Source organism: Gottfriedia sp. NPDC057991 (assembly GCF_042886615.1).
Taxonomy (GTDB): Bacteria; Bacillota; Bacilli; order Bacillales; family Bacillaceae_G; genus Gottfriedia.
The window spans coordinates 1058767-1116437 of sequence record NZ_JBHVQN010000001.1 but is presented as its reverse complement, the minus strand read 5'-3'; the positions used below and the strand labels follow the sequence as shown (position 1 = coordinate 1116437).

Below are 57671 nucleotides of genomic sequence, written 5' to 3'. Positions count from 1 at the left end.
ATCCATATCGGTAGTGACAGGAATAGCTTGCTCCATGTGCCTCGCAAATCCCTTTTACAATTTGTTCAATTCGTACCTCAGCGTCGTTTCGCAATTTTTCATCAAAACAGCGCACTGTACCAACAATTTCAGCAGTATCAGGAATGATATTATCAGCAGTTCCTGAGTGAAATTGGGTAACAGATAAGACTCTTTGCGCAAATGCATCGGTTGTCCGCGAAACAATATGCTGCAAATTTGTTATAATTTGTGCTCCGATTGCGATGCTGTCTACAGTTTCTTCCGGATGAGCGGCATGTCCGCCTTTACCGCGGATTGAGATATGAAACGTATCAGGAGCTGCCATCATCGCTCCATAAACGATTCCGATTTTGCCAACTTCCAAACCGGACATGAGATGTAAGCCGATTACGTAATCAACACCTTCCATTACGCCCGCTTGCACCATTTCTTCCCCTCCACCAGGATATTGTTCCTCGGCATGCTGGAACAGGAAACGGATTTCTCCACTTATTTCATTTATATGCTTTGCTAATATTTCAGCCGTTCCAAGTAAAATAGCTGTATGCCCGTCATGGCCACAGGCATGCATCACTCCAGGGACTGTTGAGGCAAACTCAAAGCTGTTTTCTTCAACAATTGGCAGGGCATCCATATCGGCGCGGATCGCCAGCGTTTTACCAGGCTTTCCACCAACTAGTCTAGCCATCACGCTATATGCGGTCGGACGTGAAAGTTCCAGATTTCCGAATGACCGCAATGTATCAAAGACAAATTGAGAGGTTTTTTCCTCTTGAAATGAAAGCTCTGGATATTTGTGAAGATGTCTTCTCCACTGTACTAGCTTTTCTTTTGAAATTTCTGCTTTAAATTCTACATTTTCTAAGGATTTCACTTAAACATCTCCCTTGTCATTATTCAACTGTTAATTTCTCTTTCATACAGATAATCCCCTTCTAATGTAAAAAATACATTGAAAAAAACAGCCTGAGATGAGGAAATTGCTGCTAGTAATAGAATATATATAATGTGGCACACAAATAGGAGGAAATATATGCGAAAACCGAATGCATTGAAATTAGGGGATACAGTAATGATTATTGCGCCATCAAGTCCGCCGAATATTGAAAATGTGATGAAGATGAAATTAACATTAGAACAAGCAGGACTGAACGTCCTTATCGGGAATGGCGTAACAGAAAAGCGGGGCTATCTAGCAGGAAGTGATGAAAATAGAGTGTCAGACTTACATAAAGCCTTCTCTGATCCTGAAGTAAAGGCTGTGTTGTGCGCAACCGGAGGATATGGAAGCGGAAGATTGCTCCAAGACATTGACTTTGAGCACATCAAAAACAATCCAAAAATCTTTTGGGGATACAGTGACATTACAGCTTTACATATTGCTTTGCAGCAAAAAGCAAACCTGGTGACGTTTCATGGGCCCATGATGCAAGAGTGTGGCGCAGATAATGTGCCAGCAGAGACAATAGGTTCTTTCAAGCAATTATTAGAACCGCTAAGTATCACCTTTACCGCATCGGAAGCAGACACATACCCTACATTTCCATATTCTGTTACTGCCCCTATAACCGGCGGGAATCTAACCGTTATAACAAGCACGATCGGTACACCTTATGAAGTGGATACAAAAGGTAAGATTTTATTTATTGAAGACATTCAAGAAGAACCCTACCGTATCGATCGAATGATCAATCAATTACGATTAGCAAAAAAGCTTGAGGATTGTAAAGGGATTATCTTAGGAGATTTTAACGAATGCGGACCGCAAAAACGCAAAGCCTCCCTTTCTATCCCAGAAATAGTGCATGATCATATCGTCTCACTAGGATTGCCCGTTCTAAGTGGATTTCCAATTGGACATTGTTCACCAAATTACGGAGTACCCCTCGGAGTACCTGTCACAATGTATGGGGTAGATCAATCGATATCATTTGAACCTGGAATACAACTATAATGGTAGTAAAAATATCAAATTGGAATGTAGCAGCATTTAATTACGATGTATTTAATTTAATGTAGAATATATAGAATTCCCAAGGTGTAACCCTTCAATTTTGCTGTCATTTTTCGCATGAAAGAAGTAGTAAATAAATTTTAAATAACAGAGTCTTTTTAATAAATATAAAAAACCGGAAACAATAATATGTTTCCGGTTTGGCAATAATTTGATCTTATTTAATTAAAATTGATAACTCCGAATATCCCTTGTTCGTTTTATGAACTTCAATTACTGCAGGCATTGCATCCTTTACATCTTGCACATGAGAAATAACGCCAATTAATCGGCCTGATTTTTGAAGCTGAATAAGGGTATCAATTGCTTTTGATAATAATTCATCATCTAGCGATCCAAATCCCTCATCTATAAACAACGTATCAATTGATACGCCACCTTTATGTGCTTGAATAATATCTGCCATACCTAGTGCTAAACAAAGTGATGCATTAAACTGTTCTCCACCAGATAATGTTTTTACATCCCTAGCAAGACCCGTATAGGAATCATAAACTTCCAATCCTAAACCACTTTGTTTCCTTCCTTTTTCAACTGCATCTTTTCGTTGTAATTGAAATTGACCATTAGATAAATGATCAAGTCGAATATTTGCCGATTCAATAATTTGTTCAAAATAATCCAATAAGACATATCGCTCAAACGAAATCATTTTATCATTATCGCCTTTTGTAACTTTATATAAATCCGTTAAGCCTGCTAATTTTTGTTCAGCTTTTACAAAATCCTCTTGATAGATTTGCAAGTCAATTTTCAATTGACTTAAACGCTTATTTAATTCTTGAATACGAATCATCTCGTTAACGGTAGCGTCTAAATGCTGAGTAATTTCATGTACCTTCATTTTAAGTTCACTTACATCAATTTTTTCCATCGATTGAACTTGTTTTTCAAGCAACTCTTTTTCAGTACTTAATCTTTGAAGACTCTCTTCGAACATTGATAAATCATTTCGATATTGATCAATCATTCGTATATAATCAATTGCACTGATAAACTCAGATTCTCCATTAAACTCGTACTCAGATAATTTATCATGATAAAGAATCGTTGTTTTTCGAATCTCTTCATTTAATTTTATAACTTCATTCTCAAGATGAGTGCGAGTAGTCTCTTTAATCGTCTTCTGTTCAGTTAGTCTTCTATATTCTTCTTCAATTTTTGAAATTTTAGCTTTTAATATTGCCATATTTTTTTCAATTTCATTTTTTTCCAATTGCCATTTCTCAAGGGTTCTTAAAGATTCAGGTAATTTTGACTCAATTTGTACAATGTGAAGTTTTAATTCATTAAGTTCATTCGTAAACTTATTCATTGCCTCGGTCTTCTCAGTAACTTTTAAAGTTAAGTCTCTAATTAATTGTTCTTTTGTTTTTATTAAATTATTAATCTTTTCGAAAGCAGCCTTTTTCTTAGTTAGATTAGTTAAGTTTAATTCGTTCTCTTTAAACTCATTAGCAAGAGCTTTAAGACCTTCATTTGTAAAATCAAATTGACCATGCTCATCAAAAAATGATTCTTCATCGATTTTTAATGAATTTTCTTTACTTTTAATTTCCCCCTGAATTGTTGCTAGTTCAGTCTGAAATTGATTTACTTGCATTTTCAATTTTTCTGCTTCTTCTTCATTGACAGTCCCATTAAATTTAGCAATTGATGGATGATGGGTACTTCCACAAACTGGACATTGCTCTTGATCCTTTAAATCTTTCGCTAAAAAAGCGGCTTTTTGTTGATGCATTTCACTTTCAATTCTGTCCAATTCATTTTTTAATTTTATATGATCTAAATTTTTTATTCGATATTCATTTATTTTTTGCTCTAATTCTTTTTTTGCAAAAAAGATTCGTTTAGCAAACCCACCTTTTAATGAGATTTCCTTGTTTAATAAGGAAAGTTTTGCCCATTGATCATGAATACCTTCTAAGTCAGTTAGTTGCTGTTTTAATTGAATTAATTCTTCGTTCTCTTTCTTTAAACCATCTTGTAATGTCTTTTCTTCATTTTCATATAATAGAATCTGTTTCGACTTATTACGAAACGCTACCTTATGATTTTGAAATTGTTCTACATCTTCTTTTAAAGCTAATAAATTACTCAATTGGCTTTCTAAGCTACCTAATTTTTTTTGCTCTTCAGGTAATGTAGCTACTTCCGCTGAGATTTTTTCAATTTTAATGAGTGTTTCTTTTAACCTCTCTATTTCGAATAATAATTTATCGTTCGTTACTTGAAGTGAACTTTTTAGTTTTTCAAGTTCAGTTTTAATAGGCAATACTTTTTCAGCATTTGTGGCTAATTTTATTTTTACTTTTTTATCTTCTATTTCTAACTCTTGGCCCTTTAACATTGTTAATAATTCAATTACTTCATGTAATCGATCAATATTTTTATTATGAGCTTCTGCTGAAAATAGCTTTTGCTGGCTAGCTTCTAATTGTGATTTTTGTATTTTCTCATTTTCTTCAAGTCTTTTTAAATCTTCTATTATACTTAATATATGTTCAGTCAAAATCTCATTAACAATATGAAGGTTAATTTGAGAATCGTCGGAAATTTGAATTCCTTTTTCGCTTAACAATTTTTCAATCACTTCTAATTTAATAACGATTTTCTGCTTTAAATTAGTAAATTTACTTTCCATGTATTTTCTAGCTAAATTCAGAGTTTCAGTTACTTTTTCAAATAGTTCAGTTCTGAAAATTTTCCGCAAAATTTCTTCCTTTTCTTTTGTATCCGAAACTAATAATTTCCTAAATTCACCTTGAGGAAGTAATACGATTTGTTTAAATTGATCTGCATTGATCCCTAATAATTCTTCTACTTTTTTATTGACGATCGAAGTTTTATTAAATTCCTGACAATAAGGTACTTTTTCCTCATTCTCAATTTTATAAAACTCGATTTTATCGCCCGTAATACTTTTATTTTGTTTCTTTTGATGACCTTTTTGTCTAAAAATATTATAATGGTTTCCTTTTAATTCAAATGTCAATTCAACACTAGTATATAGATCATCATCTGCAAAATGACTTCGAAGCAATGTTTGGTCATTCCTATTTTCACCGCTCGCTTCACCAAAAAGAGCAAAACAAATTCCATCAAATATTGTTGTTTTACCTGCACCAGTTGGACCAGTAATTGCAAATAATCCTTTTTCATTTAGTCGACTAAAGTCAACATGTACCTTATCCTTATAAGGTCCAAATGCATGAAGTACTACTTTTAATGGCTTCAAATCTATTCCTCCCTTACAAAGATTTCGTGAATAATCTCTTTCATATATTGTTCATCTTCAATTTTCAAATCTTCATTTTTCATTTCTTTATAAAAAGATTGGAACAATTCAAGTTGATTTTTTGATTGTTTTTCCACTAAACTCAGTTGATTTGTTTTATCTGTTTGTAATGTCGTTCGCTTTCGACTAACATGCATTGCATTTGGATAAACTGTTCTAATTTGCTCCATCGGATGTACGACCATATGCTCATCAGTTAATTTAACAAATACATAATCATGATTCACAGAATGCTGTCTGATTTCCTCAATCGTACCTTCAATCGATCTTAAATCTCGATTTGGATGAAAATCTTTTTTAACTACTGATAGCTCACCGTCAGCTTTTAATTCAACAATTAAGCAACCTTTTTTATGGTTTTCTTCAGAAAGTGAGTACTTTAATGGTGATCCAGAATATCGAATTGATTGATTTCCTACAAAATGTGCCCGATGTAAATGTCCTAGGGCTGTATAGTTAAAATGTATAAAATTATGATGTGATACGTATTCAGCTCCACCAATAGAGAGTGTTCGTTCTCCCTCTGTCTCTTCATCTGATGGCTCACCATTATTTGTTACGAATGCATGTCCAACAAATACATTTCGTACTGTTGGGTCTAATTCTTCATCTCTTATTTTATTGATGATTGCTTTCATTGCGTCATCATGTGAATGAATATCATCGTTTTGTAAGATATAACGTACAATACTTGGTTCGGCGTACGGAATTAAATAAAAATGAACTTCACCCTCTTCATCATTTAAAATAACTTTCTTAAATGGAGTTTGAAATTTCCCTACTAAATATAAGCCTTCTTTTTCCATAAAACGGCTACCAAATTCAATGCGTTCAGCGCTATCATGATTTCCAGCAATCGCAAGAATAGGCGTATTACATTCAATTACTATTTTATGGAATACTTCATTTAATAGTTCAATCGCCTCAGTTGGCGATATGCTTTTATCATATAAATCGCCTGCTATAACAACTGCATCTGGCTTCTCTTCTTTAATTATTGAAATGAATTCATCTAATAATATAAATCGCTGATCTTCTGTCATATGTACACCATGTACAATTTTACCAAGGTGCCAATCTGCTGTATGAATAAACTTCATTAAATACACCTCATCATTTTATTTACTTTCATTGTTACTAATTTTTAGTACAACTTTTCTATCTTATATTTTACATCAACATACGAACGTTTGTATGCTTTTTAATCACATTAATTCTAAAAATGCATTATTAAGTTAAAATAATTGAAATACTAATAAATATGATTCAAAATAAACCTATCAAAGCTTTAGGAGGTAATTATGGAAAGAATAGAAGATGTAAAAAAATATGAGGAAATTATTAAAAGTGAAAAGCCAATCGTGGTGAAATTTTATGCAACTTGGTGTCCTGATTGTACACGTTTAGATGCTTTTATCGGTGACGTTATTGAAGAGCACCCATCTTTTAATTGGTACACAATGGATCGCGATGAATTTCCAGAAATCGCTAGTGAACAACAAGTAATGGGAATTCCGAGTTTGCTTGTATTTAAAGATGGCGAAAAAATTGGCCACTTACATAGCGCAAACGCAAAAACGCCAGAATCAGTTGAAGAATTTTTATCAACTTTTGAATAATATAAACTTAGTTAAATCTTGATGTGACTAGGAAGACTACTATCTAAATAAAATAAATTAAACCACAAGGTAATTAATCCTTGTGGTTCTTCGTATGCTTATAACTCTTTTGCACCTAACCTTTTTTCCTGGCCTATATGACTTTAACAATTATAGGCAATTTGGACTTGATTTATATCCTATACATCTCATGAGGTGGTTTACTGTGCTTAATTTCATTGTAGATGTTGTTCGTTTTCATAAAAGCAATAACTGGTGCAAGAAGTGTATTGGCCATAAAATGCTCTAGTTACAGATATTATAAAAAAGAAACACCTATATCTCTCAATTATAGGTGTTTCTTTTTCATATTAAATTAAAGCTGTTTTCTTTCATGTAAATTAATAAATACATTTTTACAAATACTGTACCATGCATATCCTACTAACCATCCAGCAATAATATCTGAGAAATGATGTACATGGAGGTAAATTCTGCTCATTGATATTAAAAATATCATTAAAAGTACGATAAATTGAATCAATTTTTTGTGTTTCATCATTGCAGGTTGAATGACGATTAAAATAAAGCCTAATGTTAGAAAGAAGGATGTTGCCATAACTGCATGTCCACTCGGAAAACTAAATCCACTTTCCACATAATACATTGAACTTGGTCGTGGTCTTTCATATAGATCTTTTAAAAATGAAACAACCACTCTAGCTGTCAATAAGGTAATAATTAATGATATACCAGTCCAAATATTCTTACGTATAATTGAATAAACTAAAAAAATGACTGCAAATGTTAGATACATTTTTGAAGAACCAAAATCTCTTAAAAAATAACAAAATGAATCTAGTGCATCTGTTCGAATGAATTCAAAGAATTTAAACGCTGAATTGTCCAAACTCCGAATCATGTTCGAATCATAAATAAGTCCTAAAATAACAAATAGAAAAATAGAAGTAAAAATTAGGATCCAATTATTTTTTTTCATATATCCTCCAATATTAATTCCAGTTAATACGGTTTAATGCTTGTACTTTTGATACACAAAAGAAAAACGACGAGAGCTCCCGTCGCCACTTTCATGACTATTCTTCTTCCTCATCAATTTCATCAATCATACATTTTTCCAGTAAGTACTCAAAAGTAATATCCGCTAGTTCTTCAATTTCCTCTTCCTCAGGAACATATCCTCGCTGAATGAGCTGTTGATAGAAAAATTCAGCTATTTCTTCCGTATCGATAACTACCTCAATTTCTTTCACTAGCATCACCCCTTACTAGTTAATATGTGAAAAATGAGAAAATATGAAAAAAACCTTACTAAGCACAAAAAAATATTAATATGTAACCTTTAGCATAATACAACATTGACAAGCATATATTCAATTAAAACATGTTAAAGGAGCGAGATTCCAATGATAAAAATGGACAAGCTAGCTAATTTAAAAGAAATTATGGTTAATGATGAAATGTTTGAGGAAGCAGTTGAAAAACTGACGACAATTGCATTTTTTATTTTAATAGGGATAGGCATACCTTTTATGATTCATATAATTCTACAATTATTGTAGAATATCCTCTCTCTCAATTTGTTTTCTTCTCTGAGAATTTATTTAAATTTTTAAGCACTAGATCCATCACAATTTTATATTCTTCGTCTTGGAAGATTGAATATAAAACAGCGTAATCATTATATATATCTAATAATCCGTCAATAATTTCTTGTTTTGTTGTTTTATTTCTATTTTTATTAAAATCATTCATTGAGCGAAGTTTTTCTAAGTCTAATTTCGTAATGCCATTTTTATCGTTTCTTAGTTTTTTTAGAATTGCATTTGCAGTTTGCGCTGATGCAATTAGCGTTAAATCTGTTTCATCGGCTTCTAACCATTCTCCATCAGTAATACGCGCTAGTTCGTAAATTGTATCTTCCCACGCGTCATTTTTATATCGCCAAACCTCTGTACGGTACCCAACAATTCGAAAAATTTCTTTTTCATATCCATTTACTTGAACAAGATCCCCGAAAGAAAATGAATAATTTACTTCTATCCATTCTTTTTCAAGTTTTTTCCCATCATATTCGTTGAGAAGCTGAAGAGTATTCTCAACATAAAGTCCGTCATGATTATTGACTTCATAAACAAAAACGCCATCCATCAGTTTAATATTTGTTAACTTTCTATTTTTATTGGCTAATGAGAAAAAAATACCACTCAAGTTTTAAATGAGTGGCTTATCGAATGTCTCTATTTTTTTATCGTCATTTTTTATTTTTAAAGTTAATTTTAGTAATGCTTCTGCAGCAAGTTTTGCATTCAACGCTCCAATTTCTTCATATTTAAACTGATCCATGAAGAAACACCCCTCTATAGACTATTCAAAGGTCTAGTCCATAGTTCACTGAGGTAGGTATTGTAATCGATAAAACTGCCTATAAGAAAAACATATAAGGCATAAAAAAACAACTCTTCTGAATTTAATGAATTGTTTCAGTGCGAATACAAAGGGTTAAAATTTACTTATTTACTAAAAGATGTAAACAGTTTAAAGCTATCCTCGATACGATGGTTAAAGTTCGTATGCGCTGTTCTTAAATATTCCATGTAATGTTCATTTAATGATGACCATACTCGATCTCTTTCCTTTAAATTCTCTATGTAGTATTTTCCAGTTTGTTCATATTGCTCTTCTAGCTTTTCCATTAACTCGACTGATGCTTTGTATGGTGTAAATAATAACTCGCCAAATTTATTTAACGTTTCATCAAATAAATTCACACTTGATTTAACTTCTGAGGATTCATCTGATTTTGCAATTGTAATTCTTGATGTACTTGCATTTATATGAGTGTTAAAGGACTTTACTTCTCCAAATAAACCATTTACTGCATTACGATATTCCTCATTAAATTTCCTTGTTTCTTTTAACACTTTAACAAACGAATTTAACCTTTGTTCCCTACTGTCTCTTAGGTGAATCAAATTACTTTCATATTGATCCCAAAGTGTATTAAAAAAAGGATCCATAAAATAATTTTCTACTTTCTCATCTTCAATTTTTTGAACTTCCACCTTTGATTTTGAAGCTTTCTGTATCGTCAAACTTCTTCCTCCTCTTTTGGTTTCGATTTTTTCTCTATTTTATCCTCTCTTTGTAATGGAGGAATGTAGAGCTCTAGAAAACTAGTGTACATTTTGAAAAATTGATCAAGCATTGATTGATAAAGTTCGAGTTGTCTTGCGTTACCTGTTAAGTATGCCTTCCCAGCTTCAGTAATTGAATAGCAGCGCTTTGCAGGTCCGCTTCCTTTCGTATCCCATTCCGATTGTACAAGATTTTCTTTCTCTAGTTGTCTTAATAATCGATATAAATTTCCTTGGTCAAGTGTTTGAAACCCGAATGCGTGGAGCTTTTGAATTAGATCATATCCATGGAGTGTCATCCGACTAAGGAGTAGAAGAATAAAAGGCATAATAAAATTTTTTGATGGAGTAATATTTTTATCTTTATCATTGTTCATTGGTAACACCTCAATAAAAAATCTATAGGTGTATTTTACACATATATGAATATAGCGTCAATACAGTCAATATAATTTATTATAAATTTTCAAAAAACTTCAAACATAGCGCTTATTCGTTAAATATTTTAATAAAAAAAGTTACAAAGGAGTGATAAAGTTGTACGTTATAAAAACGGAAAGTATCAAACTGTATTATGACCGGTTAGGTACTGGGGTACCTCTCGTACTAATTCATGGTCTTGGAGAAGTTAAAGAAAGTTGGTTTAAACAATATGAACTAGCGAATGAATTCGATTTAATTATTCCTGATTTGCGAGGCCATGGAGAAAATGATTTAACTGAAGGGATATCAATTAAGAATTTCGCAAAAGATGTACTTGATTTAATGGATGAGTTAGGAATTGAAAGTGCGCATATATTAGGCTTATCGATGGGTGGGATTGTTGCACAAGAGATGTACCGCCAAGCACCTGCAAGATGTCGCTCTTTAATTCTAGTTAGTACATTTCATTTTGCTCCAAGATTACTAGGATTATGGTTTATTCAATATAAAGAGCTTCGTTCAAAAATTTTCACTTCACAACAGTTAAAAGAGATGACAGCAAGAACGTGCCTTTTTTCATGGGAAAAAGAGTCATTACAACAATTTAAACAATATTACCGCCCAAATCCAGAAGGTTATGACAGGTCAATGAGAGCCTGTTTTAAGGTCGATAATAGAGAATTGTTACCTAATATAAAGGTACCAACACTAATTATTGGTGGTCAGTATGATCCGATTACTCCAGTATGGCTTCAATTAATAATGCATAATAGTATTCCTAATTCAAAATTAATTATTTTCAAAAATACTGGCCATGTATCCAAAATGGAAGCTGCAGAAAAATTTAATCAAACCATTCGTTCTTTTTTAAATAAACAAGTACCTGTTAAGATTTAAAATTAATTTCTAACAAATTAGATCAACCTATTTCAGCTTTCTTTTAGCTGATAAAGTTTTTATAAACACCTAAAAAATAACCTTTATACGTATTGCATCTAATTGTACTATTCTAAAAAAAGCCTCCATATAGTTTAACAAAAACGGGAGGCTACCAATATGTACGAAAATTGGCTGGATACATTATCATCTAATGATTTATTTCTGACCTTTCTATCAATATTAATTGGTGCAATAGGTGGTTATGCCAATATATTATTAGCAAATGAGGGCTACATTAGAAGTTATCGATTTAAAGATTCTGATGGTAGAGAAAGATATTCACTAGGTTCTAAACGAGAAATAATTCTTGGAGCTATGGCAGGTTGTATATCGTACCTTATTGCTGTTCTTACGACAGATGATCAAACTCCTGTATCTATTATCATTTATGCTTTTATTTGTGGAGTTAGCGGCGGCGCTTATTTAGAAAGATTGGTTGATAAAAACGTTAATAACAAAATCATTGATTTTAGTTCAACGCTTGAAGAAATGGAGAAAGAGAAAAATGAGAACAAAAAGACAAGTGCCCCCTCGAACAACAAAGGAAATATGTATCAAACAGATACTAGTGTTGTCGATGGAATAGAACAAAATAATGAAGTTGACAGCACGAATGATGCTTCAAATGAAGAAGTTGATTTTCATTATAATATTTTAATGAAAAGGTTAAAATGTGCAAGAAGTACCAGGGAAGCTGAAAAATATTTTAATGAATTAGTTAGCTTGATCAATAACAGATAAATTTTTAAAATTGCCTAAAAAAAAGTTCAGTTCGATCTTTTCGAAGATGGTAAACTGAACTTTTTATTTTAACTTTGAGATTCTCAAAAAGTAATAACCTAATGTGGCAGATTTCTAGAGGGAATCGTTTCATAGAATGATAATTGATGCATTAGATCCATTCTATTTTAATAGTGGCAATTTCCTTACTTCGAGTAGTATCATAACTTGAATCCATATTACTACTAAACCATATTTTATTAATAAATACCTTTAAAAATTGATTACATATTTCAGGATCTATTCTTTCTAAATCGTCCAGAGTGTCAATTATCTTCTCTATTTTTTGACGATCATCGTTTTTATTTCTTAAATTCTCTATTTGAGTCTGATAGAGTTCAATTTGCTCGTTCATCTGATTCATTTGAACGATTAGTTCATTTTTTAATTCCTCATATTCTTTTTTAGTAATTTCATCATCCATTCTCATTTCTCTAACGTTATTTTGTCTTTTTTTAATTTTATCCTTCTGTTTGATTAACGAAACGAGTTCAGTCGTAAATCTTTCTTCTAGTTCGATTGTTTTCTGAGAATCTAGCATCTTTAACCCGTGCTCTAGCTCTGATTTTTTTTCTTTAATGCTCTTTATAACAAATTCTTCAATTAATTGATATTTATAGCCACGATCTTTACATTGATTGTTTGATATTTTATATGAACATGATTTTATAAAATCAATATTTGAACGATCTTTTTGAATATATCGCTTCCGCCCACAGCAATTACAGTATATTAAATTTTGTAACCTACGAATTGCTTTTCGGTTTTGAAAATAAACATTTTTATTATTTTCTAATATGGCTTGAACGGCGAAAAATTGCTCCTTTGTTATGATTGCCTCATGCGCATTTTCAATAAAAACTTCATCAATAATTTTATGATGAATACGTCTTCTAGCCTGTATGACTCCATAATATACAGGATTCGTACGTATTTGGCTAATATGTGATGTAGTAAGTATTTTACCTTGCCTACTCCTCCAATTTAACCTATTTAATTGCCGTGCTATTTCATTAACGGAAACTCGTTCTAACGATTTATCAAATATTAGTCGAATGATTTTCGCTTCGTCTTCAATTATTTCTAATTTTTTTTCCGAATTTTTACGATATCCAAGTGGGGTCTTGTTACTCATTACCCATTTTCCTTGCTCCGCTGCTGCTAATCTACCTCTTGATAACCGCTTCTTTATCTGTTTATATTCAAAATTAGCCAATACTGCCTGGAATGAAAATAACATTTCATTCGTTTCCTGGGATAAATCTATTTTACCTTGTGGGGTTAGTATTTTAATATCATTTAAGATTAATACTTGCTTGATTTGTTCCGCATGAGCATTATCACGTGAAAGACGATCTATATCCATAATAATTAAATAATCAAATTCATGTATTTTCTTAAGCAATAAATTTAATTGTTCTCGCTCTGTATTGACACCGCTCGAAATTTCCTGATAAATGATATATTTTAAACTATGTTGATTGGCAAGCTTGATCAAAGCATTTTTATGATTAAGTAAAACTTCTTCGACTTCTTTTTGTTCTTCGTTTCTTGATAGCCTAAGATAAATAGCTGCTAACATAAAATCACCTTAGTAATATGCATTTTACTTAAGTGATGAATCCCCAATAAAAATAGAAAGTTTATATTTGTTATCTTACCGACAGTACCATATAACGTTATCACGACAATATCATCTACGTTATATTTGGGTTGTTTTTTCTTCGTCATACTACTTACCTCCTTCTCCATACGTCGTGACTAATTCGTTTTTACTGTATTCTATGCAACCAATAGATAATTGTCTGTCATTTTCAGAGTAAATAAAAAAAGGGATTAGCCTATTTTATAGGTGAGATCTTAATAGCTAGTTTCAAAAATGGTAGTATCAATAAATAAAGAGGATATTATTAAAGGAGGTTTCAATAAAAAAAAGATGCAACTTAGTTAACCTAAGTCACATCTTATTGATCTTCTAAATATAAATTCCATGCTTCGTCAAAAACGCTCATCGATTGATGAAATGTTCCATCAAACTCTAAATACGAGCTAATTTCGTCATAGCTTGAAGAATGTTTTGGAAATGAGTGATCATTAAAAAGATGATCTGCCAATATTCCAATTTCGTTAGGAATTTTATAGTTTCTATGTTTCATCATATAATGGTAAAATGACTTTCTCATGATTCTCCCTCAGTTTTATTATTTATTTTGTCTCTTTTTCTAAAAATATTATTACTTTTTGAATATGCTTTATACAATAACAGAGTTATTTTATATTTTAAAAATACTCGTTCTATGACGAGAAGTCAAAATAATTTCTTTTTAATAATCTCGGTTGCTTCATTAATTCATCAAATGTGACTGAAACCGGCAGTAATTTTGTTGAAATGAGAAATAACTGATCTTCTATCGATTTGACCATATCTTCCTTTTGATAGGTAAATTTACACTGATCACAATGAAATGATGGTACTCCTGTAATTGTGATTGCTCGGGAGCCATCCGGTAATTCCCAATGTACAACTGCTTTTGTTTCCTGTACGTTCTCCTCACCGCACCAATCACATTTTAATGTATTATTCATCTTTCTTTACACTTCCATCCATTTTTTGAATTTGTGATTGAAACTTTTTCTCCTTTAGTTCATCCCGTTTTTCGCGTTTATTTTTTAATGAACTATGTGTTGGATCAGTTTGATATAGTTCTCTCTTTTTCATTCTTTCTAAATCTGAAGGAATAAGACTTTGCACCTGATCACTTATGATACTAGCAATACCAACCTTAGCTGCCTTATTTAAATAATCAGGGTAAACTAGTGAAAAATAATCTTCAGCCGTATCCTCTTTATAATTTTCAGGCTCTGGATAAGATGTGATGACACCCTCAAAATTCCTTAGTACTGTTTTTTTACTACTTTGTGAGACGATATAGTTTGGTTGAAGTGAGATTTTGCCTCCTCCGCCTGGTGCATCAACTACAAATGTAGGTACTGCATAACCTGATGTATGCCCACGTAACCCTTCAATAATCTCCAATCCTTTTGCAACTGGTGCCCTAAAATGACCAATTCCTTCTGATAAATCACATTGATAAATATAATATGGTCTGACTCTTATTTTTACTAAGTCATGCATTAACTTTTTCATAATCGGTACGCTGTCATTAATCCCTGTTAAAATAACTGACTGGTTCCCAACTGGAACGCCAGCATTTGCAAGCATTTCGCATGCTTTTTTTGCTTCTTCTGTTACTTCAATACTCGTATTAAAATGTGTATTTAACCAAACTGGATGATATTTTTTTAATATTTCACATAAGTTTTCAGTAATTCTTTGAGGGAATACTACAGGGGCTCTCGTGCCAATTCTAATAATTTCCACATGATCGATTGCTCTTAAATTTTTTAAAATATATTCCAAAATATTGTCATTAATTAATAATCCGTCTCCACCTGAAATCAGTACGTCTCTTACTTCTTCATTTTCACGTATATATGCAATTGCTTCATCTAATTGTTTTTTCGGTACTCCCATACCAATTTGCCCTGAAAATCGACGTCTTGTACAGTAGCGACAATACATTGAGCATTGATTTGTGACTAAAAAAAGCACTCGATCTGGATATCGATGAGTTAATCCAGGAACTGGACTATCATCATCCTCTCCTAGTGGATCTTCCGAATCATATTTTGTTTTATTTAATTCTTTACTAATTGGTACAGATTGCATTCTAATAGGACAGCGTGAATCGGTTGGATTCATTAAGGAAGCATAGTATGGAGTAATATTTAATGGAATTGTTTTAGTTGATATCCTTACCCCTTCTTCTTCATCCTTCGTTAAATCGATCACTTGTTTCAAGTCATCCAATGTTCTGACTGTATTTGTTAATTGCCATAGCCAATCGTTCCATTGTTCATCCGTAACATCTTTCCATAGAGGAATATCTTTCCAATGTCTTTGAGGTTTATAAAGCTGATTTTTCATTTATGGTCCTCCTTGTTTAATAGGACAATTTAATTTACTAAATTAAGTAAAAATTTCTAGTTATATACCTACTTCTTTATATGCAAAAATTAAAAAGTTGGTGAAAAGACTAAGAATTTAAAACGGTATTAATACCTTGTAAAAATGAAATAAACCGACTAACTTAATGTTAGTCGGTTTCTGTGGCTGACGCTCAATAGTTTTTAGACAGTTACAAAAGTTGCACCGATGATAATTAATAAAATAAACAATACAACGATTAACGCAAATCCTCCGCCGCATCCCCCGCCACAACCGTGGCCTCCGCCGTAGTATGGTGAATATCCTCCCATATAGATTGCCTCCTTCACTTACTTATTTGAAATCACAATAAAGTATATGTTAGGTTCACAATCCTTGTTACATAGGCATCTGTCTATATTTTAGGTGAAATTAAATAGATTTTTGGATATAAACTTTATCTTATAGAGCTAAACATAAGGGCGTATGAATGAATAAACAATTTGCGAAATTCAACTTTAAGAAAAAAAAAAAGTCTTGAGAAAACTTCTCTCAAGACTCTTTAACTTAATACATTAGTGATAATATAAATGTCCAAATACAAACAAATGCTAACAATCCAAAACTATATTTTAAAGTCATCTTTGTTAATGTCGATTCATTACCTGTTTCACCTACTGCAGCTGTTGCGATTGCAATTGACTGAGGTGAAACTAGTTTTGCTATTACCCCACCTGCAGTATTTGATGATACTAATAACGAAGGATTTGTACCTAAAATATTACCAGCTGAAACTTGAATTGGTGCAAATAAAGTATTGTTATTAACGACAGAACCAGTCATAAATACCCCGATCCATCCTAAAATTGGAGATAAAAACGGAAATGCGCCTCCAGTATGGGCAACTGCTTGACTTAAAGCATTTGTTAATCCTCCATAAGTCATTAATTTTGCGATACTAATAATTGCACAAATCATAATAATCGGTATCCAAAATTCTGAGATTGTTTTTATAAGTAGTGATAAACCTTTACTAACATTAATTGATTTAGAAGAGAAAATTGTAACTAATCCTGCTAATAATATTGCAGTACCTGTTGCTCCGATTAGATCAATGCTGACATTTATCGTTGAACCTGGAACAACGAATTTTATTACAGTAGAAGCTAGAGCTCCTCCAACAGCGAATAAACCTTTAAATGATTTTAAGCTCCAAATTAATACGAAAATTGTTAGTAAATAGAATGGGGACCAAGCTTTAATCACATCAGCCATTGAATAAGATTCAATTTTAAACTCTTTCCCATTTAGTAAGAAAATATTTTTAGGTTGCCATTTTTTAAGAAATAATGCTAAAACACCCATTGTTAATAATGAAGGAATAATATCTGCTAACTCTGGACCTAAAAAGATTGTCATGATTGCTTGAGAAACTGTATACGTAATAGACGTTACTAAAATTGCTGGTAAAATTTCTTTAATTCCTTTAAATCCATCGATTAACCAAATTAATAGAAATGGAATCGTAAAATTAATAATCGGTAAAGTTAGTGCTGTCATGATTGAAACTTTCATTGAAGTTACACCATGTAATCCAAATGTATCAATAATTCCCACAGGTATTCCAATTGCTCCAAACGCACCAGATGCACCATTTGCAATTAAGCAAAGCATAGCTGCTTGTAATGGTTTAAAACCGACTGAAACTAATAACACCGCACAAATAGCAATCGGTACGCCAAAACCTGCTGCCCCTTCAAGAAATGCGTTAAAACAAAATCCAATCAATAAAAACTGGATCCGCTGATCACTCGAAATACCAACAATACTACTACGTAAAATATCAAACTTCCCAGATTCTACTGTTATTTTGTATAACCACACAGCCATTACAATGATATAACCAATTGGCCATAACCCTTGAATAGTACCTTGGATAACACTTCCAATCGATTCACCAATTGGTAATTTAAAGATTGAAAGTACGATTATAAACGTAATTCCTAGGTTTAATAAAGCAGCATAAATACCTTTCATTTTTAATACTGTTAAGCATAAAAGAAATAAAAGAATGGGTACAGCCGCAACTAGTGCTGAAATTGCGAGATTATCAAATGGATTAAAACTATCTACTAACATTTGGTTGACTCCCTTTGTTTAGGTTCTTAGATTTAACCTATAAAATCTAGCATCCAACCTAATTATTTTGTTAAATTACTTCACAAACTTCATTATTATTAATATAGCCTTATTAAATAATTAATATTTATTTCAAACGCCTAATTTATTGTGAAACAATTCACATATATAGGTAAAAAAATAAATCTTTATACATAATTTATTCGTTTTTATTTGTGAAGAAATTAACAAAGTAAATTTTATACTATGTATTATTTCTTAACAATGAACAATTATTTCTATTTATGGGAAAATACGGTATATTTCCATTTTCCTTATTTGTTATGTATTTTCAAAATATTAGAGGGGAAATATAAACTAAATTACATAAATAGACCATCAATCATATAGAAGGAGTAATAGAGTCATGTCGAAGTTCTTGCGAATATGCCTTCTTTCTTTTCTTGTTTTCTTTCTAACCAGTTGTCAAATTAGACCATCAAATCACGACCAAAGCCAATCAAATCCACTAAGTGAACAAAAAATGAGCTTTAAAAATAAACTTTTAAAAAACTCATTATTTTTTCTCGTTATAGGAGTTGATTCTCGGGGCGAAAAAAACTCACGATCAGATAGTATTGCAGTAGTTCAATATAATGTTGAGGACCGCACTTTAAAAGTTGCCTCAATACTAAGGGATTCATATGTTAAAATTAAAGGTTATAAGTATGGTTATGGAAAAATTAATCAGGCTTATTATTTAGGTGGAGAAAAACTATTAAAAGAAACAATTTATAATAATCTCGGTATTCCAATTGACCATACGGTTATAATTGATTTTAAAGGTTTTGTTGGGATTGTAGATACACTTGTTCCAGAAGGGATAACAGTTAATGTTAGTCAAGCAATCATTAATGATATGAACTTAAAAATGAAACCTGGAAATAATAAGCTACACGGTGAACAGCTCTTAAAATATGTACGTTTTAGACATGATCAAGATAATGATTTTGGAAGAGTTCAACGCCAGCAAGAAGTATTGTTAAAAGTCCTAAGTGCCGTTAAAGAAAAGTTAAATACTTTTGGAGGAATCGCTAGGGTACCTCTTTTATTAGACGAAACAACAAAATATGTTTCAACTGACTTAAAATTAGATGAAATACTTTCGCTTGCTTCTTTTGCATTTTCTCAACCAATTGAAAAAATTGATCGCTTAAGTATTCCTGTAGATGCTGGTTTTACAAATGAAACGGTTGAACATTCAGGAGCAGTACTAAAATTAAATTTTTCTAAGAACAGACAAACAATAAAGCAATTTTTTAAAGCTCCTGCGCCAGTGATAAATAGTAAAAATAGTAATAAAAAGTTGAAAAATAAATGATGTATTGAACTTCAAAAAAAAGAGAAGGCTGAAATCCTTCTCTTTTTTGTTTATTTTTTATTAGTGAATTATTGATTAAAAGAAATGACTTTATATGTATCAGATGAATATTCTAAGATTGTAATACTAGCGTTTTTTATTTCTAATTCGATATTAAATTCCTCTGAAAACTTTTTTACAATATTGCGAATCGTATTTCCATGAGTGACAATTAATACATTCTCATCGGTTTTATTATTTTCGATAATTAATTCATTTAGCCCTTTTTCAATTCGATTCCATAGCTCGGAGTAACTCTCGGCATGATGGTATGGATCAGACTCTTTGATAAAATTTGTAATATCTTCTAGGGACCGATTTCTTAATAGTTCTCTAAAAGAAGAATAACCGTGATCAGTTGCAACTTTACCTAAGGCTACTGCTGAGAATTCTCCTTCAAAGCTCCCAAAAAAGGACTCTCGGAAGGCTTTTGTTTTTCTAATTACAGGAATTTCGAAACTGTTCTGCTGTAAAATTAGTTCTGCGGTTTCAACGGTTCTACCAGAATCGCTAGTATATACCCGGTCAAACAGGATATCTGATAATCTATTTCCACATTCAACCGCAACTAGTTTTCCTTCTTCTGTTAATGGACTGTCGGCCCATCCTTGCATTCTTTTATAACGATTTAAATAAGTTTCACCATGTCTAATTAAATATAAATGAATTCTATTTTTCATCTAATCACCCACAATGCGAATTTTAAATTCTAGTTAAATATTGATCCTTATTTGCCAAAACCTTACCTAAATAAATCCCACTAGCCGCTGCTTGAGATAATGAGTGGGTAACTCCAGAGCAATCTCCAATTACAAATAATCCATCTAAACTCGTTTGGAAGTTTGAATTTGTTTCGATAATCGGTGAGTAAAACTTTCCATCCATACCGTAAAGAAGTGTATCCTCATCAATTGTCTCTCCAATAAATTCTTCCAACTGTTTCAAAAATCCTTGTAAAATATTCAAATATAAATTAGGAACTTCATTTTTAAGGTCGCCGTAATCAGCATCTAATGTTGGTTTTATACTGTTTTTTTCCATTTTCGCAATAGTTGTAGGCTGACCGCTAAGTAAATCACCTAATCGTTGAACGACGATGCGATCTGTACCATTATTTATTTTTCCAATAATTTTATTAGCGTAAAGATTTGCTTCTTTTAGTGATGGAAAATATTTAGGAGTGAATAAAGTAAAATTTAAATTAGTTGTTCCTGATCCTTTTTCCCTAAAATTTTGTCCATCAGGCATCACTAATCCTTCTTGAAACTTTCGAACGATTCTACCTTTTGGATTCATACAATATGTAGTTGAAATCAATTCATCATATTCAAAAGCAAGTTTCGTTTCAAATGTATCTTGTAAAATTGAACGAAGCTGTTGTTCTTTCATTTCGACTCTAATCCCTAAATCTAAACGAGTTCTACCTTGTTTAACTCCAAGTGAAGTACACTGATTATTTAACCATTCTGTTCCGGATCTACCTGTTGCAAATACGATGTTTTTAGATTCGAATTTTCCTAAGTTAGTATCCAAATAGAATAGATTATTCTCCTTTTTAATATCTAGAATATCAACTTCAAAGCGAATATCTATCCTACTAGATAATTCGTTATATAGTCTGTTGAATATTTCTGTTGAAAGACGCGTACCGAGATGCCTAACTTCAGTAGTTAACATATGTAACTTGTAATCCTCAGCTTTTTTAGCCAAATTTTCATTTACAGTCGAATATTTTTCTACAGAACTTCCACCATAAAGGCATAATAGATCGTCAACCTCTTTCATTAATTGTTCAAGATTAACTCTACCTACCTTTTGAGCTAATTCTCCCCCAAAATCACATGAATAGTTAAATTTCCCTTCTGATTTACCAAGTCCTGCAAAGCCATAATATTTACCACAAACGTCGCAATTACATATTCCGCCTTTGTCTATAGCACAGGCCCTTTCCTCTAAAGACTTTCCTTTTTCAAGTATTAATACTTTTTGATTTGATTGTAATAATGTATATGCTAAAAAAATGCTACTTACACCTGATCCGATAATTGTAATATCATACATCTTTTTTCACCTTCTTGATTTTTTCACTTATTCTAATTGTACAATAGTTACTATCCTTAAGTGAAATCCACAAATTTTATTTGATAGAAATTATTTATAGAAAAAAAAAAAAACACGCCTTAATTAGCGTGTTCAAGAATTTTTATTCTTATCCTTTTCTTTAAACTCTAAAATGGCGATCACAAACATACCAAAGCTAATCATCAGTGATAAAACTTCGAAAGTAATAATAGAAACCGCCTCCTTACTTTTAAGCCTTCCCGGAACCAAGATTGTCCTATACATTCAACCATTTTTTATTTTTTTATTATTTTAATTTTTGAAATTCCCTTGAAGAATGCTAATTAGTAAAAGAAAAAGTGGAATTATGAATTGAACAAGAAATGCATAAAAAGGAAATGCTACGATTTCATAGTGGCTAATTTCGACCGTGCTAGGTAATGACCAAAAACAAAATTCAACAATTAGAATCCCTACTGGCCATACTACTGGACGGTAATCGGATAGATTCAATAACTGAGCAGTTGCTAGTACTGAAGCATAATAAAATATTGAAATTTTCACAAATGTCCCTAATATCCAAACAGCCATAAATATAGCCTCTAAATGTTCAAAAAAATTAGCAATACTTATGTATCTAGCAACATTCATCAATGGATATACCTTATAGTCAGTCGATGTTCCAAGTACTGCATATGTCGATATATTTACAATTACTAAAGTGATCATTACCGCAAATACAGTTAACATCCCCGATTTTAGTCCTTTTTTGGAATCTCTTAAAAATGGAAGAAGAAAAATGATTAAAAAAAATTCCGTATACCAGCCTTGGAGAACTACTGCTCCTTTTATAGAAGGCATAAATCCATCTTCCATAATAGGGAATATATTTTTGTAGTTGAAATCTGGAATTAATAATATCAATAATAAAATAAGTGTAATGAGAAATATAGGCAAAAATAATTCGGCGACTCTTCCTACTAATTCAATACCTCCTCGGATAGCAAATGCACAGACAAGAATCATAGATCCTGTGATGACAATGACTGGTGTATGAGGAAGAAAAGAGTCCACCACAAACTCTCCATAGCTTCTTGTAATTAAACCTGTTGTAGGAATATAAAAAAATAAAAATAGTAATCCTATTAGTTTTCCAATGTACCGTCCTAAGATTTGTTGGCTAAATTGGATTACGGTTTGATTTGGATATCGTTTTGATAGTTGATATGCTATAAAAACTGTTAAAAATCCGATTGAACTAGACCAAATAGGTGATAACCATAAATCCTGTTTAGCGTAATGAGCTGTAAAGCTTGGTAACATGAGAATAGCTGTAGCTATAATTGTTGGATAGATCATGAATGCCAATTGCAGAGATGAAATTTTGCCATTCTCCATTGTCGATCTCCTTCCAATGATGTTATGTATTTTCTTATAGCTTTAAAAAAGTATCTTTACAGTTACATATATTTTTCTAAAGGTTTAAAAATGGCTTCAACCCAAGTGATTGGTCCATCCATTTGTTGTAGATTAAACAAAGAAAAAATCCATCCTATAAAAAGTAACAAAATAAAACCAATCTTGTCTTTTTTAGGAGATTGTTTCATTCTTGTCCATTCAAAAAAGAAAATTAGAGATACAACTACAGCTGTACCAATAAAAGCACCCCACTTCATTCTTTTCTAACCTCTTTCTCAGGTATTACTCCTGGTTTATTTATATAACCTTGTCTGCGAATGTTGGCATCGACGTCAATTTTCACTTTTACTGTTGGAAATTTTTCATCCCAGTGATTTTCGACTTTTTTCCACTCGTTCGGATACTTTCTATGATATTCATCTGCAAAACCTATAATATCTGCCTTCAAATTATGTTGTGTTTTCTGAAGAGATTTTCCGATCCCTTCTTTGATTTTATCTTGAAAAACTTTTTCAAGTTTCTTTTTAAATAATGCATTTGAATAATCTAAATTCGTTCCGTTTTGCGCGATTGCTCCTTCTGCTTTTACCTTTACGATCATTTTCCATTCATTGTGTTTAATTTCTGGAATTAGTTTCGTATGAAGTAAAACTGGATATAATGACACATTTCCATTCATATTAATAGATTCTAAAGTGACAGTAAATTCTTTCTGTTCATTCCTTAGCAATAATACTCCTCTTGTTTCTCTTTCTGTAAGCTGACCAATCATTTTATCCTTTTTAAAAACTGTGGTGCCAATAATGACTGGTAGTTTATTTGATTGTTTTTTTTCATCATCCTGGGGCATTGTTATCAAATCAAGCAACGGAATTGCAGCTGTCTTTGCTATTCCTGTTGACATCTCTTCAAAAGACTGCAAAGTAATAGGCATAGAAAAACGGAATTCGGAAAGTCCCAATATCGTTTTTGCTGAATATCGCTCTAAAGGAGTTGACACCTCGAGTATTTTCTTTGGATCTCCTTTACTTACAAATAAATAGGCTCTTTCCCTTGGCTGAGGATGCCGGAGTAAAAAATCCATCTGCTCTTCAACCCCTATTTTTGCTAATTGTTCACTAAAAATATATACTTCGCATTGCCCCCAAAATATTTTTCGCGGTAATTTAGATTGGAGTTTTGAGATTGCATCGGCAATATTTTTTCCTTTTTGAGATCTAACAAATGTAAGCGCTCCTTGCTGACCACCTCCTGCTTGTCCATTACCAGAGCTTAAATCTTTCGGTATAATTACTTGAATTGAAAGTTCAATTGTATTCTCATCTATTTGATCAATTGCAGCGGCAGTGACGATCGCTAAATCATTAATTTCTAATCGATCCCAGCAACCACTTAACATTAGAATCATTCCACATAAGGGTATCAAATAGAGCAAACGTTTCATTGTATGTTTTTTCTTTCGTCTTACCTTAGAATTTTTCACTCTTTTTCTTTTCCTTTGTCTAAATTTGGTGATTGTCCTTCAGATTGACGATATAAATTGGCCTTACCTGTCAGTTGAGGACGAGTATCCATCATCCAAAATGGTGCTCTCCATAAAACATCCTTAATTTCTTTGGCTTTTAAAGGTGCAAGTGGAGATAAATATGGAACCCCAAATGAACGTAAGCTACATAAATGAATTACAATCACGATGATTCCCAACACAATTCCAACTAGCCCTAATGAACCAGCGAGCAGTATCATAGGAAAGCGAAGTAAACGAATTGCAATCCCTGCAATGTAACGAGGCAACATAAATGAAGCGATTCCAGTAATCGCCACTACAATGACCATGGGTGATGAAACTAATCCTGCCTGGACAGCGGCTTGACCAATAACTAGTGCACCCACGATACTTACAGCTGCTCCTATCTGTTTAGGCAATCGAACCCCTGCTTCTCGAAGTGCTTCAAACGAAACTTCCATGATCAGAACCTCAACGATGGATGGAAAAGGGATTGGTTCTCTAGAGGCAGCCATACTAAGTAACAAATTAGTTGGTACCATTTCTTGATGGAAAGTCATAATCGCAACATAAAATGAAGGAAGCAAAAGTGAAATTCCAAGAAATAAATAACGTAACCAACGAATAGCGGAACTAACAATAAACCGTTGATAATAATCCTCATGAGATTGAATCAGCGAAAAAAATGAAATAGGAGCTATTAAACAAAATGGCGTTCCTTCAACTAAAATGGCTACCCTTCCCTCAAGTAAATTAGAGCAAACTACGTCAGGACGCTCTGTAGACAGAATCTGCGGAAAAGGAGAAAAAGGGTTATCTTCAATCATTTCTTCTATATATTCACTTTCCAGAATTCCATCCACTTCAATGCCACTTAATCGATTGCTGATCTCATCGATTAGCGTTTGATTTGCAATCCCTTCAATATAGGCAATTATTATTGTCGTATTCGTATATCTCCCAATTTTCATCGATTTCATTTTAAGAGAAGGACTTTTAATAATGCGTCGTAGTTGAGATTTACTAATTTCTAAAGATTCATTAAATCCCTCCCTTGGACCTTTAATTCCTACCTCTGCTGTTGGTTCTTCAATTGATCGTTTTTCCCACTTAGCAAGACCTAAAGAAAAACCTACACTTCCCCCTTCAAATAGAAGAATAGGGTTTCCCGATGAAATCGACTCAATACACTCCTGAAATGAATGTACTTTTTTCACTTTAGAAACTGGTATGTTTTCCTCAAAAAAATCATTTATCGCTCGATTTCCGCTTGATGTTTTTTCCATAAGTGGTATTAAAACAAAATTTTCGATTCCTTCTTTATCTGATAAACCTTCGATATAAATAACCATAGCTTTTGTATTTCCAAATAGTAAGAATGGCCGAAAAATTACGTCAGAGCAATTCTCATAAATTAAATGAAGTGTTTCAACATTTTGACCGTAACTATCAGTAAGGGGATCATGCTGGTCGATTTTTTCGTCATTGATTTTTGACTTGAACCTTTGAAGCAATTTATACTTATTACGAATCAATTAAGTCTCCCCCATTATGTAAACGTATTCCTTTTACTATAATTTTCTAATCTTTACTAAATATACGGAAATTATTGGAATTTTTGCAGATAATCTTGAACACTCATAAAAGGAATAGATGACTTAATCCAATTTCTTCCATAATCCTTTTTAGGTCTATTTTTGTTAATAATTGGAATAATATGTCCGACAGGAGGAATCTAAATGGATCATTTTGAAGCATTTTTGAATAGTAAAAATTGGATTGATAATGATTTAGATGCAAGGTATATAAATATAAACCATCCTTATGCGATTTTAATTTCTGGTGAAGAAGGACAAATTACTTTAAGGGGAAACACTGGTATTGATAACGGTCAAAACGGAGAAGAAATCTTCTCTTTTACATCATTAAAGAGCTTCAAGAGTGGTTTGAAGATAATATTGGAGAATGAATTAGTTTTATGTAATAAATAACCTACTCATGCCAAAATATTGGCTGAGTTTTTTTATTTTATTGCATTTGTAAAACGCTTAGAAAATCATTAACTCTAAAATTTAATTTTTTTGATACTAAAAAAGCAGTATACATAAAGGATATTGAACCATTTGCAACGAATAATTTTCTTTGGAGGTGTTTGATATGAGCAGTAAAAATAAAGAATTAAATTGTACTAAAGAAGATTTGTATCTAGAGGTAATCAACGAAATGAAAGGAATCCAAATTCATTTATTAGAAGAGATAACTCGGTTAAACAGCGAAGTTAATTTTCTAATATCAGTTGTTCTACCAAATATAGATAGAGATAATTTAAATAATGATCAATTGGCCATGTTCGGAGAAATCGTATTGAATAAAAGAAGTTAAAGACAATATTAAGTATGACGTAAAATTCTATCAAATGAAAAATTGATAAGTCTCTCAAGCAATGAACTCAAATTATGTTTTGCAAATTACTTCTCTTTTACCTCTAATAACTTTAATCACTTAAGATCGATTGTAGAACATAACCCATAGAATTAGTATTACCTTTAAGATAATGCGAAAAGTAATATCCTTTTAATTTGAATGTAAATCTATTTCTGTATTTAATTCATCAATGATCCCAAATATTTACCGTTTACTCTTCAATCTTCTTAGAAAAAACTTTACCATTGTTTAATTGACACCAGTCCAAATCTGTTGTGTCACTGTATTTTGCGTTAAATTCATCAATAGATAGGAATACTTCAATATTACCTTTTTCAAGTTCTAAAAGAAGCGTATATGGAGTTAAACCGTAAACATTAGAAACAGCAATTAATTCACCTATATGTATTTTTTCAGAAAAATCAATTTTATCTTCCATTTCAATCTCTCCTTACCTTTTAGAATTTAAAGTCAAAAATACTTTTATATACTGCCCTTAATACAAATTTATCTTCAAAAATACTTCAATATAAGATACCTTCTTCATTACAAGTTGAAAAAATGAATTTAAAAGAGTAAAAATGACTCAAGTATTTTTTCTTGAGTCATTTTATTTTTGCCTTTGCTTACTAAAATAATTGTATTAATAGTATTATTTTTTATTTGTTTATGTTTTATTAATTTTATTTTCAATTTTTAATACATTTACGTTACTTTCACTTTTTAATACCTCTCTTCTATTTAACAAAATAAATTATTCTTAATCATAAAAAAAAACTCAATTTGTGATTTATATCACAAATTCATATCAATGTTTTTGGTAATCTATTTTTAGAAAGACAAAAGCAACAAAAATCTTTAGGGGGTACTAAAATGAATCAACCATTTAATGAGTTATCTAAAATTAGTGAGATTGTTACTGAATTTCCAAAGGCAAGTGATCTATTTAAAACATATCGAATTGATTTTTGCTGCGGTGGAAATAGACCTCTAATTGAAGCGATTGAAGAAAAAAATTTATCAAAAGATGAAATTTTAACAAAACTAAATACACTTTATCAAGAAACAAAATTATCAAACGAAGTAGTTATTGATTTTAAAGAAGCATCTAGTAGTGATTTAATCGATCATATTATAAGTAAGCATCATCGTTTTTTAAATGAGGAATTACCTCAATTAAGCCCATATGTAACGAAAGTAATGCGAGTTCACGGAGAAAATCAACCTCATTTAGTAAGATTACACAAGCTGTTTTTTGATTTAAAAACAGAATTAGAGCAACATACTTGGAAAGAAGAGACAGTGGATTTTAAATTAATTTTAGAATATGAAAAAAATCCAACTGAAGAAAATTACAAGAAATTAAGTAAAGTCGTTGATGATTTAGAAAGTGAACATAGTTCTGCAGGGGATCTTTTAAAAGAATTACGTGAAATTACGAATGACTATACTCCACCAATGGAAGCATGTGGTACTTACCGCCTTGTTTATCAAAGACTTGAAGCTCTAGAGGCTGATACTTTCCAACATATCCATTTAGAAAATAATATATTGTTTAAACGAGCAATTGCTATGAATTAAATAGGTCTAGTTTATCTATAAAGGAGCATGACAACTCATGCTCCATTTTTAGTTAACTTCCGCTTGCAATTCTTCTATATTAATTACAAAAAAACCTTCTGAATCAATTTCAACTAATTCCTTTTTCCTTAATTGATTTATAGTACGATTTACTGTCTCTCTGGATGAACCAATCATATTTGCAAGTTCGCGATTCGTAAAATGAGTTGTTATTTTATATTGATTTTTATCTAAAGATACCCCATTCGATTTACAAAGTCGTAGTAATAACATAATTACTTGATCATATGTATTATGTAATGTTTGTTCAACTAATCTAGCTTGTAGATCAATAATTTTTTCTCCAAGAAACTTAAAAAACTTAATACATAGTTCAGGATATTTAATCAGAATTTGTTCAAAGTCAGCGACTGGTGTAATAATTAACTCTGCTGTTTTAAGTACTTCAGCATGTGCTGGGAAGGTTCCTTTTCGAAATATACCAACATGTGGAAACATCTCACCAGTTCGTGGTATTGAAACAATTTGTTCTTTACCCGACAGATCAGTTATCTGTATTTTTATTTTTCCAGAGTGTATAAAAAACACGCGATCAAGTTTCTCACCTTGCAAAAAGACAAATGATTTCGCTTTATATAATCTCATATGAGAAATATCCACTATAGATTGAAGCTCTTCATCCGAAAGATCTTTAAAAAGTGGCACTTTTTTAAAATGATTAAAAATCACATCTGACATTCAAAATACTCCTCTATAAAAAATTCCTAATACTCCCATAAAATCTTTTTTGTATATCAAATACAAGTATTTACCTATAGCCTTTATATAATTAATAAAAAAAGACTCCTTAAATAAGAGTCTTCATTTTGTTCATTTATTTAAAAAAACTGGAATAAATTTAAATTCATTTACATTAAATAAACCTTTGGTCGTAATTTTTATACTTGGTATAACAGGCAGTGCTAGAAATGATAATGTCAAAAAAGCGTTAAATGTATTGTTTGGTCTAATTTGAAGTAATGATTTTTCAATTTGGTGTAAACCTGCTTCTACTTCTTCTGCAGATTTATTACTCATTAAACCGCCAATTGGTAATGATAATTTGGCAATTACTTTTCCAGAGGATACGACTACTACTCCACCGTTCATTTCTTCAATTGTTTTAATTGCAAGATACATATCAGCATCATTCATACCGGCAACGATTAATTGGTGTGAATCATGAGCTATGGTTGTAGCGATTGCTCCCTCAATTAAATTTAAACCTTTAACAATTCCAAGACCAATCTCTTTTTCAGAATGGTAGCGATCTATTACTACTATTTTACATAAGTTTTCCGCGATATTTGGAACAAAATAAGTATATTCATTTGATAATTTTTCAATTAAATGATTTGTTACGATACTATTTGGATTAATTTCAATTATATTTGCTAGCGTTTTGGAGTCTGTTTTTAATTCAAGATCTTCAATCTTTAGATTCCCTAAACTTACTTTTGAATCAATCAAATTTGACTCTTCATTATTGATTAGTTTACTAATTTGGTTGTTTTTAACGATAAACTCATTTTTACACCATACGTCCGTAACTTCTACTGATTCTAAGTCGTTTAAAAATACTAAGCTTGCTTCATATCCAGGAGCAATTGCACCTTTTTGTTTTAAACCATAGCATGTTGCTGGATTTAATGTTGCCATTGAATAGGCAGTCACTGGGTGTATTCCATATTTGATTGCTGTACGAATACAAAAATCAATCGAACCCTCTTTCATGATATCGTCTAAATGTTTATCATCAGTGCAATACATAATTCGCTGTGCATTTCGATCATTTACTGCGGGTAATAAATCCTTTAGATTTCTTGCAGCGGACCCTTCTCTAAATGCAACATATAACCCTGCTCTAAGTCTTTCCATTACTTCCTGGACATTCGTACATTCATGATCAGTTGAAATACCTGCATAGGAATATGTGTTTATTTCATTTTTAGTTAGTCCAGCTAAATGACCATCGATCGGTTTTTGATAAGCGTGTGCCAAATTTAATTTATCGATCATTTGTTTTTCCATCGACATAACTGCAGGATAATCCATTACTTCAGCTAAGCCAAGTACCCTCGGATGTGTCATAAAAGGCTCTAAATGTTCTGCATAAAGGATGGCTCCCCCACGCTCTAATGAGGTTGCAGGTACACAGGACGGTAACATAATTCTAACGTCTAATGGAATATTTTCTGATGCGTCTAACATCATTTTTATTCCATCAACTCCAGCAACATTTGCGATTTCATGAGGATCGGTAATAACAGTGGTTACACCATGTGGTAGCACAGTTCTCGCATATTCACTAGGTAAAACCATCGATGATTCGATATGAACATGGGAATCAATAAAGCCTGGTGATATATATTTACCTTCTGCATCTATTACTACATTAGCTTCATAATCACCTATTCCAACTATTATTCCATTTGTAATTGCAATCGAATCTTCTATTATTTCTTTCGTAAAAACATTTACTATTTTCCCATTTATTATTAAAAAATCAGCCTTTTCAGCTTTTGTTGACGTTTTCATTTCATGTAAGTTCATGTTTGTTTCCTCCTAAATATTTAGGAGAGAATATGCTATGTCATATCTCTCGTAGTCAAACTATATCGGCAGCTTGGTAGAAACTTTTGGACCGGTTATTTCCAAAATTATACGAGCGTATTAAGAATCACTTTATTTTTTAGTGACCCAGACAAAAAAACAAGTTTTAGGTTACTGAATCATTTTATTTAAAGTGAATAAACTTAATTAGCTAATATTTAATTGTAAAAAACTATATTGATAGTATTCTATTAAATTTTGACTCTAAAAAGCAATAACTATTTTAAGAGTTTTAAATATAAAATAATTCATAATTTTCTCGTTAATGAATACTATTTTAAATGGGATCGTAGGATGGTAATCATAGGAGGTATGTAGTTTGAACAAAGTGGTAGAAAAAAAACGAATAAACCCGAATATTTTTAATCATTTTTCATCCTATTCAAAAAAAGAGGACAATTTGTTCCAAGTAAATGATAATCGATTTGATTCGTTCCAAAGGCTAATAAAAAATAATTCACCAATAAGTTATAAAAAGGACAATATAATAAAGCAAAATTTAGCTTTTATAAGACTCATTAATGTTTTACCTAAAAAAATAAGCTTAGACATTTATATTAATCGTACTAAATTTATTTCCAATTTAAATTATAAAGAATCAACTCACTATTTAACTTTACCTTCAGGGGTACACTTCGTTGAGGTTTTTAAAACTAATGATCATTCAAAACCAATTCATTCTGAACAAATAAATTTACTTGCTGAGCAAAATTATACGATTGCTATTGGTCATAACTTAGACCAAATCTCGCTGTTTTCATATACGGACCAAAATTCCCTGCCTCAAGGAGAAGCTAAAATCCGCTTTATTAATTTATCTCCTAATTCACCAAATCTTGATTTTGCAGTAAAAGCTGGTGAAGGAGATGTTGTTTTCCCAAATGTCCCATACCGAAAAGCCTCAGAATATCTGCCTATATCACCTATGACAGTTAATTTGGAAATACGATTAACAGGTACGAAAGTGATCATATTTCCTCTCTATAAATCAAAGTTTAAAGAAAATATAGTATATGATTTAATTTCAGTAGGGTGTGTTGAAGAGGATCCAAGATTTGAAGTAATTAAATTATTTTAGAATTATTATTACCGATAAGGAATTAACGGCAGGAAATCGGTAGCCCTTTTATTTTAAATTGTTGATAAAAAAACAGGATTGTCAAAATTAGACAATCCTGTTTAACTATTCATGCTTTAGATGATATAGGTTAGAGTCCTTTTAGTTATATTTTGTATAGACAATATACGCATTAAAAATCGGAGCTACAAAGTACTTTGCTCCCATTAATTTCATTTTTTTGTCCTCACCCAACAATTTATCAATTCCACTTCTAATGAGCATACTCATTAGAAGTAATTGCGAAATTAACATTGTATGGTCTGTAAATTTATTCCAGTTATATGTAGCTAATAAAAAAGAACGACCTATAGTAGTCGTTCTAAAGTTGTTTCTTTTAATATCATTTTATTTTTTTGGTCTGCTCATTTTTATTGTAAGAAAAACAATAAGCACTAGTGACACCGCAATAATAATAGCATTAAACCAAATTTTCGTTTGAAACCACCTAGGTTTTTGAGAGTCTACCATAGGCGAGACAATCATTTGTTCTTTTAATTTCCCTAACGCCAAATTTTCTTTTTGAATATACTGTTTGAAGTTCTCAATATCATACTTTGGTGCTTCTACATGATCGTTCCCATAAAGCAACTTGTATGGCCCAGTACCCGGGTCCTCAAATATAATCTTATCCAAAAAATATTCGACCTTTATTCCCTTTATATCCAATGGTGGATTGTCTTCGTTATTAATTTTTATTGTAAAATATGGCTGCGTAATTGGGGTTACTGCTGTGATCGTAGTACCGTTAATTTGAACGTTTTTAAAATTAATATGATATATCTCGTTTTTACCATCAACTTGAATTTCATTATCCTTCGGGTCGAATACAGAATAAGCTCGAGTAAAATTATTATCAACGTCCAGCATTATTGTCTTGATTTTAAGTCTATTTTTATTCTGGATTGCAATATCCGTCAACTTAGAACCCTCTTTAATTTTAAAAGTGGGATTACTAGTTTTCTTATAATCATTCCATTTAAAATCGTAAGTTTTATGAACTAAATGTAGCTGTTTAAAAATCAGATTTTCAACATTATCTAGCACTTTTACTCGATAAAAACTATATTTATGGACAGTGCCAAGATTAATCATTTTATTTTCTAATCGATCAGTCCGGTATAGGTCATTTTTCTTTATATACTCCCACAGATTACCATCATAACTACCATAGACTTCTACATGCTTTAAAAAATCTATATTCGGCAAATCGATCAGTAGTGTATCTCCTTGAATATCCTCATTTTCTTTTATTGGTGTGATACGAAAATCCAAGATCGTATTTTGATCTTTCTTTGCCGTATTCACTAAGGTTGAAGAATAGACTATGTTTTGCTCCTGCGATTCTTTATAGCCATTTTCTATATAAAATGGAACAAACTGCCCCTTGCTGTTTACGATTCGAAGGTCATTTAAATTCTCATCTGCTCCGGCATATACTTCTTCATCCAAAAAAAATGATTGGTATTTATTATTAGCTGGTATATCAATTGACTTGGAAAAATGCCAATCCTTACTTTTATCCTTTGCTTCGATAACTGTAAAGACCGGTAACATATAAACCAAGGAAGAAATACTAGCAATTAAACTAATTTTTCGAATCAACTTGACCATGTTGCTCCCCCAGTCTTGATGAAACTCTTTGATAAATAAATGACACGCCAATAAGCACAAACCCGAAACTGAAATATGCGATTATCTTACTTCCCGAAGATAGAAAAGATAAATCAAAAAAGATTAACTTTCCTGTTGATACAAGAGTTAGTCCTAGACCTAATCTTCTAATATACATATATCGCTTACGGAAGCCATATAAAATATAAGAAATTGCTAGCAATAAATATAATAAACTGATTGCTAATCCTACCTTATTTAATTGAAGCTGTATATTTATGAATACTGTAAGGATTCCTATTAAGTAGATTCCTAAAATTAAAGGATACAATTCACTACTTTTAAATTGTCTACGAATATATGCAATTAAGAAGTCCCGACTGCTGAAAAACACGAAAATATTAACACCAATCAATATACCTAAGGCAAGATATTCGACAAATGTATTTTTTGAAAAATCTTCCTTCAATGCCGGGAATTGAATCGTTACATAAATACAAATTAAATACCCGATCATATATAGGAATAAACAATAATACTTCACAATACTGTCATAAAGGACTTTCATTTTAGTAAGAATATATGCAAATACAATCGTAATAAATGCTAGTAGTAACCCTTGATAAAAAGAATAATGTGTAAATTGATCAGATACATTATTGCTATATACATTGTCAATCTCATACATTAAATAAAACCATATATTAACTAGAGTAAAATATTTAAACCAAGTAATTACTTTTAACTCTATTGGTCGAGAGAAAAGTGGTACATCACTTCGATTTTGTCGTATCGCATAAAATAAAGTAAGAATCGACATACCAATAATAATCGCACTATATTTAAAATCAAAATAATCATTGTTAATATCTAGTAACACATTTATTCCGATATCAATAACAAAAAATGATCCAATACATAGAAGGAATATGCCCCAACCAGCTCTAGTTAGTTGCTTGAATTTATAAATGCTTCCATAAAGGCTTAACAGAATCCCCTCAATAAGCCATCCTATAGATAACCATTGGATTCCAAACTGGAACGGAATCATTAAGATCGCAAATGTTAGTGATGTCGCATAAAATAACAACATCGTTTGCTTTTCTTTCTTCATGACTTTCTCGATGAATTTTCCCAAACCAATATACACAAGACTAAAAATAAGTGCTAATAAGCCTCTTAAGTCCTTTAATCCCGCTTCCTCAAATAGGAAGTATAATAAACCGCAACTAGTCACAGTGTTTAAAGACAATAATACAACGTCAAGTCTAGTAAGCTTTGATTTGTATTTAAATGGATACAATAAAGTGATACCAAGGTACATTAAGAATGTAATGATTGAGTACAATATGCTAATTGATTCATTATCAGCTAACCAGATTAATGCAGCTAAAGAAGGTGTGTTAAATAAAAAGCTAATGTAATTTACAATCGTCCAACGTTTTCGAAATGAAACTAACAATATGCAAAGATTTAATAGGAAAAGATAACCCATCGCTGTGTAAACAGCATTTCCGTGGAGGCCGAAAGCCCACATATATGAAAATAATGGAAGATAACCTCCTACAAGTCCGAGTGAACAAATAGTTCTTGAATGATATCTTAATGATAACAGTACTGCGGTTAAAGAAACTAAAATAGATAAAGACAATCCAACATAAATGTCTATTATATGTAATAAAAAATAACTATAAAAAATCGATCCATACAAGACCGAAATTCCGCCTCCTAAAAGTCCTAAGGCAAACGTCTGTTTTTGCTTTCGGAAAAACACTTCACCACCTGACAGCATTACTGCCCCAAGCAGGAAAAATATACTCCCTTTCATATAGCCGTTAAACCAAGTGGAATATGAATATTTAAATGCAGCCCCAACACCTAATATAATTAGGAGAATTCCAAGTTTATTGATCCAATTCAAACCGATTTTCATTTCGATTTGATTTTGTTTTATTCGTTTCTGAATAATTTCTTCATTTACTTCTTCTGAAGAAAATTGGTCTAAACCATTTTTGACATTACCGATTAGCGTTTTCTCTTCTTCTGCGATTTGCTCACGATGCAAAATAATTTTTTGATCTAATTCTGAGGAAATTTGCTTAAGCTTCGCTCTAAACTCATCTTTTTCTACTTCTAACTCAATGGAAGCCCTTTCAAATAGACGCCTGATTTTTTGTTTTGCATCAAATTCAAAGCCATCTAAGCGGTTATTATGTTCTTTTGTTCTTCCTTCAAAATAAGTTTCTAATTTCTTCCGAGATACTTTAATAATATTGAGCTTCTCATCAAGGATTTGCTCCATCAATGAATTTCGTAATTTAACATTCTCTTCTGATTTTTGATCATACTTTTCCTGTAATTGAGACAATTGAAGCTTATACTCCTCGTAATACTTCCGTAAAGTTTGATTTTCATGAATCAAATCATTTGACTCATACTGCTCAATTAAGGTCAGATACTCCTTCATCAACTCGTTCTGACTATCTTTCAAGAATATTAACCTATCTTTAAACTCATCCATCATTTCCTCCTCCTTGTTTTCGAAGATGATATAAATTATAAAAAGAAAACAAAATATTACTTTTTATATAACACTACCCGTATATACTATTTCACTTTTAGGAGTGTGATAACACTTAAATACTGTTAAAACTAAAATAATTGTGATAACAACTGTGGATAATTGTTTCTTTGTTCAATCAACATCTTCCTAAGGTCACAATTGACTGTTTGCTAATTCAAAAAGGCGATTCATTACATCTTCCTGATCAAACGAACTATACCATCGATAGTCTGAATCATCTAAAATACGATAATGTTGACTAATTACATTTTGTTGAACACGATAGATGCCTTTTTTCTCAACTTCATGCCAAAAAAGTTTCCCTCCGAGTGTTTTAAATTTTGGAGTATACATTTCATCGTGTGCTAGTGTTTCAATTACCTCAAACGGTTCATCACCAAAAAAATTCTTTAAAATCATACTATCCTTGAACAAAGCACAGACAGCAACTGTATTTGTCCATCCTAATGATGTTCGTTCTTTTTCAATTTGAACGAGCGTTTTTTTTGAAATTCCAAGAACAGTTGCCATTTTTTCTTGCGAATACCCTTTTTCTAGGCGAATCAATCTTACATTTTTTGAGATGAGTTCGATTAGTTTATCTTTATCCATATAAATCACTTCCTAATGAAAAGATTCAAAGCGATGATGTGTTTTAGTTCAAAAAGTTACCCTGACTTACTTTTAGTGTAATATTACACTATATGAATTTTTTTGTAAATAAATGCGTTGATTTATTATTTTAAAATTTTTCAGAATACAGTCTTAAACATCATGAGTAGTGGTTGAAGAAAAGGACCTTCTTTTTCGAAGATCCTTTAAAGATAATTACCTAGCGTTTCTTTACTATTTTATGTTCGAATTATGCTTCCCTTGTTCACCTTAACCATTATCAGGTTCAGCAATATTTTAAGTTAATTATACAGGTCATATCGACTTCTGTAATTTGGGGGAATTTCACCTTTTTCCATAGAATTTCAAATTATCCTCGTTAAACAAGCTAACAATATACAACTACATTATAAAAATAAAAAAACTCGGACTAATTATCCGAGTTTTTTTATGCCTCTTTTGGCAACGTTATGTAAAATGCTGTCCATTCATCATCAGAAAGACATTTAATATTGCCATCATGTTTTTCAATGATTTGTTTACATACAAATAAGCCAATTCCAGTACCATGATTTTTTGTCGTAACAAATGGTTCAAAAATTGTCCGTATGCTTTCTTCACTAATTTTAGGTCCATTATTTCTTATTTGAATTTCAATCATATCCTCTAAATCTGAAACTTGATAATGAATCGTTTTTTGTCCATCGTTTTCAGCCAAGGCATCGATCGAATTCATTAATATATTAAGTAAAACTTGGCGAAGTTCATTTCTGAAACCTGGTATGTATATTTGTTGAGATATTCCTTCTTGTAAAATGACATTCGAATTTACAATACTCGGATATAAGAATTCAGTTATTTCTTTAAATAAATCATTAATTAAAAAGGATTCCACTATCTGATCATGATCCTTTTTCGAGACATGAAGAAATTGATCAATTCTAAAATTTAATTGATGCAATTCATGATCTATGATGTCTAAATATTTTAATTGTGGATGATCTCCTTTAAGTAATTTTACAAATCCAATAATTGAAGTAAGTGGATTTCTAAATTCGTGAACGAAACTAGCAGACATTTGTCCTAAGATCGTAAGTCTCTCTTTATGAGTCTCGTCAATAAACTGCTTTTTCTCTTCTATATCTTGTGTAATGAGATATGAATATTGCTTTACAGTAAAATAAATAAACTGGTCAAAAACGTAATTAATTTTATTAATGAGTGGCTGAAGTAGACTAATACTTTCTTCAAATTCTGATAAATGTTTAAATAGTTCACTTCTACCTATATTTGAGTTATACACAAAATCTCCGATGTTAGCACTTGCTTTAGCTCGTTCAAGGGCTATTTTATGTGCCAAATCTTTGACTTGATCCTCATTTATTTTGCCCTCAATAAATAATAACGTAAAATCAATCAATTTAGTTCCATTAATGATAATCTCGGATTTAAATGGATCATCATCGCTTATTACCGCTTGAGCGACCCAATTCTTTGTTAATGTAGGCATACTTTCCTGTATGAAAGTGCTATACCTACTCTCTATTGACTTATCAATAAGGAACACCTCCAATAAAAAAATCTATTAATTAAATAGTAACAAATTTTTAAATATTCGTTAAGTAAAAAAATAAAAATTTGTCGAATTTATTACGACAAAGTAATATTTTTTACAATAATCTGATTAAATCGTAAATTAAATTTATGTATATTTCATTCATTTCATTCAGCAACTAAACTTTTACGATTGTCACTTAGTCCTAGTTATTATAAAACTAAAATTACGCAAAAATGTCAATAATATGGTGAGTAGAATAGAATAAAGTTAGATACAATTAACTTATTAAACTGAAGGTAGGTATTTCAATGGCTGGAAATAATGTTGAAGATTATTTAATTAAAGGTATCTATGGTGAAAAGCAAATAAAAATTGAAGAACGAAATATTTTTTTAGGTACAATTCGTGAAAGAATTGAAATTGCGTTAACTACAAGTCAAGTGATGGCAAATTCAATCTATCCAATCGTTGAAAAATCAATCAGTATGAAAAATGTTACTTTATTATTAAATGGTACACTATCCTATAATACAATTTCGAAATATATTTTAATGGCAAAGAAAAAAAATATACCCTTTTCATTAGTCAATAATTTACCCGTACCTACACCGATTGGACTTGTCGTGACGCATAATGACGCGGTTGATAAGAATGAAATATTTATTAAAGATGAACTTTATAAATCAACTAATTTTTAATTAATTCGGTATGTGAAATTTCATAAAATATGGACAAAAGCGCAGCTAAATTGTTTTACAATTTAAGTTGCGCTTTCTTCTTGGCTTTCAGGTTTTTTGATCGGTTCCCGTGTTAATTCAATCGATTTTATATAATGACCGTCTAACTTAAGGACTTTAAATGTGCAGTTATGATATTTAATTGAATCTCCTTCTTGCACATCAAAATTTTCAGTTAAAATCCATCCACCAATTGTATCAACATCAGTATCATCAATATCTAAGCTAAAAACATCATTAATTTCACTAATTAAAACCTTACCTGCAATGATGAATTTATTTTCGTTTACTTTACTTATATCCTCTTTCTCATCAACATCAAACTCATCTCGAATTTCCCCAACAATTTCTTCTAAAATATCTTCAACTGTTACTAAGCCAGACGTACCTCCGTATTCATCAACTAATATTGACATATGTATATGTTCTCTTTGCATTTTAACAAGTAAATCATGAACGGATATTGATTCAATAACTTGAATGATCGGTCTAATATATTGTTCAAGTGTTTTTACCTCTGCATCCCCTTTATGAAGAACAAAATCAGTAAAAACATCTTTAAAATTTATTAAACCAACGACATGGTCCTTATCTCCATCTACAACAGGGAAACGAGTATATTTTTCTGTACTCATAAAGTGAATATTCTCATGAAAAGGTTCACGCAAATCAATTGCAACCATTTCCGTTCTAGGAACCATTATTTCTTTTGCTACTCGCATATTGAAATCAAATATATTGTTCACATACTTAAATTCAGATTGATTTATTTCGCCACTCTTATAGCTTTCAGAAAGGAGAATTCTTAATTCCTCTTCTGAATGTGCAACTTCATGTTCTGAAGCAGGAGGAAGTCCAAATAGTTTTAAGACCATCCTTGCTGAATTATTAAACAACCAAATGAACGGATAGGTAATTTTGTAAAAAAGAATCAATGCTGGTGAAAACTTTAAGGTAATTTGTTCAGCCTTTTGAATAGCGATTGTTTTAGGTGCTAATTCACCAACTACAACATGAATAAATGTAATAATTCCAAAAGCAAGTAAAAAAGAGATCGTGCCGCTTACTGCAGTAGGTAAATTCAAGTCGTCAAGTAATGGATGCAATAATCCATCTACAGCCGGTTCACCTAACCAACCTAAACCTAAACTCGTAACTGTAATACCAAGTTGACAAGCTGAAAGATATTCATCGAGATGTGTTATTACTCGTTTAACAGCTCTTGCTTTTTTATTCCCCTCGCCAATTAATTGATCAATTCTAGAACTTCTAATTTTTACGATTGCAAATTCTGAAGCAACAAAAAAGGCAGTAAATGCAATTAATACAACAACTAATAATAACTTAGTACCAATTCCAAACAATTGAGTCATCCCTCCAATTGGAAGTGAAGGCCATCTTCATAATTAATATTTTTAAATTAGGCTTATCTTAGTATATTCAGTTAAATAATTTGTTATCAAATTTTTTTTGGCATTTTTAAAACAGGAATAGAAAAATTTTAGAAAAAGGTTCTGCATTTCTTGTTTTACCTTCTCTCTTACTTACCATTCTTTACCTTATTTCTATTTTCCTTCTCCGATAGTGTCTTGCATTATATGCTATATATCAACTTTATATTCTAAAATTTGTAAAATGTTTTGTTAATAACACCGTAAAAAACCGAATTTCGATAAAAATCAATACAAAAGTAATCAAGTTTACATATTCAGCTATTTTGATTGTTTAGAACCTATTTATTCGATGGATTTTAAGAACTTTTGCCGAGTCAACACTAGTTTTGTCAACCTCAAAGGAATGTGCAGATTAATAAAGAATTTTTAATATATAAATTATTTGGAGGAGGAATAGCGTATGTATACAACTTCTCAAGTGGCAGAACAACTGCAATTAACAAATAAAAAAGTTTTATTTTATTTAAAAAAAGGAAATTTAAATGTAGAGAAAACTCATAATGGATATTTATTTACAGAGGAACAAATCGAACAAATTAAAGAAATTTATGAAGCTTCTATGCAAACGATCGAAACAAAACAAAATGACACTGAAAACATTGACATAATAAAAGAATTAACTCAAAAATTAATAAAACTCGAAGAAAAAGTTGAAACAAAAGCAAATGAAGTCGTTTCAGTACAAATTTTGGAACATCGATGTGAAATTGAAGATTTAAAGAAAGTAGTTGTTAAACTTGAAAATCAAGTAGAACAATTAAATGAACAAGTGACCTTATTAAAAGCGGATTTAGAGGATCAGAAAAAGATCATAACATTTAAACCGAAAAAACGTTTTGCCATTTTATCAATATTTGGAGTTTAAAAAATCTGAGTCAAGTTTAAAGGTAATGAACTCTGGGCAAAGGCAAGCAATTAATTAATTAATGAAGAATGCATTCGTTTGATGGAAAGTTAAAAACGTAGAAGAATTTTCTTCTACGTTTTTTTACATACTAAAATGTATGTTGGTCAAAAATAAAATTGGATGAAAGGAGGAATTTCCATGCAAAAAAATGCGCGTCAATATACTCAGGATGCAACTACTGAACTTAAACACGCAATTGAATGTCTTCAATCTGCATTAGAAACCGTTGAAAAACCACAAAACCATGAAAGAATCGAACAAGCGCTTCAAGCTTGCCAAACAGCTTATAATCAAACGAACCAGGCAGCAGGTATTCTTGAACAAGAATAGTATGCAAATAAAAAAACTCAGGTTTATCCCTGAGTTTTTCTCATTTACTTATCATAATACATTAATATTTCTTTAAATTCATTTGAATATTTCAATAGTTTAATAGCATGCTTAATATCCAATAAAAATGGTACAGCAATTATATCATCACTTATTTCAAAGTATTCATCAATCGGTAAAATTTTAAATCCTGCACTTCTTGCAAACATATAAAGTCTTTTATTTATTGTACCAATATACCAATCAGCGTTAGTATGATTGGCATGATCATAGCATGCTAGTAAAATTTGTTTAAAAAATCCTTTACCTCTATTTTCCCTTGTAATTAATAATTTACCAATTTCATAGATTTCTTCATTTTGAATATATTTAATGTATTTGTTTTCGGAAAAATCATAATAATATTTATTTTTATCCTCATTTTCAATATTATATTTACTAAACTCGAGGGTACCAATTAACTTTTTATCCGAATTACAAATTCCATAACGAGTAACTTCATTACTTCTTACTAAGAAAGGTATTTCGTTTTCTTCACAAAAATCTCCCCAAAGCTCGTTAAATAAATTATTCTCTTCTTTTGTATGAATAACACGAAACACTCTCACTCACCCCTAAAATTCCTATATAAATATTCTTATCTTACGTCTATTAAACAACGTTTATACCAAATTTTAATATTGTCTCTTTAATTCTATTTAGTTATTTTGTTAAAAAAGTATTTTATTGGCCTGTTTATATATGGCTCTATTGTATGGTAAAATTTAGCTTTTGGCAACGCTTACATAACTAATTATGTATAATTTGTGAAATCAAAATTATCTCATAATTAGTTTTGTAGTATAAATTAATACTAAAATGTAAATTTTTTACAGAAATATTATTTCGTATTTTATAATATAAACAATGTATCAAAATGTCAAAGAACATCTTCGAATTAAAGAAATATGCCCTATGCCGTCGAATGGTAAAGGGCACATAAAGATTGATTGGTTGACTTTCTAAATTCAGTTTCAATTTCGAGTTATTTAAGTTCTTCAAGTGTTCTGTTTATTATATCTACTAGCTCTCTTTCACCAACTAGTTCAAAAAAATCCTCGCCCTTTTTCCTAGGATAAAACTGAATATAAGTACCACAACCCGCTTCAAGAACTTTACGATGAACATTACTACCTGGATATAAACAAATTACTTCATTGATCGGTTTTCGCACATATGTCATTTTTCCATTAACACGTTCAACATACTTTAGTCCCCAGTATTTATACATTTGTTCCATTGCCTTTGTATTCCCTACTGGTTGATAAATATTAAACATTGGACTATATTTAATTTCAAAAATGATCGAAGCAACGTATTCTTTATTTTTTTTTCGATAAAAATCTAATCTAATATCCGGTTTTTTCGATTCTTCACCACTAAAAAAATTTGTTCCTTTTAACAGTGATACTTGCGGACTTCCCTCAATAATTTCGTTATAAACTAAATTAATGATCCAACTTTTATTTTCTAGTGACACAAATGCCCCATCCATTAACTCATCATCTTTTATATGCATTAAAATCTGTTCAGCTAATGGTTCAGAATCATTTTTAAATTTTAGCTTTAAGAAAATATCGCATAATGAGAAAAAGACAAAGTATTCATATAGTAAAAAAGTTGGCTTATAGACGGGTAAAAGCATTTGTTTTTTTCCGTATTCCTTTACCTTTTTATCAAACAAGCTTAAGGAATGAATAAAATTTAAAAATACTTTCGATGGACTAGTTGGATATTTTGAAGTATCTGTATCCGTCGCTATACGAAAGATTCCGATTGTATATTCTCTAAAATAGACTTCATAAAGTTTTTCCAATGAATTCGTAATGCGTTCTTTTTCTGTAACACTTTTAGTTAACTTTTCTAATTCTAACTCTTTTAACATTTTTGACTGCCTATATTTAGCTTTTTCTCGATCAGTAATTGAGCCATTCCCAACTACATTCTGCATCATTTTTTCTATATCCTTCACTTGAAAATCGATTTGATCCATTTTATTTTTGTCTTTAACTAATTCATATTTTACAAAGGTTAATAATGTTTCAATTGTAAGTAGAAATTTACGAACTTTATTTTTAGCATATTTAATCTCATCTATATAATTTTCTTCTTGAACAACCGGTTGCATTGTTAAATTTGTTGCATTTGAAATGGCAGGATGCATTAAGGTCCATCTAATTGTATTAAAATCTAATTTTTTTACCTGCCTTTTTAATTCATAATCCTTTTTTTGTTTCCGCTTTAATTTACTAATAAATTGCTGAATTGCAACTAGTAGCCTCTCTTCATTTGACTCGATAAAACGTATAATTGGCCAAAAATACATTGTTCCATTTTGAGTAAATGAAGCGGAAGATTTTTTAAAGTATTGTGAGTCATTCATTATTCCATTTATTTGTTGATTTAATGTTGAATGCATCCACTCTAATTGATCATAATCTAAATTTTTCGGTACTATTTTAATCATTCCGTAAAAGTGTTGTTCTTGATATATAATACAAAATTCATAATATCCGCATCTCCAAGGATATGCATTCTCGGTTTTACCATGTTCATATATTAATATTTTTCTTTTTTCAGATGTAAAAATAAACTGCTGATCATCCAGGTTTTCTTGTTGAAAATGATAAAGATTATTCCAAACGAACGTAATTTTACCGTCAAACTCACCATCGACTTGAAATAAAAATCTTTTTAATTCTTGTATTTCATAAGCAAATAAGTAAGCCTCTTTTGGGTTCATTGTCAGTGCATCAAGAGATATTTTCTCCTCTTTCCCCCTAGTTCCGACAAGAATTGCAATCGTAAATGGTAGATAAAGTGGCTCAAAAATTTCTGGACTATTATTAGTTGACATATCCATCAATCTCCAGCTGCTTTCTTTTCTTTTTCAATTCTTTAATCGAATACTCAAAGTCAGAAATTGATCTACCTAAATTAGATTTCATGACCATATTTAGTAGCCCTTCCTGCTCGTTCCCTTCACCTGTACCAATTAATTCTTCTAAATTAGCAAATAACCCCCTAACTTTAGTTAATACGCGTTGCTTAACAAAGAGATCGATCGCTTCTTTGCGTTCGAATTGAATATGGGAAGGAAGAGTAGGTATGTTAGCTAAATAATTTGATAGATCTTTAATCATTCGCGGAGAGATTATTCGTTCACTTAATGAATGTTCAACTATTTTATTAAACTCATCAAAAAACTTTAATTCATCACTTGTAAGCTCAGATGTACTTAAAGTTTTCTTTGTCCAATTACTAAAGTTTTCTGCATTAATATAAATTTGTGGTACAGTTTCATAAATATTTTCGTTATTCATCTTTTCTGCATAATTTACGAATGACGTTGATCTAAGTGAAATTATATTTACACGATCTAATAATCTTAAAGAAAACTCACTTGAAGTTTCATCAAAGTTAACTGTACCAACAAAAATAATATTATTACCTATTCTTACTTTAGGCTTATAATATTGATTAATGACTACGTTATGATCATGGAATAGGGTAATGACTCTCTTATCCTGAGGCATTTCTAATATTGATAAAAATTTACTAAACCAATGTTCAATTTGAGAAAGATTCATTTCATCAAATATCACCATATACATCCTGTGTGGAAATTGTTCAGCCTCTATAAGTAATTTCGTTAATCCCGTCTCAGAATCAATATAAATCCCAGTAGTCGGATTTAAATAACCTAATAAATCATAATGTTCTCGATAAGACGGAGAAATTGGAACAAATAATAACTCTTTTCCAAATTCAAGTCCTAAGGTTTCTCCATAAATACGTGCTAATTGTGATTTCCCAGTACCACTTACACCACCTAAAATTGTTAGCGCCTGAAATTTACAACATATATGAAAATTAATAATATCTTTTTTTTCGTATAATAAGCCTTGCTGCAAACAATTTTGGTAAAATCGTTCAATAAAAGCATTTTCAGTATCATTACTCCATTCATTGGGAAAGGCTTGTTTCTCGGTAAATTCTTGCGTATAAATAAGCTCTTTACATTCTTTTTTAAAGTTTTTATTCAACTCTTCCCACTGTTTTTCGGGAATAAAATAAATTAAATGATTTAAATGAATAAATGACTTTTTAAGTTCATCTTCATCATAATCTTGAAATGTAACTTCATTTTGTTTTTCTAAGTAACTAATATCATTCATCATCGATTTTAAAAACAAATTGCCGTATAGTCTATTTTCATAAAAGACAAATTCTGGTTGATCAAAGTCATTAAAATATTTTGGCAGATGAATTGGCAAAGAACCTTTTATTAGTCGATTTTCGACCTCTTCACGCTTTCCCTCTCCCCTAAGTTCAATGACAGGCAGTAGATGATAGGAAGTGTCCCTTTTCCCATCAAAAAACTCTACTAGATCTGCTGTGACTACCTCATTGGCATATTCAAGACGAAACATGACTAATTTAGTATCAAAAATCTTTTTTAATCCTTCAATTATGTCATCTTTTTTCTTACTTTTAATGAGTGGTTTTATTTTACTTTCATTATTTTTATTTGCAGTTGTCCCTACAAACAAAACATCTTGAGTTGAAAAACTCGCTTTTAACTTTGATGGAATTGGAGATAAGCACTCTACATAAAAACGAATATGATCTTCGTCTTCATAATAAAGTAAGCTCTGCTTCTCTTGGTCTACTACTCTTTCTGTCACAATTTTTCCAAGGAATAAAAAGTTGTGAATTTTTTTCACTACTTTCTGGGTCAATGCGCGTTTTAATTTCAAAGTCATTTCCCCCACTTTCCGACATTTCTCCTACATTTTACGTTCATAGTATAGAAATTATGAATAATACGGCCTTTTTACAAATAAAAACACCCAGGTAAACCTGAGTGTTTCAGTGTGTGGACAAAATCTTAAATTTTACTATTAAACTATATCCCATTTAGATTCCACGATTGTCCTATAGCATTAATTGGTAATATACGATATCTAGCCATTGATTAAATTTCTGGCCTACTTTATAAAAATGACCTACCTTTTTAAATCCTAACTTCTCATGTAATCTTTCACTTACTTCATTTCCGCTAGTAATACAAGAAATAATTGTAAAGTGACCTAATTTTTTAGCAGTTTCAATCATTTCAATCATTAATGCCTTCGCTAGCCCTTTACGACGATGATCAGGATGAATATATACAGATAGTTCAACCGTCTGTTTATATGCATCTTTTTCCTTAAACTGTGTTAGTGAACAATACCCGGTTACTTGACCATTTTCTTTCGAAACAATTACTGGGTAAAGCTCTGTATGGTTTGAAAACCATTTTTGCATTTCTTCTTCCGTTTTTATTTTCATATCAAATGTTGCTGTAGTATTTAGGATTGCATCATTATAAATTGTTACAATTTCGAGTACATCTTCTTTTGTCGCAAAAAGTTTTTCCATTCTACTTCCTCTTCTCACGTTTTATCTTTTCATTCATTGTACATTACAAAAATTGAATTTCAACATTCGTATTCATAAAAAATCCTTACATCTAAACAAGCACAGTGTTTAGGCTCCTTACATATACTGCGTTAGTCGGAATGATAGGAGGTATGAATATGAGTGAAAAAGAAAAAAACAACGCTCAAGATGAAAAACAAAGTCATTCATCTATTGATCTTCAACATTATTTAAAAAAGGTGGATGATCTAATAGATCAGTCGCCAATTCGAGGTCTATTTGATGAAATTGATAAATTCTTTCATAAACATGGAGTTTTTTCCTCAATCGGTGTAGAAATCATTGAAAACGGTGAGGAATTAATCATTCAGGCAAGTATGCCAGGTGTAAGTAAAGAACAAATTTATATGGACCTTGAAGGTACAATCTTAACAATTGGCTTGAAATCTGATACGATTACTGAAGTACAAAATGATCAATCAAATTACTCCTATAAAAAGTATTCTTATAGCCAATCCCAAAGAGTCGTAAAATTACCTTACCCAATTAATGCAACAACTGCAACAGCAACATACGAAAACGGTATGCTTGTCATAAAAGGTACAAAATTACCTGAATACCAAAAACAAATCTTTTTAGACTAAAACGTAATACTGTTTGTATATTACCGACAACCTAAACGAATTCTATTAACACAAATAACTAAATTCAAATTAATCAAAAAAACTGAGTATCTTTTAGAAACTCAGTTTTTTATTAAATAGATAAATGATCTTTTGCAGCTTTATTTCCCTGTCAATGTTTCGATATCTGATAAAATCTCATCAAATGGCACATTACTTACACCACTATAATCTTTAACGATTTTTCCGTTTTGATCAATTAAATAAAATTTAGTACCATGGATAACTTGTGAATTGTTTTCAGGTTTTTTAACAATCGTTTTAAAATTTTCAGATGCAAATTTTTCAATGTGTTTTTGAGAATATCCCGTTAAGAAATTCCAATTACTAAAATCAGCATTAAATTTATTTGCGAATGTAGTTAATAATTGTGGCGTATCAACTTCAGGATCAATACTAAATGAGATGAAGTCTACATTTAACTTCTTCTCTGCAGCCTTTTGTTGAAGTTTTGCCATATTTGCTGTCATTGGCGGACAAACTGTTTCACAACTTGTAAATATAAAATCTGTTAGCCAGACTTTTCCTTTTAAATCTTTTGTCCCAAAAGTCTTACCGTCCTGGTTAGTGTATGTAAATTTTTCTAAATCCCAATTTAAAGGATTTTCAATTTTATTTCCACAGCCACTTAATAAAGCCAGACATAAAATCATTATAAATGTCACAAATACCGTATTTCTCTTCATACTTATCCCCCTACGCTAGCATTGTACTTGTCCATTGTATCAAAAACAGATCGTTTCTTTCTAATAATTTAAACTAATTGACATATATATTTAAAATTTTTCAAATGATACTTTTACAAAGTAAAGTTAAACTAAACATATTGATAAAGAATCTTGAAAGGATGACTGATAATGGCAAATAAAAAATATGAAAATTTAGACACGAATTATCGTAAAACTTTTAAAGATTTGATCAAATGCGGAATAGAAAGAAGTAAGACAAAAAAGGATTATAGTAGTGTAATTCAACAATGTAGTCATAAAAAAATCACCTATTTAAAGGAAAATCGTAATGAAACAACAATTACTTGGATTGGACACTCTACTTTTTTAATACAAATAAATGGAGTCAATATATTAACTGATCCTGTTTATGCTAATCAAATGGCTTTAAAAAAACGATTGTCAAAACCAGGAATACTTATATCAGAATTACCTCCAATTGACTTAATTTGTATTTCTCATGGTCACTATGATCATCTAGATTTTAATACATTGCGACATTTCCCTAAAAAAACCCAGTTTATTTTACCGATCGGCTTAAAACAAAAATTTGTTAGTAAAGGCTATAAAAATGTCCATGAAATGAAATGGTGGGAGACAAAAGACTTTTTAGGGATTAATATTTCATTTGTACCTTCTCAACATTGGACGAAGAGAACATTATTTGACAGGAATAAGTCACATTGGGGTGGATTTGTTTTCAAAACGTCCAATGAATGTATATATCACGTTGGTGATAGTGCTTATTTTTCAGGCTTCAAAGAAATCGGTAAAAGATTTCAAATTGATACAGCAATTATTCCAATCGGAGCATATGAACCTGAATGGTTTATGAAACACAACCATATGTCACCTGAAGAAGCTGTTCAAGCGTTTTTAGATTTAAACGCAAAGTTATTTATCCCAATGCATTACGGAACATTTAAACTTGCAGACGATACTCCTTTAGAGGCTCTAGAGCGATTATGTTCTGAATGGAAAAGGAAAAAAATAAAACCTGAAAAGCTTAAAATTTCTTTACTAGGTGAAACAATTTACCACTCAATCGTTAGAAATAAAAAAGAAGAAGCCATTATTTATTAAGCTTCTTCTTTTTCCTATGTTAAATATAAAATGTTGAATATAAAAACTATTCAGCATAAAAAACGAACCCTATAGCACCTTTTCCTGTATGTGTACTAATTACTGGAGTTGTATAATCGGTTTCATTTAATTCAAGGTTCGTTAGTTGTTGAATTGAATTTCTAAGGGTCTCTGCAAGCTCAGTAGCATCTGCATGAGCAATTCCTACACCTTTTATGGTTTTTCCAAGTGTGTCTTGTTCAAAATATTTAGTTAAAGTTTTTACTACTTGCTGATGGCTACGCACTTTACCAACTGGAGAATAAACTCCCCCTTCAAGTGATGCAATCGGTTTAATATTTAGTAATGACCCAATAAAGGCTTTACCTTTTCCAATTCTTCCACCTTTAACTAAATTTTCAAGTGTATCTACCATAATATATAAATACGTACTATTTTTAATTTCCGTAAGACGGTTAACAATGTCTTCAACAGTGGATCCGTCATCAGCCATTTGTGCTGCCTCGATGACTTGAAAAGCCATTGCTCTTGTAATAAAAGCTGAATCGATTACTGTTACATCACCTTCAACCATCCCTGCAGCTGCACATGCAGTTGAATAAGTCCCACTTAAACCGCTAGATAAGTGAATTGAAATGACTTTACTTCCATCGGCTGTCAATTTTTCAAATGTTTCTACAAATTTTCCTACAGCTGGTTGAGATGTCTTTGGCAATTCAACTGATTGTTGCATTTCATCAATAAATTGCTTTGGAGATATATTAACTCCATCTAAATATGTTCCACCATTTATTTGAATTGTTAAAGGAATGACTGTTATATTTAAATTTTCAATTTCTTCTTTTAATAAGTCGGCCGTTGAGTCAGTTACAATCTTAATGTTTGCCAATCAATTCACATCTTTCTTCTCTAAAATTCTACAAATTTTGCAAAGTAAATTCATTATATCATTTTTACTATCAGTTAACAGTAAATATTAAAGTTCCATTAAAATTTCAATATTTCTTTGAAAATCATATTGACAAGTAGGTGAGTTTTAATTTAGAAGAAGGATGAGGTTATTGAATAAATAATGAGTAGATCTAGAATTTTCCAAAATAAAAAACTCGGTACGATTACCGAGTCTTTTACTGATTTATTTGCCGTTCTTTTCGTCTTTGTCTTTGTCTTCTAAAAGTTCATTTGTTAAACCTTGAGTAGAACGCTTAAATTCTCTAAGTGTATCTCCAAATGCTCTTCCGATTTCAGGTAATTTTTTTGGTCCAAATATAATTAAAGCTAAAATTAAAATTAAAATTAAACCTGGAAAGCCTATGTTAGCCATTATTTTCCCCCAACTTCCATCCACTATTAATAAGTAAGTACCAAACTTTCCTTATATAGTAATATTGTCAAAAATTTGTTCATTCGTCAAATAATTTCAAGGAATTTTAATAAAATTTAATAACTTATTTAGTTTTAGTTTACATAATAATATTATCTATTCTTTTTATTGTTTTTAATTTAAATTAATTTATCTCTAAACTGAAAATACTCTTCTTTATTACTAGGTACTACTAAAGTACCGCTTTGAATTTTATCCTTATATTCATTAACCTTTACTAATATTGGGTCCTCAACATTATTATCTGCCAGTATTAATTTTATACCATCTTCATTTAAACCATAAATTAACGTTTTACCACCATGAAATTCATTTGATTTTGTTTGTTTAGCTAAATCATATACTGCCTGATCAATTTTTTTCACAAGTGAAAAGAGAGTTACGTTTTCAGGTAAACCGTGTCTATACTCATTGCGGTCAGCTCCTATTACCCATACTTCTCTTTGATTTGATCTCCTAATCTTTTTTGCAGTTGTAAATACGCCTTTACTTGTTAAACCCGCTACAGGAAAAATAATATCAACGTCTTTACTAAAAAAGTCATTTGCTATTCTTGAACCTATTTTAGGGTCATTAAAGGTATTTGAATACGCTGTTAGAACTTCAATTTCTTTATTTATTGATTTAACTCCAGAAATAAACCCATACTTATACCTGTTAATAATTTCATTGTCGTCCCCACCGATAAATCCAATTTTTTTGGTTTTTGTTTTCATTGCTGCTATTACACCTGCTAAAAAACTTCCGTCTTGTTCAGTAAAATTAATACTAATTACATTTGGTTGGTCAACCCTTGAATCAATTACACCAAATTTCGTACTCTTATTGTTTTCTGCAACCTTATTTAATACAGTTGATAAATTATTACCTATTCCAATAATCAAATCATAATTTGAATCAGCCATTTTAGTAATTTTCTTTTCAAAACTTTTTGTACTACTTGTTGTAATGTATTTATAATTCTTATCTTTTTTTAAATTTTCCTCTTTTGCAAATTTAGAAATACCTTTCATTGCACTTGAGTTTAAATAACTGTTATTTTTTCCATTTGAATTTGAGACGATGCCTATTTTGAACGTATTACTAGAATCTTGATTATTACTGCAAGCCGAAATGACGACTGCAATGATCGAAATTAAGATTAATGCAGCCTTTTTTATATACAAATCATTCACCTCATTCGAATACAATTATTTCTAGTATGAATTTTCGATTATTGTTTTATTCGTTGAAAAGTAGAGGGATTAGGAAATTGAGGGTTTTTTACCTAAAAATTTTTAAAAGCAGGAAGTACATTGTGCTACCTGCTTTCACGCTGGTCTTTTAATTAAGATGATTTATTTTCAGTATAGTATGTAGAATCATGTTGATTTCCACTATAGGATGCTCGCTTTCCATGGGGCGAGATTCTTGAGCCTCCTAGTTCCTGCGGGGTCTCAGCCTTCCCGCATATCCCATAGGAGTCGAGCACCCCTTTTTTCTCCAATTAACTTATTTATCAAAAAAAGGTTGCACTAAAAAACCAATTTAATATACTTTACTTAGAGTAGCATAACAGCTTGTTAATCGGTCAATTAAGATAAAACATCAACGTATTAGAATAATCATTTTAATTTTTTTTCTAAAAATTTCGCTCTTAAATATTTTTAACTTCTCTGGAATTAAACAATTACTAGAGTTTGTTGATATTATAAAACTGCTTAAACATATTTACATTTAAAATCATTATTAAGTCATCTAAAAATGAATTAATTATCAATATAGGTTCACTTACTAAACGTTTGAAATTTTATATTTCAACACTCTTAAAGCAGGTAGTAATTTTACTTCCTGCTCTTAAACTTTATTTATTCAAATGTTCCTTTTACTAAAACTTCTTTATCTTGCATCATAATTTTTCCTTTTGAAATAACTGCTTCAATTTCTAGTGTGGATTTATTTAGGAAGACTAAATCTGCATCGAATCCATTTTTGATTTGGCCTTTTTGTAATTTCAGTATATTTGCTGGGTTTTTAGTGATTACGCTAATTGCATCTTCAATCTTGATGCCTTCATTTAAAATTGCATCTTTTACTTCGTTAAATAAACTGCTTACTCTTCCAACCTTCATGCCTCGGAGTATTCCGTTTTCATCAAAATCGGGTAGACTACCTTGTCCATCAGATGTAAACGTGATTTGTTCAATGCTAACACCTGAATTGAGCATTCTTTTCAACCCTACGCTACATTTCACTTCACCATTATTTAAAAAGTGTGGGATTGAGCTAGTTGTAAAGTCAACAAACCCTCCTTTTTTAGCAAAGTTAATTCCTGCTTCAAATAAATAGCTATTGCGGTTAATATGTGTTGGGTAAAATTGCGTAATCGGTAATTCGGTTTCTTCAACAATCTCCTCGATCATTGATAACATTTTTTTACTATCTCCTATATGTACATTTACAACGCCGGACTTTCCTGAAAGTAAGCCCCCATTTCGAGCTTGAGCAGCTATTCTTGCAAATTCTTCCTTTGTCGGTTGAGATGATCGATGGTCCGAAATTGCTATTTCTCCTACACCGATAATCTTATCAATGAGGATGATGTCTTCTTCAATTTTAGAAAATAACGTTTTGACAGGTGTTTGGTACGAGCCCGTATAGACAAATGAAGTTATGCCCTCTTCTTCCAATGCTCTACATTTTGCTAGGAGGCTAGTCATAGTTCTTGTTGTTCCATCTGTACCAATTACTCCTACTACGGTGGTAATTCCTCCTTTAATACAATCAGACAACAATAACTCTGGTGTTCTTGTTTTAAAGCCACCTTCTCCTCCACCACCAATAAGATGAACATGTGCATCAATGAAGCCAGGCACAATATAGTAGGCAGATGCATCCAATATTTGTATAAGTACCGAAGATGAGGTAATGTCTATTTCTTCATGAACATACTCAATTTTTTCATTCGATATTAAAATATCATTTTTACCAATTGACTTTGGCGTAAATATTTCACCATTTTTTATGAGTAACATATATACCTCCGATTGGATAATTTTGTTTAAATTCAGATTACCATATCTGTCTGTTTTCATTCTTGCTTTTTAGTAACTGTTAAAAATGATCTTTCAAAATATACGTATAGCTATAAAATATTGAAATCATTAAATCTCTAGATTTGTTCATAATACTCTCATAGTTAAAAATGATTCAATTAAAATAGGAGGCATTTTTATGAGTAGAGCAATGAAAGAAGAATTAGCAAATGCTATTACTCATGGGATTGGTGCAATATTGAGTATCCCAGCACTATATTATTTAATTAGTAAGGCTATTTATAAAGGGACACCTTGGCACTTAATTTCCTTTACAGTCTTTGGTTTGTCTATGTTGATGCTTTATATTTGCTCAACATTACTTCATAGTGTCAGAGACCCAAAGCTAATTAGGCTATTTACAATTTTAGATCACTCTGCAATTTATTTATTAATCGCTGGAACTTATACTCCATTTTTACTCGTAACATTAAGAGGAAAGATTGGCTGGTCCTTATTTACCATTGTTTGGGGTTTGGCAGTTTCAGGTGTAATCTTTAAATTTATCTATGTTAATCGGTTTGAATTATTTTCAACCATTGTATATTTAATTATGGGCTGGTTAATGATGTTCGCAATTAAACCTATTTATGCAGGACTATCTGGAATAGGATTTTTCTACTTATTATTAGGAGGGCTATTTTATTCGATTGGTACAATTTTTTTTCTAGTCAAACGCTGGCCATATAGTCATGCAATATGGCATTTATTTGTATTATTAGGTAGTGCATCTATGTATTTTTGTATATTTAAATTTGTTGTTTAAAAAAAGCGCTTCATTTTAAATGAGCGCTTTTAGTTTTATTATTCAATAATCTCTTTAATATAGTTAGTTAATTCTTTGGCATCAGTCATTCCAATTTGTTCAGGATAAATTGGTGGAAATACTTTAAGAGTCACATTTGCTGGTTTAATTCGATTACCATTAGCTTCTAAAATATTATAGGTCCCTTCAATTCTTACAGGAATAACTGGAACCCCTGACTTCGTTGCTAAATGAAGGCTCCCTGATTTAAATTCCCCCATTTGACTCCCCTTACTTCTAGTACCTTCTGGAAAAACAACTAATGAATGGCCATTTTTAAGCTTATCAACGCCTTCTTTTATAGCTTTAAGTGATTGTCTACGATCTTTTCTGTCCATAAATACACTATGCATTTGTTCCATCCAGTCTGGTACAATCGGCAGTTTTTTTAATTCGATTTTTGCAATGAATCCAATAGGCTTATCTAAATATCCTAATAATAGTGGAATATCAAAATTACTTTGATGATTACTTACAATTAGGACTCCTTGGTCTCTAGGAATATTTTCGATTCCTTCAACCTTTACTTTACTACCAGTACAACCAATCATCATTTTCCCAAAATAATCAGGAAATTGGTGCATCATACGGTCTTTCTCATGTACAGGTAACTCTTTTGGTATTTTTTTTACTGATGATAATTTTAGCTTTGCTTCAATTACACCAATGACAATGCGTGTTGCAGCAAATATTGTGCGAAACATATTAATCCTCCGATAATTGAGTATGTTTATTATTATACAAAATGCCCAACCACTTGAAAAGTATTATCCATCCTGTTTATTTAATATAACGAGAATCACAAAAAAAGAATCGGCTTGTATTTGCCGATTCCTTAATATAGTGAATCTTTAGTTCGAAACTTTTGCACCACTGAATTCTGCAGCAAGAACTTTAGCTTTTTCAATTGCATTTGCTTTAATTTCTTGTGCTTTATCTGGCATTGCAGCCATACCTTCTACGAATAATGTAGTTACATCAGTAACTCCTACAAAGTTTAAAATACTTGTTAAGTATGGGCTAGAGAAGTTAATTCCAGTTGCAGGACCTTCTGAATAAACGCCACCACTTGCTTGAATGTGTAATGCTTTTTTATTCTCAAGTAAACCAACTGGACCATTTTCAGTATATTTAAATGTTTTACCAGCAATTGAGATATTATCAATAAAGTTTTTTACAACTGATGGGAAACTAAAGTTCCAGAATGGTGTAACAAATACATACTCATCAGCTTGAGTGAAAATTTCTAAGTTACGATTCATAGCAGCTAAAGTAGCTTGTTGATCAGCACTTAATTCTTCAAAAGCAGTACCGTTTCCTAATTTGCCCCACGCATCAAATACATTTCCATCTAACATAGGAACATTTTCTTTAAATAAATCAAAATGAACAACTTCATTTTCAGGATTTGCTTTTTTGTATTCATTAATAAATGCTTCCCCTACAGATAGACCAAATGAATTTTCAATTGCATTTGGATTCGCAGTAATATAAAGTAATTTTTTCATCTTAAACATCTTCCTCTCAGTTTCGTTTATCTTTAATTCGAGATTTATTATCAAAAATTAAGGGATAACCAAATCCCTTAACCTCATAATAATATCTCTAATTCAAGATGTCAACACTTTTTTTTCATAAACAAAATATCTAAATTTAATTTTTGATTTTTCATCGACTTGTACATCAGACACAGATTTTACATTCCATTCTTCCTTTGAAAAATTTGGGAAGAAAGTGTCACCTTCAAAGTTATGTTCAATTTCAGTAATATAAAGTGTATCTAAATACGGGAAAGTTAAGTTAAAAATTTCCGCCCCACCAATAATAAATAAATCTTTATTTTTATTTTCTTCAACAAAACTTATAACATCATTAATGACTGTAACACCTTCAGCATGAAAATCCTTTTGTCTTGTCACAACGATATTTTCTCGGTTTGGAAGTGGTCTACCAATTGAATCAAAGGTTTTTCTTCCCATAATCATTGTATAACCAGTAGTTACTTTCTTAAAGTAAGCAAGCTCTTGTGGAAGATGCCAAGGCATTTTATTATTTAAGCCGATTACATTGTTTTCTGACATCGCAACTAATGCAGCAATCATACACTTACTACCCCTTTGATCGCAGGATGGCATTCATAATCTTCTAATGTAAAATC

Annotated in this window: 58 protein-coding genes, 1 pseudogene and 1 riboswitch (2 of these 60 only partly in view); of the genes and pseudogenes, 16 read left to right on the top strand and 43 right to left on the bottom strand. The window is 31.0% G+C overall.

What is annotated here, in order from left to right; genetic code table 11:
* On the bottom strand, positions 1-895 hold the 5' portion of the coding sequence (locus ACFVR2_RS05670; protein ID WP_387359644.1) for an amidohydrolase. The gene continues 290 nt to the left of window position 1, outside the view; 895 of the gene's 1185 nt are visible here — the first part of the coding sequence; the start codon lies at positions 893-895; its stop codon lies off the left edge, out of view.
* Positions 896-1054: 159 nt separating this feature from the next.
* On the opposite strand from ACFVR2_RS05670, the gene ACFVR2_RS05665 reads away from it, so the two are divergent.
* A complete protein-coding gene (locus tag ACFVR2_RS05665) occupies positions 1055-1975 on the top strand; it encodes a S66 peptidase family protein (protein WP_387359642.1) in 921 nt (306 codons plus the stop codon).
* Between the two features lie 217 nt (positions 1976-2192).
* Here ACFVR2_RS05665 and ACFVR2_RS05660 read toward each other — a convergent pair whose 3' ends face one another.
* Positions 2193-5273, bottom strand: a complete 3081-nt coding sequence (locus tag ACFVR2_RS05660) for an AAA family ATPase (RefSeq protein WP_387359640.1) — start codon at positions 5271-5273, stop codon at positions 2193-2195.
* A 2-nt stretch (positions 5274-5275) separates the two neighbouring features.
* The gene (locus ACFVR2_RS05655; RefSeq protein ID WP_387359638.1) at positions 5276-6433 is read right to left on the bottom strand and encodes an exonuclease SbcCD subunit D; all 1158 of its coding nucleotides are present in this window, start codon (positions 6431-6433) and stop codon (positions 5276-5278) included.
* A gap of 201 nt (positions 6434-6634) precedes the next feature.
* On the opposite strand from ACFVR2_RS05655, the gene ACFVR2_RS05650 reads away from it, so the two are divergent.
* A complete protein-coding gene (locus ACFVR2_RS05650) occupies positions 6635-6952 on the top strand; it encodes a thioredoxin family protein (protein WP_387359636.1) in 318 nt (105 codons plus the stop codon).
* Between the two features lie 355 nt (positions 6953-7307).
* Here the strand turns inward: ACFVR2_RS05650 and ACFVR2_RS05645 are convergent, their stop codons facing one another.
* Together ACFVR2_RS05645 and ACFVR2_RS05640 are read right to left on the bottom strand one after the other, a co-directional pair.
* Positions 7308-7931, bottom strand: coding sequence for a phosphatase PAP2 family protein (locus ACFVR2_RS05645; protein ID WP_387359634.1), 624 nt, complete (start codon positions 7929-7931; stop codon positions 7308-7310).
* Positions 7932-8028: 97 nt separating this feature from the next.
* The gene (locus tag ACFVR2_RS05640) at positions 8029-8205 is read right to left on the bottom strand and encodes a YozD family protein (protein ID WP_069032035.1); all 177 of its coding nucleotides are present in this window, start codon (positions 8203-8205) and stop codon (positions 8029-8031) included.
* Positions 8206-8358: 153 nt separating this feature from the next.
* On the opposite strand from ACFVR2_RS05640, the gene ACFVR2_RS05635 reads away from it, so the two are divergent.
* On the top strand, positions 8359-8514 hold the full coding sequence (locus ACFVR2_RS05635) for a hypothetical protein (RefSeq protein WP_387359632.1): 156 nt from the start codon (positions 8359-8361) through the stop codon (positions 8512-8514).
* A gap of 13 nt (positions 8515-8527) precedes the next feature.
* On the opposite strand, the gene ACFVR2_RS05630 is transcribed toward ACFVR2_RS05635, so the two are convergent.
* The 4 genes from ACFVR2_RS05630 to phaQ form a co-directional block, all read right to left on the bottom strand.
* Positions 8528-9103 carry a hypothetical protein gene (locus tag ACFVR2_RS05630; protein ID WP_069032034.1) on the bottom strand — a complete coding sequence of 192 codons (576 nt, stop codon included), beginning with the start codon at positions 9101-9103 and terminating at the stop codon, positions 8528-8530.
* A gap of 63 nt (positions 9104-9166) precedes the next feature.
* Positions 9167-9298 carry a hypothetical protein gene (locus tag ACFVR2_RS05625; protein WP_387359630.1) on the bottom strand — a complete coding sequence of 44 codons (132 nt, stop codon included), beginning with the start codon at positions 9296-9298 and terminating at the stop codon, positions 9167-9169.
* 167 nt (positions 9299-9465) lie between these two features.
* Positions 9466-10047, bottom strand: coding sequence for a hypothetical protein (locus ACFVR2_RS05620; protein ID WP_387359628.1), 582 nt, complete (start codon positions 10045-10047; stop codon positions 9466-9468).
* Positions 10044-10466, bottom strand: coding sequence for a poly-beta-hydroxybutyrate-responsive repressor (gene phaQ, locus ACFVR2_RS05615; RefSeq protein ID WP_387359626.1), 423 nt, complete (start codon positions 10464-10466; stop codon positions 10044-10046). The genes ACFVR2_RS05620 and phaQ overlap by 4 nt, the downstream gene beginning before the upstream one ends.
* A gap of 160 nt (positions 10467-10626) precedes the next feature.
* Between phaQ and ACFVR2_RS05610 the strand changes: the two genes are divergently transcribed.
* Positions 10627-11409, top strand: a complete 783-nt coding sequence (locus ACFVR2_RS05610; RefSeq protein ID WP_387359624.1) for an alpha/beta fold hydrolase — start codon at positions 10627-10629, stop codon at positions 11407-11409.
* Between the two features lie 159 nt (positions 11410-11568).
* Complete coding sequence (locus ACFVR2_RS05605) at positions 11569-12192, top strand: hypothetical protein (RefSeq protein ID WP_387359621.1); 624 nt, start codon at positions 11569-11571, stop codon at positions 12190-12192.
* A gap of 151 nt (positions 12193-12343) precedes the next feature.
* Here the strand turns inward: ACFVR2_RS05605 and ACFVR2_RS05600 are convergent, their stop codons facing one another.
* The 6 genes from ACFVR2_RS05600 to ACFVR2_RS05575 all read right to left on the bottom strand — a co-directional run bounded on the left by ACFVR2_RS05600 (position 12344) and on the right by ACFVR2_RS05575 (position 18358).
* Positions 12344-13813 carry a recombinase family protein gene (locus tag ACFVR2_RS05600; RefSeq protein ID WP_387359619.1) on the bottom strand — a complete coding sequence of 490 codons (1470 nt, stop codon included), beginning with the start codon at positions 13811-13813 and terminating at the stop codon, positions 12344-12346.
* A 382-nt stretch (positions 13814-14195) separates the two neighbouring features.
* Positions 14196-14414, bottom strand: a complete 219-nt coding sequence (locus ACFVR2_RS05595; protein ID WP_025671848.1) for a YozE family protein — start codon at positions 14412-14414, stop codon at positions 14196-14198.
* Positions 14415-14526: 112 nt separating this feature from the next.
* Positions 14527-14817, bottom strand: coding sequence for a YokU family protein (locus tag ACFVR2_RS05590; RefSeq protein ID WP_098234086.1), 291 nt, complete (start codon positions 14815-14817; stop codon positions 14527-14529).
* Positions 14810-16219, bottom strand: coding sequence for a lysine 2,3-aminomutase (gene kamA / locus ACFVR2_RS05585; RefSeq protein ID WP_387359617.1), 1410 nt, complete (start codon positions 16217-16219; stop codon positions 14810-14812). The genes ACFVR2_RS05590 and kamA overlap by 8 nt, the downstream gene beginning before the upstream one ends.
* Before the next feature lie 203 nt (positions 16220-16422).
* Positions 16423-16551, bottom strand: a complete 129-nt coding sequence (locus ACFVR2_RS05580) for a YjcZ family sporulation protein (protein WP_387359614.1) — start codon at positions 16549-16551, stop codon at positions 16423-16425.
* 235 nt (positions 16552-16786) lie between these two features.
* Complete coding sequence (locus tag ACFVR2_RS05575; RefSeq protein ID WP_387359612.1) at positions 16787-18358, bottom strand: L-lactate permease; 1572 nt, start codon at positions 18356-18358, stop codon at positions 16787-16789.
* 523 nt (positions 18359-18881) lie between these two features.
* On the opposite strand from ACFVR2_RS05575, the gene ACFVR2_RS05570 reads away from it, so the two are divergent.
* On the top strand, positions 18882-19718 hold the full coding sequence (locus ACFVR2_RS05570) for an LCP family protein (protein ID WP_387359609.1): 837 nt from the start codon (positions 18882-18884) through the stop codon (positions 19716-19718).
* Between the two features lie 68 nt (positions 19719-19786).
* On the opposite strand, the gene ACFVR2_RS05565 is transcribed toward ACFVR2_RS05570, so the two are convergent.
* The 7 genes from ACFVR2_RS05565 to ACFVR2_RS05535 all read right to left on the bottom strand — a co-directional run bounded on the left by ACFVR2_RS05565 (position 19787) and on the right by ACFVR2_RS05535 (position 26279).
* Positions 19787-20437 (bottom strand): histidine phosphatase family protein, encoded by a 651-nt coding sequence (locus ACFVR2_RS05565; protein ID WP_387359606.1) that lies wholly within the window; start codon positions 20435-20437, stop codon positions 19787-19789.
* A 22-nt stretch (positions 20438-20459) separates the two neighbouring features.
* Positions 20460-21818 carry an NAD(P)/FAD-dependent oxidoreductase gene (locus ACFVR2_RS05560; protein ID WP_387359604.1) on the bottom strand — a complete coding sequence of 453 codons (1359 nt, stop codon included), beginning with the start codon at positions 21816-21818 and terminating at the stop codon, positions 20460-20462.
* A gap of 132 nt (positions 21819-21950) precedes the next feature.
* Complete coding sequence (locus tag ACFVR2_RS05555) at positions 21951-22103, bottom strand: putative holin-like toxin (protein WP_387359602.1); 153 nt, start codon at positions 22101-22103, stop codon at positions 21951-21953.
* A gap of 27 nt (positions 22104-22130) precedes the next feature.
* Positions 22131-23216 carry a GerAB/ArcD/ProY family transporter gene (locus ACFVR2_RS05550; protein WP_387359600.1) on the bottom strand — a complete coding sequence of 362 codons (1086 nt, stop codon included), beginning with the start codon at positions 23214-23216 and terminating at the stop codon, positions 22131-22133.
* Positions 23217-23278: 62 nt separating this feature from the next.
* Entirely contained in the window at positions 23279-23494 is a 216-nt protein-coding gene (locus tag ACFVR2_RS05545; protein ID WP_387359598.1) for a hypothetical protein, read from the bottom strand.
* Positions 23491-24720, bottom strand: coding sequence for a Ger(x)C family spore germination protein (locus ACFVR2_RS05540; RefSeq protein WP_387359596.1), 1230 nt, complete (start codon positions 24718-24720; stop codon positions 23491-23493). The genes ACFVR2_RS05545 and ACFVR2_RS05540 overlap by 4 nt, the downstream gene beginning before the upstream one ends.
* Entirely contained in the window at positions 24717-26279 is a 1563-nt protein-coding gene (locus ACFVR2_RS05535) for a spore germination protein (protein ID WP_387359594.1), read from the bottom strand. The genes ACFVR2_RS05540 and ACFVR2_RS05535 overlap by 4 nt, the downstream gene beginning before the upstream one ends.
* Positions 26280-26483: 204 nt before the next feature.
* Here ACFVR2_RS05535 and ACFVR2_RS05530 point away from each other — a divergent pair, with 204 nt between their 5' ends.
* Positions 26484-26735: a hypothetical protein gene (locus tag ACFVR2_RS05530; RefSeq protein WP_387359592.1), complete on the top strand. Its 252-nt coding sequence runs from the start codon at positions 26484-26486 to the stop codon at positions 26733-26735.
* Positions 26736-26901: 166 nt separating this feature from the next.
* The gene (locus ACFVR2_RS05525) at positions 26902-27126 is read left to right on the top strand and encodes a hypothetical protein (protein WP_387359590.1); all 225 of its coding nucleotides are present in this window, start codon (positions 26902-26904) and stop codon (positions 27124-27126) included.
* A 253-nt stretch (positions 27127-27379) separates the two neighbouring features.
* On the opposite strand, the gene ACFVR2_RS05520 is transcribed toward ACFVR2_RS05525, so the two are convergent.
* Positions 27380-27607 (bottom strand): hypothetical protein, encoded by a 228-nt coding sequence (locus ACFVR2_RS05520; RefSeq protein ID WP_387359588.1) that lies wholly within the window; start codon positions 27605-27607, stop codon positions 27380-27382.
* A gap of 434 nt (positions 27608-28041) precedes the next feature.
* Between ACFVR2_RS05520 and ric the strand changes: the two genes are divergently transcribed.
* Positions 28042-28749: an iron-sulfur cluster repair di-iron protein gene (gene ric / locus ACFVR2_RS05515; protein WP_387359586.1), complete on the top strand. Its 708-nt coding sequence runs from the start codon at positions 28042-28044 to the stop codon at positions 28747-28749.
* Between the two features lie 48 nt (positions 28750-28797).
* Here the strand turns inward: ric and ACFVR2_RS05510 are convergent, their stop codons facing one another.
* Both ACFVR2_RS05510 and ade read right to left on the bottom strand, forming a co-directional pair.
* Positions 28798-29487 (bottom strand): Crp/Fnr family transcriptional regulator, encoded by a 690-nt coding sequence (locus tag ACFVR2_RS05510; protein ID WP_387359584.1) that lies wholly within the window; start codon positions 29485-29487, stop codon positions 28798-28800.
* A 132-nt stretch (positions 29488-29619) separates the two neighbouring features.
* The gene (ade, locus tag ACFVR2_RS05505) at positions 29620-31341 is read right to left on the bottom strand and encodes an adenine deaminase (RefSeq protein ID WP_387359582.1); all 1722 of its coding nucleotides are present in this window, start codon (positions 31339-31341) and stop codon (positions 29620-29622) included.
* 32 nt (positions 31342-31373) lie between these two features.
* A riboswitch (purine riboswitch) is annotated at positions 31374-31476 on the bottom strand.
* Positions 31477-31729: 253 nt separating this feature from the next.
* Between ade and ACFVR2_RS05500 the strand changes: the two genes are divergently transcribed.
* Positions 31730-32479 (top strand): DUF4397 domain-containing protein, encoded by a 750-nt coding sequence (locus ACFVR2_RS05500; RefSeq protein WP_387360458.1) that lies wholly within the window; start codon positions 31730-31732, stop codon positions 32477-32479.
* Between the two features lie 387 nt (positions 32480-32866).
* On the opposite strand, the gene ACFVR2_RS05495 is transcribed toward ACFVR2_RS05500, so the two are convergent.
* The 4 genes from ACFVR2_RS05495 to ACFVR2_RS05480 all read right to left on the bottom strand — a co-directional run bounded on the left by ACFVR2_RS05495 (position 32867) and on the right by ACFVR2_RS05480 (position 38889).
* Entirely contained in the window at positions 32867-34132 is a 1266-nt protein-coding gene (locus ACFVR2_RS05495) for a hypothetical protein (RefSeq protein WP_387359580.1), read from the bottom strand.
* Positions 34107-36653, bottom strand: a complete 2547-nt coding sequence (locus tag ACFVR2_RS05490; protein ID WP_387359578.1) for a DUF2339 domain-containing protein — start codon at positions 36651-36653, stop codon at positions 34107-34109. Before ACFVR2_RS05490 ends, ACFVR2_RS05495 begins: the two co-directional genes overlap by 26 nt.
* Positions 36654-36848: 195 nt before the next feature.
* Positions 36849-37307: a helix-turn-helix domain-containing protein gene (locus ACFVR2_RS05485; RefSeq protein ID WP_387359576.1), complete on the bottom strand. Its 459-nt coding sequence runs from the start codon at positions 37305-37307 to the stop codon at positions 36849-36851.
* A 448-nt stretch (positions 37308-37755) separates the two neighbouring features.
* On the bottom strand, positions 37756-38889 hold the full coding sequence (locus ACFVR2_RS05480) for a histidine kinase N-terminal domain-containing protein (protein ID WP_387360456.1): 1134 nt from the start codon (positions 38887-38889) through the stop codon (positions 37756-37758).
* A gap of 284 nt (positions 38890-39173) precedes the next feature.
* Here ACFVR2_RS05480 and ACFVR2_RS05475 point away from each other — a divergent pair, with 284 nt between their 5' ends.
* A complete protein-coding gene (locus tag ACFVR2_RS05475) occupies positions 39174-39563 on the top strand; it encodes a DUF1694 domain-containing protein (RefSeq protein ID WP_387359574.1) in 390 nt (129 codons plus the stop codon).
* Positions 39564-39625: 62 nt separating this feature from the next.
* On the opposite strand, the gene ACFVR2_RS05470 is transcribed toward ACFVR2_RS05475, so the two are convergent.
* Positions 39626-40975 carry a hemolysin family protein gene (locus ACFVR2_RS05470; RefSeq protein ID WP_387359572.1) on the bottom strand — a complete coding sequence of 450 codons (1350 nt, stop codon included), beginning with the start codon at positions 40973-40975 and terminating at the stop codon, positions 39626-39628.
* Between the two features lie 481 nt (positions 40976-41456).
* Between ACFVR2_RS05470 and ACFVR2_RS05465 the strand changes: the two genes are divergently transcribed.
* Both ACFVR2_RS05465 and ACFVR2_RS05460 read left to right on the top strand, forming a co-directional pair.
* Positions 41457-41921 carry a MerR family transcriptional regulator gene (locus ACFVR2_RS05465; protein WP_387359570.1) on the top strand — a complete coding sequence of 155 codons (465 nt, stop codon included), beginning with the start codon at positions 41457-41459 and terminating at the stop codon, positions 41919-41921.
* A 180-nt stretch (positions 41922-42101) separates the two neighbouring features.
* Positions 42102-42293, top strand: coding sequence for a hypothetical protein (locus ACFVR2_RS05460; RefSeq protein WP_056466342.1), 192 nt, complete (start codon positions 42102-42104; stop codon positions 42291-42293).
* Positions 42294-42337: 44 nt separating this feature from the next.
* Here the strand turns inward: ACFVR2_RS05460 and ACFVR2_RS05455 are convergent, their stop codons facing one another.
* The 4 genes from ACFVR2_RS05455 to ACFVR2_RS05440 all read right to left on the bottom strand — a co-directional run bounded on the left by ACFVR2_RS05455 (position 42338) and on the right by ACFVR2_RS05440 (position 47756).
* Positions 42338-42895: a hypothetical protein gene (locus tag ACFVR2_RS05455; protein WP_387359568.1), complete on the bottom strand. Its 558-nt coding sequence runs from the start codon at positions 42893-42895 to the stop codon at positions 42338-42340.
* Positions 42896-43317: 422 nt separating this feature from the next.
* Positions 43318-45189: a hypothetical protein gene (locus tag ACFVR2_RS05450; protein WP_387359566.1), complete on the bottom strand. Its 1872-nt coding sequence runs from the start codon at positions 45187-45189 to the stop codon at positions 43318-43320.
* Entirely contained in the window at positions 45179-47092 is a 1914-nt protein-coding gene (locus ACFVR2_RS05445) for a hypothetical protein (RefSeq protein WP_387359564.1), read from the bottom strand. Before ACFVR2_RS05445 ends, ACFVR2_RS05450 begins: the two co-directional genes overlap by 11 nt.
* Before the next feature lie 178 nt (positions 47093-47270).
* The gene (locus tag ACFVR2_RS05440) at positions 47271-47756 is read right to left on the bottom strand and encodes a GNAT family N-acetyltransferase (RefSeq protein WP_387359562.1); all 486 of its coding nucleotides are present in this window, start codon (positions 47754-47756) and stop codon (positions 47271-47273) included.
* A 158-nt stretch (positions 47757-47914) separates the two neighbouring features.
* On the opposite strand from ACFVR2_RS05440, the gene ACFVR2_RS05435 reads away from it, so the two are divergent.
* A complete protein-coding gene (locus ACFVR2_RS05435; protein WP_387359560.1) occupies positions 47915-48400 on the top strand; it encodes an Hsp20/alpha crystallin family protein in 486 nt (161 codons plus the stop codon).
* Positions 48401-48540: 140 nt separating this feature from the next.
* On the opposite strand, the gene ACFVR2_RS05430 is transcribed toward ACFVR2_RS05435, so the two are convergent.
* Positions 48541-49125, bottom strand: a complete 585-nt coding sequence (locus tag ACFVR2_RS05430; RefSeq protein WP_335475317.1) for an SCO family protein — start codon at positions 49123-49125, stop codon at positions 48541-48543.
* A 171-nt stretch (positions 49126-49296) separates the two neighbouring features.
* Here ACFVR2_RS05430 and ACFVR2_RS05425 point away from each other — a divergent pair, with 171 nt between their 5' ends.
* Positions 49297-50250 carry an MBL fold metallo-hydrolase gene (locus tag ACFVR2_RS05425; protein ID WP_387359558.1) on the top strand — a complete coding sequence of 318 codons (954 nt, stop codon included), beginning with the start codon at positions 49297-49299 and terminating at the stop codon, positions 50248-50250.
* A gap of 46 nt (positions 50251-50296) precedes the next feature.
* Here the strand turns inward: ACFVR2_RS05425 and ACFVR2_RS05420 are convergent, their stop codons facing one another.
* The 4 genes from ACFVR2_RS05420 to iadA all read right to left on the bottom strand — a co-directional run bounded on the left by ACFVR2_RS05420 (position 50297) and on the right by iadA (position 54648).
* Complete coding sequence (locus ACFVR2_RS05420) at positions 50297-51139, bottom strand: DegV family protein (RefSeq protein WP_387359556.1); 843 nt, start codon at positions 51137-51139, stop codon at positions 50297-50299.
* Positions 51140-51385: 246 nt separating this feature from the next.
* Entirely contained in the window at positions 51386-51577 is a 192-nt protein-coding gene (locus ACFVR2_RS05415; protein WP_387360454.1) for a twin-arginine translocase TatA/TatE family subunit, read from the bottom strand.
* 176 nt (positions 51578-51753) lie between these two features.
* Complete coding sequence (locus tag ACFVR2_RS05410) at positions 51754-52800, bottom strand: BMP family lipoprotein (RefSeq protein ID WP_387359554.1); 1047 nt, start codon at positions 52798-52800, stop codon at positions 51754-51756.
* Between the two features lie 681 nt (positions 52801-53481).
* Positions 53482-54648: a beta-aspartyl-peptidase gene (gene iadA / locus ACFVR2_RS05405; RefSeq protein WP_387359552.1), complete on the bottom strand. Its 1167-nt coding sequence runs from the start codon at positions 54646-54648 to the stop codon at positions 53482-53484.
* A gap of 199 nt (positions 54649-54847) precedes the next feature.
* Here iadA and trhA point away from each other — a divergent pair, with 199 nt between their 5' ends.
* Positions 54848-55474, top strand: coding sequence for a PAQR family membrane homeostasis protein TrhA (trhA, locus tag ACFVR2_RS05400; RefSeq protein WP_387359550.1), 627 nt, complete (start codon positions 54848-54850; stop codon positions 55472-55474).
* Positions 55475-55512: 38 nt separating this feature from the next.
* On the opposite strand, the gene ACFVR2_RS05395 is transcribed toward trhA, so the two are convergent.
* From ACFVR2_RS05395 to thyA, 4 genes and pseudogenes are all read right to left on the bottom strand, one after another.
* Positions 55513-56217 (bottom strand): lysophospholipid acyltransferase family protein, encoded by a 705-nt coding sequence (locus ACFVR2_RS05395; protein WP_387359548.1) that lies wholly within the window; start codon positions 56215-56217, stop codon positions 55513-55515.
* A 147-nt stretch (positions 56218-56364) separates the two neighbouring features.
* Complete coding sequence (locus tag ACFVR2_RS05390; RefSeq protein ID WP_056466385.1) at positions 56365-57021, bottom strand: FMN-dependent NADH-azoreductase; 657 nt, start codon at positions 57019-57021, stop codon at positions 56365-56367.
* 102 nt (positions 57022-57123) lie between these two features.
* Positions 57124-57615 carry a dihydrofolate reductase gene (locus tag ACFVR2_RS05385; protein ID WP_387359546.1) on the bottom strand — a complete coding sequence of 164 codons (492 nt, stop codon included), beginning with the start codon at positions 57613-57615 and terminating at the stop codon, positions 57124-57126.
* Positions 57612-57671: pseudogene (thyA, locus tag ACFVR2_RS05380) on the bottom strand (thymidylate synthase) (its annotated part continues 237 nt past the right edge of the window); the annotation flags it as partial. The pseudogene thyA and the gene ACFVR2_RS05385, both read right to left, overlap by 4 nt.

Coding starts and splice junctions, on each gene's coding strand:
- ACFVR2_RS05545 (WP_387359598.1), bottom strand. CDS start 23,494: ATGAAGTGGGGTGCTTTTATTGGTACAGCTGTAGTTGTATCTCTAATT.
- ACFVR2_RS05630 (WP_069032034.1), bottom strand. CDS start 9,103: ATGGATGGCGTTTTTGTTTATGAAGTCAATAATCATGACGGACTTTAT.
- ACFVR2_RS05530 (WP_387359592.1), top strand. CDS start 26,484: ATGGATCATTTTGAAGCATTTTTGAATAGTAAAAATTGGATTGATAAT.
- ACFVR2_RS05605 (WP_387359621.1), top strand. CDS start 11,569: ATGTACGAAAATTGGCTGGATACATTATCATCTAATGATTTATTTCTG.
- ACFVR2_RS05590 (WP_098234086.1), bottom strand. CDS start 14,817: ATGAATAATACATTAAAATGTGATTGGTGCGGTGAGGAGAACGTACAG.
- ACFVR2_RS05520 (WP_387359588.1), bottom strand. CDS start 27,607: ATGGAAGATAAAATTGATTTTTCTGAAAAAATACATATAGGTGAATTA.
- ACFVR2_RS05655 (WP_387359638.1), bottom strand. CDS start 6,433: ATGAAGTTTATTCATACAGCAGATTGGCACCTTGGTAAAATTGTACAT.
- ACFVR2_RS05580 (WP_387359614.1), bottom strand. CDS start 16,551: ATGGGAGGATATTCACCATACTACGGCGGAGGCCACGGTTGTGGCGGG.
- ACFVR2_RS05560 (WP_387359604.1), bottom strand. CDS start 21,818: ATGTATGATATTACAATTATCGGATCAGGTGTAAGTAGCATTTTTTTA.
- ACFVR2_RS05555 (WP_387359602.1), bottom strand. CDS start 22,103: ATGTATAGGACAATCTTGGTTCCGGGAAGGCTTAAAAGTAAGGAGGCG.
- ACFVR2_RS05470 (WP_387359572.1), bottom strand. CDS start 40,975: ATGACTCAATTGTTTGGAATTGGTACTAAGTTATTATTAGTTGTTGTA.
- ACFVR2_RS05565 (WP_387359606.1), bottom strand. CDS start 20,437: ATGAAAAATAGAATTCATTTATATTTAATTAGACATGGTGAAACTTAT.
- trhA (WP_387359550.1), top strand. CDS start 54,848: ATGAGTAGAGCAATGAAAGAAGAATTAGCAAATGCTATTACTCATGGG.
- iadA (WP_387359552.1), bottom strand. CDS start 54,648: ATGTTACTCATAAAAAATGGTGAAATATTTACGCCAAAGTCAATTGGT.
- ACFVR2_RS05645 (WP_387359634.1), bottom strand. CDS start 7,931: ATGAAAAAAAATAATTGGATCCTAATTTTTACTTCTATTTTTCTATTT.
- ACFVR2_RS05440 (WP_387359562.1), bottom strand. CDS start 47,756: ATGGAAAAACTTTTTGCGACAAAAGAAGATGTACTCGAAATTGTAACA.
- ACFVR2_RS05570 (WP_387359609.1), top strand. CDS start 18,882: ATGAGCTTTAAAAATAAACTTTTAAAAAACTCATTATTTTTTCTCGTT.
- ACFVR2_RS05525 (WP_387359590.1), top strand. CDS start 26,902: ATGAGCAGTAAAAATAAAGAATTAAATTGTACTAAAGAAGATTTGTAT.
- ACFVR2_RS05450 (WP_387359566.1), bottom strand. CDS start 45,189: ATGTCAACTAATAATAGTCCAGAAATTTTTGAGCCACTTTATCTACCA.
- ACFVR2_RS05465 (WP_387359570.1), top strand. CDS start 41,457: ATGTATACAACTTCTCAAGTGGCAGAACAACTGCAATTAACAAATAAA.
- ACFVR2_RS05385 (WP_387359546.1), bottom strand. CDS start 57,615: ATGATTGCTGCATTAGTTGCGATGTCAGAAAACAATGTAATCGGCTTA.
- ACFVR2_RS05460 (WP_056466342.1), top strand. CDS start 42,102: ATGCAAAAAAATGCGCGTCAATATACTCAGGATGCAACTACTGAACTT.
- ACFVR2_RS05395 (WP_387359548.1), bottom strand. CDS start 56,217: ATGTTTCGCACAATATTTGCTGCAACACGCATTGTCATTGGTGTAATT.
- ACFVR2_RS05600 (WP_387359619.1), bottom strand. CDS start 13,813: ATGTTAGCAGCTATTTATCTTAGGCTATCAAGAAACGAAGAACAAAAA.
- ACFVR2_RS05495 (WP_387359580.1), bottom strand. CDS start 34,132: ATGGTCAAGTTGATTCGAAAAATTAGTTTAATTGCTAGTATTTCTTCC.
- ACFVR2_RS05490 (WP_387359578.1), bottom strand. CDS start 36,653: ATGGATGAGTTTAAAGATAGGTTAATATTCTTGAAAGATAGTCAGAAC.
- ACFVR2_RS05550 (WP_387359600.1), bottom strand. CDS start 23,216: ATGGAGAATGGCAAAATTTCATCTCTGCAATTGGCATTCATGATCTAT.
- ric (WP_387359586.1), top strand. CDS start 28,042: ATGAATCAACCATTTAATGAGTTATCTAAAATTAGTGAGATTGTTACT.
- ACFVR2_RS05650 (WP_387359636.1), top strand. CDS start 6,635: ATGGAAAGAATAGAAGATGTAAAAAAATATGAGGAAATTATTAAAAGT.
- ACFVR2_RS05625 (WP_387359630.1), bottom strand. CDS start 9,298: ATGGATCAGTTTAAATATGAAGAAATTGGAGCGTTGAATGCAAAACTT.
- phaQ (WP_387359626.1), bottom strand. CDS start 10,466: ATGAACAATGATAAAGATAAAAATATTACTCCATCAAAAAATTTTATT.
- ACFVR2_RS05430 (WP_335475317.1), bottom strand. CDS start 49,125: ATGAAGAGAAATACGGTATTTGTGACATTTATAATGATTTTATGTCTG.
- ade (WP_387359582.1), bottom strand. CDS start 31,341: ATGAACTTACATGAAATGAAAACGTCAACAAAAGCTGAAAAGGCTGAT.
- ACFVR2_RS05425 (WP_387359558.1), top strand. CDS start 49,297: ATGGCAAATAAAAAATATGAAAATTTAGACACGAATTATCGTAAAACT.
- ACFVR2_RS05635 (WP_387359632.1), top strand. CDS start 8,359: ATGATAAAAATGGACAAGCTAGCTAATTTAAAAGAAATTATGGTTAAT.
- kamA (WP_387359617.1), bottom strand. CDS start 16,219: ATGAAAAATCAGCTTTATAAACCTCAAAGACATTGGAAAGATATTCCT.
- ACFVR2_RS05510 (WP_387359584.1), bottom strand. CDS start 29,487: ATGTCAGATGTGATTTTTAATCATTTTAAAAAAGTGCCACTTTTTAAA.
- ACFVR2_RS05665 (WP_387359642.1), top strand. CDS start 1,055: ATGCGAAAACCGAATGCATTGAAATTAGGGGATACAGTAATGATTATT.
- ACFVR2_RS05390 (WP_056466385.1), bottom strand. CDS start 57,021: ATGAAAAAATTACTTTATATTACTGCGAATCCAAATGCAATTGAAAAT.
- ACFVR2_RS05575 (WP_387359612.1), bottom strand. CDS start 18,358: ATGTTAGTAGATAGTTTTAATCCATTTGATAATCTCGCAATTTCAGCA.
- ACFVR2_RS05485 (WP_387359576.1), bottom strand. CDS start 37,307: ATGGATAAAGATAAACTAATCGAACTCATCTCAAAAAATGTAAGATTG.
- ACFVR2_RS05435 (WP_387359560.1), top strand. CDS start 47,915: ATGAGTGAAAAAGAAAAAAACAACGCTCAAGATGAAAAACAAAGTCAT.
- ACFVR2_RS05475 (WP_387359574.1), top strand. CDS start 39,174: ATGGCTGGAAATAATGTTGAAGATTATTTAATTAAAGGTATCTATGGT.
- ACFVR2_RS05595 (WP_025671848.1), bottom strand. CDS start 14,414: ATGAGAAAGTCATTTTACCATTATATGATGAAACATAGAAACTATAAA.